At 71.6% G+C, this 56066-nt stretch carries 57 protein-coding genes and 1 pseudogene (1 of these 58 running past the window's edge); 18 read left to right on the forward strand and 40 right to left on the reverse strand.

The window, feature by feature from the left end:
- A pseudogene (locus BM127_RS22380) lies at positions 1 to 1166 on the reverse strand (hypothetical protein); the annotation flags it as partial.
- Positions 1167 to 1470: 304 nt separating this feature from the next.
- On the opposite strand from BM127_RS22380, the gene BM127_RS17445 reads away from it, so the two are divergent.
- The 3 genes from BM127_RS17445 to BM127_RS17455 are packed head-to-tail and all read left to right on the forward strand — an operon-like array spanning position 1471 to position 4982.
- The gene (locus BM127_RS17445; protein ID WP_091200618.1) at positions 1471 to 2826 is read left to right on the forward strand and encodes an MFS transporter; all 1356 of its coding nucleotides are present in this window, start codon (positions 1471 to 1473) and stop codon (positions 2824 to 2826) included.
- On the forward strand, positions 2810 to 3685 hold the full coding sequence (locus BM127_RS17450; protein WP_091200620.1) for a 1,4-dihydroxy-2-naphthoate polyprenyltransferase: 876 nt from the start codon (positions 2810 to 2812) through the stop codon (positions 3683 to 3685). The genes BM127_RS17445 and BM127_RS17450 overlap by 17 nt, the downstream gene beginning before the upstream one ends.
- A gap of 40 nt (positions 3686 to 3725) precedes the next feature.
- On the forward strand, positions 3726 to 4982 hold the full coding sequence (locus tag BM127_RS17455; RefSeq protein WP_091200622.1) for a GNAT family N-acetyltransferase: 1257 nt from the start codon (positions 3726 to 3728) through the stop codon (positions 4980 to 4982).
- Here the strand turns inward: BM127_RS17455 and BM127_RS23160 are convergent.
- From BM127_RS23160 to hemL, 9 genes are all read right to left on the reverse strand, one after another.
- Positions 4969 to 5205: a hypothetical protein gene (locus tag BM127_RS23160; protein WP_372476577.1), complete on the reverse strand. Its 237-nt coding sequence runs from the start codon at positions 5203 to 5205 to the stop codon at positions 4969 to 4971. The two genes, BM127_RS17455 and BM127_RS23160, sit on opposite strands and share 14 nt — an antisense overlap.
- A 231-nt stretch (positions 5206 to 5436) precedes the next feature.
- Positions 5437 to 6066, reverse strand: a complete 630-nt coding sequence (locus BM127_RS23165; protein WP_091200625.1) for a DNA glycosylase AlkZ-like family protein — start codon at positions 6064 to 6066, stop codon at positions 5437 to 5439.
- Positions 6067 to 6081: 15 nt separating this feature from the next.
- Positions 6082 to 6345 carry a DUF4229 domain-containing protein gene (locus BM127_RS17470; protein WP_091200627.1) on the reverse strand — a complete coding sequence of 88 codons (264 nt, stop codon included), beginning with the start codon at positions 6343 to 6345 and terminating at the stop codon, positions 6082 to 6084.
- 129 nt (positions 6346 to 6474) lie between these two features.
- Positions 6475 to 7503 carry a c-type cytochrome biogenesis protein CcsB gene (ccsB, locus tag BM127_RS17475; RefSeq protein WP_091200629.1) on the reverse strand — a complete coding sequence of 343 codons (1029 nt, stop codon included), beginning with the start codon at positions 7501 to 7503 and terminating at the stop codon, positions 6475 to 6477.
- Positions 7500 to 9110 (reverse strand): cytochrome c biogenesis protein ResB, encoded by a 1611-nt coding sequence (gene resB / locus BM127_RS17480; RefSeq protein ID WP_231263180.1) that lies wholly within the window; start codon positions 9108 to 9110, stop codon positions 7500 to 7502. The genes ccsB and resB overlap by 4 nt, the downstream gene beginning before the upstream one ends.
- The gene (locus tag BM127_RS17485) at positions 9107 to 9856 is read right to left on the reverse strand and encodes a cytochrome c biogenesis CcdA family protein (RefSeq protein WP_091200631.1); all 750 of its coding nucleotides are present in this window, start codon (positions 9854 to 9856) and stop codon (positions 9107 to 9109) included. Before BM127_RS17485 ends, resB begins: the two co-directional genes overlap by 4 nt.
- On the reverse strand, positions 9849 to 10400 hold the full coding sequence (locus BM127_RS17490) for a TlpA family protein disulfide reductase (RefSeq protein ID WP_231263179.1): 552 nt from the start codon (positions 10398 to 10400) through the stop codon (positions 9849 to 9851). The genes BM127_RS17485 and BM127_RS17490 overlap by 8 nt, the downstream gene beginning before the upstream one ends.
- 5 nt (positions 10401 to 10405) lie before the next feature.
- On the reverse strand, positions 10406 to 11083 hold the full coding sequence (locus BM127_RS17495; RefSeq protein ID WP_091200633.1) for a histidine phosphatase family protein: 678 nt from the start codon (positions 11081 to 11083) through the stop codon (positions 10406 to 10408).
- A gap of 1 nt (position 11084) precedes the next feature.
- On the reverse strand, positions 11085 to 12407 hold the full coding sequence (hemL, locus tag BM127_RS17500; RefSeq protein ID WP_091200772.1) for a glutamate-1-semialdehyde 2,1-aminomutase: 1323 nt from the start codon (positions 12405 to 12407) through the stop codon (positions 11085 to 11087).
- A gap of 196 nt (positions 12408 to 12603) precedes the next feature.
- Between hemL and BM127_RS21950 the strand changes: the two genes are divergently transcribed.
- Complete coding sequence (locus tag BM127_RS21950) at positions 12604 to 13821, forward strand: lytic transglycosylase domain-containing protein (protein WP_139227782.1); 1218 nt, start codon at positions 12604 to 12606, stop codon at positions 13819 to 13821.
- Between the two features lie 258 nt (positions 13822 to 14079).
- Positions 14080 to 14409 (forward strand): GIY-YIG nuclease family protein, encoded by a 330-nt coding sequence (locus tag BM127_RS17510; RefSeq protein ID WP_091200635.1) that lies wholly within the window; start codon positions 14080 to 14082, stop codon positions 14407 to 14409.
- A gap of 93 nt (positions 14410 to 14502) precedes the next feature.
- On the opposite strand, the gene hemB is transcribed toward BM127_RS17510, so the two are convergent.
- The 8 genes from hemB to BM127_RS17550 form a co-directional block, all read right to left on the reverse strand.
- Complete coding sequence (gene hemB, locus BM127_RS17515) at positions 14503 to 15498, reverse strand: porphobilinogen synthase (RefSeq protein ID WP_269800902.1); 996 nt, start codon at positions 15496 to 15498, stop codon at positions 14503 to 14505.
- A gap of 2 nt (positions 15499 to 15500) precedes the next feature.
- Positions 15501 to 17156 (reverse strand): bifunctional uroporphyrinogen-III C-methyltransferase/uroporphyrinogen-III synthase, encoded by a 1656-nt coding sequence (locus BM127_RS17520; protein WP_091200637.1) that lies wholly within the window; start codon positions 17154 to 17156, stop codon positions 15501 to 15503.
- Complete coding sequence (gene hemC, locus BM127_RS17525; protein ID WP_231263178.1) at positions 17153 to 18100, reverse strand: hydroxymethylbilane synthase; 948 nt, start codon at positions 18098 to 18100, stop codon at positions 17153 to 17155. The genes BM127_RS17520 and hemC overlap by 4 nt, the downstream gene beginning before the upstream one ends.
- A gap of 74 nt (positions 18101 to 18174) precedes the next feature.
- Complete coding sequence (locus BM127_RS17530; protein ID WP_091200641.1) at positions 18175 to 19461, reverse strand: glutamyl-tRNA reductase; 1287 nt, start codon at positions 19459 to 19461, stop codon at positions 18175 to 18177.
- A gap of 76 nt (positions 19462 to 19537) precedes the next feature.
- Positions 19538 to 20212: a redox-sensing transcriptional repressor Rex gene (locus BM127_RS17535; RefSeq protein WP_091200642.1), complete on the reverse strand. Its 675-nt coding sequence runs from the start codon at positions 20210 to 20212 to the stop codon at positions 19538 to 19540.
- A 219-nt stretch (positions 20213 to 20431) separates the two neighbouring features.
- On the reverse strand, positions 20432 to 21166 hold the full coding sequence (locus BM127_RS17540; RefSeq protein ID WP_091200644.1) for a class I SAM-dependent methyltransferase: 735 nt from the start codon (positions 21164 to 21166) through the stop codon (positions 20432 to 20434).
- A 10-nt stretch (positions 21167 to 21176) separates the two neighbouring features.
- On the reverse strand, positions 21177 to 21416 hold the full coding sequence (locus tag BM127_RS17545) for a glutaredoxin family protein (protein WP_091200646.1): 240 nt from the start codon (positions 21414 to 21416) through the stop codon (positions 21177 to 21179).
- The gene (locus BM127_RS17550) at positions 21413 to 22960 is read right to left on the reverse strand and encodes a class I adenylate-forming enzyme family protein (RefSeq protein WP_091200647.1); all 1548 of its coding nucleotides are present in this window, start codon (positions 22958 to 22960) and stop codon (positions 21413 to 21415) included. Before BM127_RS17550 ends, BM127_RS17545 begins: the two co-directional genes overlap by 4 nt.
- 31 nt (positions 22961 to 22991) lie before the next feature.
- Between BM127_RS17550 and BM127_RS17555 the strand changes: the two genes are divergently transcribed.
- The 4 genes from BM127_RS17555 (at position 22992) to BM127_RS17570 (ending at position 27634) form a co-directional block, all read left to right on the forward strand.
- Positions 22992 to 23885: an HAD family hydrolase gene (locus BM127_RS17555; RefSeq protein WP_091200649.1), complete on the forward strand. Its 894-nt coding sequence runs from the start codon at positions 22992 to 22994 to the stop codon at positions 23883 to 23885.
- A 78-nt stretch (positions 23886 to 23963) separates the two neighbouring features.
- Positions 23964 to 24785: a sigma-70 family RNA polymerase sigma factor gene (locus BM127_RS17560; RefSeq protein WP_091200652.1), complete on the forward strand. Its 822-nt coding sequence runs from the start codon at positions 23964 to 23966 to the stop codon at positions 24783 to 24785.
- Between the two features lie 79 nt (positions 24786 to 24864).
- On the forward strand, positions 24865 to 26118 hold the full coding sequence (locus tag BM127_RS17565) for a DUF5667 domain-containing protein (protein WP_091200653.1): 1254 nt from the start codon (positions 24865 to 24867) through the stop codon (positions 26116 to 26118).
- A 61-nt stretch (positions 26119 to 26179) separates the two neighbouring features.
- Positions 26180 to 27634 (forward strand): DUF2029 domain-containing protein, encoded by a 1455-nt coding sequence (locus tag BM127_RS17570; RefSeq protein ID WP_101228923.1) that lies wholly within the window; start codon positions 26180 to 26182, stop codon positions 27632 to 27634.
- Between the two features lie 6 nt (positions 27635 to 27640).
- Here BM127_RS17570 and BM127_RS17575 read toward each other — a convergent pair whose 3' ends face one another.
- From BM127_RS17575 to BM127_RS17595, 5 genes are all read right to left on the reverse strand, one after another.
- Positions 27641 to 28852 carry a lysophospholipid acyltransferase family protein gene (locus BM127_RS17575; protein ID WP_231263177.1) on the reverse strand — a complete coding sequence of 404 codons (1212 nt, stop codon included), beginning with the start codon at positions 28850 to 28852 and terminating at the stop codon, positions 27641 to 27643.
- Positions 28845 to 29822, reverse strand: a complete 978-nt coding sequence (locus BM127_RS17580; RefSeq protein WP_091200657.1) for an NAD-dependent epimerase/dehydratase family protein — start codon at positions 29820 to 29822, stop codon at positions 28845 to 28847. The genes BM127_RS17575 and BM127_RS17580 overlap by 8 nt, the downstream gene beginning before the upstream one ends.
- A gap of 11 nt (positions 29823 to 29833) precedes the next feature.
- A complete protein-coding gene (locus BM127_RS17585; RefSeq protein WP_008356322.1) occupies positions 29834 to 29935 on the reverse strand; it encodes a 30S ribosomal protein bS22 in 102 nt (33 codons plus the stop codon).
- A gap of 120 nt (positions 29936 to 30055) precedes the next feature.
- Complete coding sequence (locus tag BM127_RS17590; protein ID WP_091200659.1) at positions 30056 to 30262, reverse strand: helix-turn-helix domain-containing protein; 207 nt, start codon at positions 30260 to 30262, stop codon at positions 30056 to 30058.
- 179 nt (positions 30263 to 30441) lie between these two features.
- Positions 30442 to 31623 carry an acetoin utilization protein AcuC gene (locus tag BM127_RS17595; RefSeq protein ID WP_091200661.1) on the reverse strand — a complete coding sequence of 394 codons (1182 nt, stop codon included), beginning with the start codon at positions 31621 to 31623 and terminating at the stop codon, positions 30442 to 30444.
- 214 nt (positions 31624 to 31837) lie between these two features.
- Here BM127_RS17595 and BM127_RS17600 point away from each other — a divergent pair, with 214 nt between their 5' ends.
- Both BM127_RS17600 and BM127_RS17605 read left to right on the forward strand, forming a co-directional pair.
- Positions 31838 to 32329: a hypothetical protein gene (locus BM127_RS17600; protein WP_139227783.1), complete on the forward strand. Its 492-nt coding sequence runs from the start codon at positions 31838 to 31840 to the stop codon at positions 32327 to 32329.
- A gap of 10 nt (positions 32330 to 32339) precedes the next feature.
- Positions 32340 to 33008 (forward strand): TetR family transcriptional regulator, encoded by a 669-nt coding sequence (locus BM127_RS17605; RefSeq protein ID WP_198554393.1) that lies wholly within the window; start codon positions 32340 to 32342, stop codon positions 33006 to 33008.
- A 4-nt stretch (positions 33009 to 33012) separates the two neighbouring features.
- Here BM127_RS17605 and proC read toward each other — a convergent pair whose 3' ends face one another.
- On the reverse strand, positions 33013 to 33813 hold the full coding sequence (gene proC / locus BM127_RS17610; protein WP_091200666.1) for a pyrroline-5-carboxylate reductase: 801 nt from the start codon (positions 33811 to 33813) through the stop codon (positions 33013 to 33015).
- 65 nt (positions 33814 to 33878) lie between these two features.
- Entirely contained in the window at positions 33879 to 34814 is a 936-nt protein-coding gene (locus BM127_RS17615) for a proline dehydrogenase family protein (protein ID WP_217642336.1), read from the reverse strand.
- A gap of 81 nt (positions 34815 to 34895) precedes the next feature.
- Here BM127_RS17615 and BM127_RS17620 point away from each other — a divergent pair, with 81 nt between their 5' ends.
- A complete protein-coding gene (locus BM127_RS17620; RefSeq protein WP_091200668.1) occupies positions 34896 to 35261 on the forward strand; it encodes a hypothetical protein in 366 nt (121 codons plus the stop codon).
- Here the strand turns inward: BM127_RS17620 and BM127_RS17625 are convergent.
- From BM127_RS17625 to BM127_RS17645, 5 genes are all read right to left on the reverse strand, one after another.
- The gene (locus tag BM127_RS17625; RefSeq protein WP_091200670.1) at positions 35258 to 35995 is read right to left on the reverse strand and encodes an ABC transporter permease; all 738 of its coding nucleotides are present in this window, start codon (positions 35993 to 35995) and stop codon (positions 35258 to 35260) included. The genes BM127_RS17620 and BM127_RS17625 overlap by 4 nt on opposite strands.
- Before the next feature lie 64 nt (positions 35996 to 36059).
- Positions 36060 to 36779: an ABC transporter ATP-binding protein gene (locus tag BM127_RS17630; protein WP_091200672.1), complete on the reverse strand. Its 720-nt coding sequence runs from the start codon at positions 36777 to 36779 to the stop codon at positions 36060 to 36062.
- A 58-nt stretch (positions 36780 to 36837) separates the two neighbouring features.
- The gene (locus tag BM127_RS17635; protein WP_091200674.1) at positions 36838 to 37431 is read right to left on the reverse strand and encodes a TetR/AcrR family transcriptional regulator; all 594 of its coding nucleotides are present in this window, start codon (positions 37429 to 37431) and stop codon (positions 36838 to 36840) included.
- 7 nt (positions 37432 to 37438) lie between these two features.
- Positions 37439 to 38230, reverse strand: coding sequence for a sugar phosphate isomerase/epimerase family protein (locus BM127_RS17640; RefSeq protein WP_091200676.1), 792 nt, complete (start codon positions 38228 to 38230; stop codon positions 37439 to 37441).
- A gap of 2 nt (positions 38231 to 38232) precedes the next feature.
- Positions 38233 to 39177: a Ppx/GppA family phosphatase gene (locus tag BM127_RS17645; RefSeq protein WP_091200780.1), complete on the reverse strand. Its 945-nt coding sequence runs from the start codon at positions 39175 to 39177 to the stop codon at positions 38233 to 38235.
- A gap of 26 nt (positions 39178 to 39203) precedes the next feature.
- On the opposite strand from BM127_RS17645, the gene BM127_RS17650 reads away from it, so the two are divergent.
- The 3 genes from BM127_RS17650 to BM127_RS17660 all read left to right on the forward strand — a co-directional run bounded on the left by BM127_RS17650 (position 39204) and on the right by BM127_RS17660 (position 41530).
- Positions 39204 to 39980, forward strand: coding sequence for a DUF3109 family protein (locus BM127_RS17650; protein ID WP_091200678.1), 777 nt, complete (start codon positions 39204 to 39206; stop codon positions 39978 to 39980).
- Between the two features lie 116 nt (positions 39981 to 40096).
- Positions 40097 to 40735: a VOC family protein gene (locus tag BM127_RS17655; RefSeq protein WP_091200680.1), complete on the forward strand. Its 639-nt coding sequence runs from the start codon at positions 40097 to 40099 to the stop codon at positions 40733 to 40735.
- Between the two features lie 111 nt (positions 40736 to 40846).
- Complete coding sequence (locus BM127_RS17660) at positions 40847 to 41530, forward strand: class I SAM-dependent methyltransferase (protein ID WP_091200683.1); 684 nt, start codon at positions 40847 to 40849, stop codon at positions 41528 to 41530.
- A gap of 13 nt (positions 41531 to 41543) precedes the next feature.
- Here BM127_RS17660 and BM127_RS17665 read toward each other — a convergent pair whose 3' ends face one another.
- Complete coding sequence (locus tag BM127_RS17665; RefSeq protein WP_091200686.1) at positions 41544 to 42587, reverse strand: LacI family DNA-binding transcriptional regulator; 1044 nt, start codon at positions 42585 to 42587, stop codon at positions 41544 to 41546.
- Positions 42588 to 43114: 527 nt separating this feature from the next.
- Between BM127_RS17665 and radA the strand changes: the two genes are divergently transcribed.
- Entirely contained in the window at positions 43115 to 44512 is a 1398-nt protein-coding gene (gene radA / locus BM127_RS17670) for a DNA repair protein RadA (RefSeq protein WP_175507440.1), read from the forward strand.
- Between the two features lie 119 nt (positions 44513 to 44631).
- Positions 44632 to 45714: a DNA integrity scanning diadenylate cyclase DisA gene (disA, locus tag BM127_RS17675; RefSeq protein WP_198554392.1), complete on the forward strand. Its 1083-nt coding sequence runs from the start codon at positions 44632 to 44634 to the stop codon at positions 45712 to 45714.
- Between the two features lie 10 nt (positions 45715 to 45724).
- On the opposite strand, the gene BM127_RS17680 is transcribed toward disA, so the two are convergent.
- Positions 45725 to 46522 carry a hypothetical protein gene (locus BM127_RS17680; protein ID WP_091200690.1) on the reverse strand — a complete coding sequence of 266 codons (798 nt, stop codon included), beginning with the start codon at positions 46520 to 46522 and terminating at the stop codon, positions 45725 to 45727.
- A 67-nt stretch (positions 46523 to 46589) separates the two neighbouring features.
- Between BM127_RS17680 and BM127_RS17685 the strand changes: the two genes are divergently transcribed.
- The gene (locus tag BM127_RS17685; RefSeq protein WP_091200692.1) at positions 46590 to 47474 is read left to right on the forward strand and encodes an HhH-GPD family protein; all 885 of its coding nucleotides are present in this window, start codon (positions 46590 to 46592) and stop codon (positions 47472 to 47474) included.
- A gap of 335 nt (positions 47475 to 47809) precedes the next feature.
- Here BM127_RS17685 and BM127_RS17690 read toward each other — a convergent pair whose 3' ends face one another.
- From BM127_RS17690 to BM127_RS17725, 8 genes are all read right to left on the reverse strand, one after another.
- Entirely contained in the window at positions 47810 to 50389 is a 2580-nt protein-coding gene (locus tag BM127_RS17690) for an ATP-dependent Clp protease ATP-binding subunit (protein WP_091200694.1), read from the reverse strand.
- A 261-nt stretch (positions 50390 to 50650) separates the two neighbouring features.
- The gene (locus BM127_RS17695; protein ID WP_091200696.1) at positions 50651 to 50974 is read right to left on the reverse strand and encodes a histone-like nucleoid-structuring protein Lsr2; all 324 of its coding nucleotides are present in this window, start codon (positions 50972 to 50974) and stop codon (positions 50651 to 50653) included.
- A gap of 131 nt (positions 50975 to 51105) precedes the next feature.
- Positions 51106 to 51876: a type III pantothenate kinase gene (locus BM127_RS17700; RefSeq protein ID WP_091200698.1), complete on the reverse strand. Its 771-nt coding sequence runs from the start codon at positions 51874 to 51876 to the stop codon at positions 51106 to 51108.
- Positions 51873 to 52850 carry a carboxylating nicotinate-nucleotide diphosphorylase gene (nadC, locus tag BM127_RS17705; protein WP_091200784.1) on the reverse strand — a complete coding sequence of 326 codons (978 nt, stop codon included), beginning with the start codon at positions 52848 to 52850 and terminating at the stop codon, positions 51873 to 51875. Before nadC ends, BM127_RS17700 begins: the two co-directional genes overlap by 4 nt.
- On the reverse strand, positions 52847 to 54520 hold the full coding sequence (locus tag BM127_RS17710; RefSeq protein ID WP_091200700.1) for an L-aspartate oxidase: 1674 nt from the start codon (positions 54518 to 54520) through the stop codon (positions 52847 to 52849). The genes nadC and BM127_RS17710 overlap by 4 nt, the downstream gene beginning before the upstream one ends.
- A 9-nt stretch (positions 54521 to 54529) precedes the next feature.
- Positions 54530 to 54946 carry an aspartate 1-decarboxylase gene (panD, locus tag BM127_RS17715; protein ID WP_091200701.1) on the reverse strand — a complete coding sequence of 139 codons (417 nt, stop codon included), beginning with the start codon at positions 54944 to 54946 and terminating at the stop codon, positions 54530 to 54532.
- A 5-nt stretch (positions 54947 to 54951) separates the two neighbouring features.
- Entirely contained in the window at positions 54952 to 55881 is a 930-nt protein-coding gene (gene panC, locus BM127_RS17720; RefSeq protein WP_091200703.1) for a pantoate--beta-alanine ligase, read from the reverse strand.
- Positions 55878 to 56066, reverse strand: partial view of a Rossmann-like and DUF2520 domain-containing protein gene (locus BM127_RS17725; RefSeq protein ID WP_091200705.1) — the end only. It continues 720 nt past the right edge of the window; the window shows 189 of its 909 coding nt (coding positions 721-909); its start codon lies beyond the right edge, outside the window — the gene reads right to left on this strand; the stop codon is at positions 55878 to 55880. The genes panC and BM127_RS17725 overlap by 4 nt, the downstream gene beginning before the upstream one ends.

Genomic DNA, 56066 nt, shown 5'->3' on the forward strand with positions numbered 1-56066 from the left:
TGGAGCCGGCCCAGCAGGACCGGACCCAGCTTCGGTGACACCGCGACACCGCCTGAACCCCAGGACGTACCGGTGTCGAGGAGGTCGCGGTCGGTGATGTGGAAGACCAGCACCACCTCACCCGAGCCACCCGAGCCACCCGGACCCCCCTTGCCACCCGAGCTACTCGAGGCGCTCTTGTGGGTGTGGTCGGGGCGGCGGAACGGGTTCGCGGCGTCGTGGGCGATGTCCTCGGCGGCCACCACCGCGGGGTCGTGCCCGGCGTCGGGGGCGGTGGGGTCGACGGCGAGGAGGTCGAGCGCGGCCTGGGGGTCGGCCAGGATCCCCACCGCGTGCGCACGACGCACATCCAGGCTCCCTGCGTGGCCGAGGGCACCGATCTGGTCGGCCATCACACCGACAGTGGAGTCGAACGCGACCAGGTCGGCCTCGTCGAGGACCATCCACGCCTCCCCCGTGCCGGGCGCGCCGGTGCCGTAACGGCACTCGACCTTGCGGGTGGCCATCGCCCGGTCGTGGTCGGCGACCGCGCGGTCGGGGTCGGCGTAGAGCCGGGCCTCGTGGACGAGCACCCCGATACGGTGCGGGTTCAGCCGCTTCGGCTGCCACGCCAGGAGCCGGTCCGCGTGCCCGGCCCCGGCCACGTCGAGGTCACGCGAGACCCGCGCGGCCTCACGCCCCAGATGCGCCGGGACCCGCAGCTCCCTCACCAGGGCCCACGTCCGGGGAAGCCGGTGCGCCAGGTCGAGCACCTCACCCACCAGCGCGACCGCTGCCTCGTGCGAGAGCCGCAGCGCAGCCGCGAGCTCCATCACCGCGAACTCCGCCACCGCCGGCGTACCCGCACCCGCGATCGGGACCGCCCGCTCCCCGAACATCGCCGCCGCATACGACCCCGGCCACGGCAGCCAGTCGGACTGCCACCCCGCCACACCTGCCACGTCCGCAGCGTCCGCAGCGTCCGCAGCGTCCGCAGCGTCCGCAGCGTCCGCAGCGTCTGCAGGGTGGAGGTCATCACCGGACGGCACGTGGGCGTGGGCCCACTCCAGTGCCGACTCCAGGACCTCGACGTCGGCCCGCCGGCGAGACGTCATCGCCGCCACCGCACGCTCCAGCACCGGCCGGGCGGCGGCCCGGCTGCTCGCAGCTGCGGTGGTGGTGGTCATGGGAGAAGTCTCCCAGAGCCCACCGACACCCGGACCTGCAGAAACAGATCTGTGGAGAACCTTTTCGCATGTGTGAGCGACCGCGAGCAGGGCGCGAGGAGAGGCGCGAGGTGTTCTGGGTTTCGACACGGTCGCTGCGCGACCTGCTCAACCAGCGAACCCGCCGCACCACCCGCTCAACCAGCGAACCGGCCGCGCCACCCGTCCAACCAGCGCTTCCCCCGCGCAGCCTTCGCCGCAACGTGACCGGGCCCACCGTTAATCGGGCGACGATCACAGGGACCGCGGGAGAGGATGGTCGGCGATGCTCACCGCACTGAAGAACTACGCCACTCCCCCGTCCACCCTCGCCGGACGGCTGTCCGCACAGTCCCTCATCTTCGCCTCCGCGGACGGTGCCTTCCTGGCCGGTTCGGCGGTGTTCTTCATCCTCGTGGTCGGCCTGTCGCTGGGCGAGGTCGGTCTCGGCCTGACAATCGCCGCGATCGCGAGCTTCGTCGTGGCGGTCCCCGCGGGCAGGCTGGTCGACCGCTTCGGTCCCAAGCGGATGTGGTCCCTGAGCGCCCTGCTGCAGGGTGCGTTGTTCGCGGTGTGGCCGTGGATCGACAGCTTCCCCGAGTACGTCGCCCTCGCCGTGGCCATGGAGGTCGTGGGCACGCTGGCCGGCACCGCACACGGTGCGTACGTCATCGACGTCCTGCCCCCTGCGGAGCGGGTCGAGTCGCGGGCCTACATGTACTCCGCGCTCAACCTCGGCTTCAGCCTCGGCGGGCTCATCGGCGTCATGGCCATCGCCTTCGGCACCGACGCCCTGCGGTGGTCCCCGATGCTGAGCGCCGTGCTGTTCATGGCCAACAGCGTCGCGGTGCTCCGCCTGCCCGACGCCAGCCACGACGTACGCGGCTCGGAGCCACGCGTGAAGCCGGAGGGCATCCCCGCCATCCGCAACCGCAGCTGGATCGCGGTGACCGCCCTGACCGGCGTCATGTGGACCAACCAGGTGCTGCTGCACACGGTCATCCCGGTGTGGCTGGTCACCGAGACGGATGCACCCAAGGTGCTCGTCGCGCTGCTCTTCGGCACCAACACCCTCATGTGCATCGTCCTTCCGCGGCTCGCCTCCCGTGGCATCCGTGACGTCGGGACCGCCCTGCGCGCAGTGCGCCTCTCGACGGTCTTCTTCGTCCTGACCTGCGTGATCACCCTCGTCACCCACGAGACCGTCGGCTGGCTGACGATCGCGCTGTTCTTCCTCGGCCACGTCGTCCTCACCTGGTCCGAGCTCTTCCTCTCCGCGTCGGGCTGGACCCTCGAGGTCGAGCTGATGGACCCGCGGCGCCGGGGCGACTACCAGGGCGTCTCCGAGCTCGGCGGCACCCTGGGGAGGTTCTGGGCGCCGGCGGTCTACGGCTTCCTGGCGATGGAGTGGGGTGCCTTCGGCTGGCTCACCATCGCCGCCATCGTCACCGCGGCAGCCACCGGCCTGCACTTCGCCGCCCACGCGGGCCGCCGCTGGCTCGAGCAGAACGTGCCGGCCGACATCCTCGCGGACGCGCGGGCCGGCGAGCCCGACGTCGCGGACGCGGCGGCCGCGGGACTGCCCTCGATGCTCACCCCGGACGCGCCACTGCCAGAATCCACCGGTGACCTCACCCGCTGACTGGCTCGCCGGCGCCCGCCCGCGCACCCTGCCCGCCGCCGTGGCGCCCGTGCTCGCCGGCACAGGCGTGGCGGCGTACGTCGACCAGGCGGTGTGGTGGAAGGCGCTGCTCGCGCTGGTGGTGAGCCTGGCGCTGCAGGTGGGGGTCAACTACGCCAACGACTACTCCGACGGCATCCGCGGCACCGACGCCGACCGGGTCGGCCCGATGCGCCTCGTCGGCTCCGGCGCAGCGACCCCGCGCGCGGTGAAGACGGCCGCCTTCGCCGCCTTCGGCGTGGCAGCCCTCGCCGGCCTGGTCCTCGCGGCCACCACCGCCTGGTGGCTCCTCGCGGTCGGCGTGGTCTGTGTCGTGGCCGCCTGGTTCTACACCGGCGGCGGCAAGCCCTACGGCTACCTCGGGCTGGGCGAGGTCATGGTGTTCGTCTTCTTCGGCCTCGTCGCGGTCATCGGTACGACGTACGTCCAGACGCAGACGTGGGAGTGGCCGGCCCTCTACGCCGGCATCGGCATCGGCGCGCTGGCCTGCGCGATCCTCGTGGCCAACAACCTGCGGGACATCCCGACCGACACCCCCGCCGGCAAGCGCACCCTGGCCGTGCGGATGGGCGACGAGCGCACCCGCTACCTCTACGCCTTCCTCGTGCTCGTCGCGGTCGCTGCCGTCGTCGCCGTGGCCGCTGCGACCGCGTGGTGGGCGCTGCTCGGACTCGGGTTCCTCGCCAGGGCGATCGCCCCCACCCGGACGGTCCTGGGCGGGGCAACGGGCCCCGCGCTGGTCCCGGTCCTCGCCGCCACGGGCGCCTCTGAGCTGCTCTGGTCGGTCCTCGTCGCGGCTCCCCTGCTCGTCCTCGGATAACCCGTGGCCGGTGGCGACAGGTCTCACTAGCGTGGGGCAGATGGACTACGACTTCGCCCTCCTCGACCTCGCGGACGACTCCGACGAGGCCACCGCGCGTCGCCGCGGGTGGATCGGCGCGGTCCTGCGCGGCTTCCGCGACCCGCGCCCGGACGACGAGATGATCACGCGCTGGGTGGACCACTACCGCAGCGACGGTGTCAGGGTCACCGGCGCGTGGCTCCCCGAGGGCGAGTTCGGTGCCGGGCCGCTGCCGGTGGCGACGTACGCCAGCCTCGACAAGACCCTCAACGCCGGACACGAGCTGCTGCCGCTGCGGATGATCACCGACGTCACCACCAGCCCCACCCACCGGCGACGCGGCCTCCTCAAGCGCCTCATCGAGGACGACCTGGCCGATGCCGTCGCCCAGGGCGTGCCGGTCGCCGCGCTCACCGCGTCGGAGGCCACCATCTACGGCCGCTGGGGCTTCGGCCCGGCCACCTTCAACATGACGATCGAGCTCGACGCCTCCCCCGGCTTCGCGCTGCGCGACTTCACCGATCCCGGGCGTGTGGAGCTCGTCGAGCCCGCCGACGCCTGGGTCCACGTGAAGGGCGTCTTCGACACCTTCCACGCCCGGCAGCGCGGCTCCGTCGAGTGGCCGGCGCAGTACAAGGACATCCACACCGGCGCGTACGACTTCAACGACCGGAGCGCCAACTCCAAGGTCCGCGCGGCGGTCCACCTCGACGCCGACGGCACGGTCGACGGCTTCGTCGTCTTCTCGCCCGGCGAGAAGGGCGTGACCAAGGTCGAGGAGATGGTGGCCCTCACCGCCGCAGCCCAGCTCAGCCTCTGGTCCTTCCTGGCCACCGCAGACCTGGTGAAGTCGGTGACCTTCAACATCGCCCACCCCGACGACCCGCTGCAGTGGGCGCTGGTCGACCTCAACCGGGTCAAGGTCACCGCGCTCGGGGAGTTCCTGTGGGTCCGGGTCCTCGACGTCGAGCGGTCGCTGGCCGCACGCCCGTGGACCGCCGACGACTCGATCGTCCTGGCGGTCGACGACCCGCAGGGCCATGCGGCCGGACACTTCGCGATCGCGACCTCAGGGGGCCACGCGCAGGTGACCCGCACCGACCAGCCCGCCGACGTGGCCCTGACCGCCGAGACGCTGGGCTCGCTCTACCTCGGCGGTCCGCGGGTGAGCCTGATGCACGCAGCCGGCCGCGTGCACGGCACCGACGAGGCCGTACGCCGCTTCGCCGCGATGGCCGACCTCGTGGAGCCGCCCTACTGCCTCACGGGGTTCTGAGCGCGAGGTCCGACCCGAGGAGCTCCCCGAGCCGCTCGACCTCGACGACCAACGCGCGGGCCGCGTCGCCCGTCAGCGAGCAGCTCACCTCGACGACGTCTCCGGCGCGACGCCACGTGCCGGCGACCACGCCGTCGACGACCAGCGGGTGGGTGCCGCGCGTCATCGCGCTCCGGTGCGCCGCCGGGACGACCCAGGTGTCCTTGGTGCCCGGGCCCATCACCCAGTCGTCCTTGCCCGGCAGGAGCGCGACGTGCGTGCCGGGTCGTACGTCGACGAGCCCGGCGGCGTGGTCCGCGAGGATCCACCGTCGCTCGCCCTCGACGTCGACCTCGACGACCTGGGCCTCGACCTCGCGCCACCAGCGCTCGATCCGCGACCGCCCGGCGCTGAGTCCCTCGCCGAGCCAGTAGTGCAGGTGCTCGAGGGCGATCGGGCCGTAGCCGCCGACGTACTAGAGCACGGCCTGCCGTCCTGCCTCGTCGAGGTCCGGGATCCCACCCCAGTGGAGCGCCACGGCCGGGCTCTGGAGCATCAGTGGTCCGCCCGGGTCCGGTCCGAGGGCGAGGTCGCCCTGCCAGGCGAACGGCTTGAGGAAGGTGTGGTTGGGCCCGGCGAACTCCTTCGCGAGGTGGGCGAAGCGCGGGTAGCGGGTTAGCTCGTCGGCGACGGCCTGCGGTGGCACCGGTCCGGCCGCGACCACGCCGCGCACGATCTCGCGCAGGGCCGGCCACTCGTCGGGCTGCAGCCGGTAGTGATCGACCCAGCTCCTGAGCGCCCACTGGCGCCCGGCAGCCCGCAGCGCGAGGTACGTCCCGGCCGTGTCGGGGGCCATCAGCTGGACCGAGCCGCGGAACGAGAACGTACGCACCAGGCGGCCCTCGTCCAGTGCGCGCTGCACCTCCCCCGGCGCGCCGGGAGAGGCCAGCCGACGGCGTACGGCCAGGTCGGGGTCGGAGCCGAAGATCGAGACGGCACCCAGGGTGCGTACGACCTCGGTCGCGTCGGCGGCACCGGCGAGCAGGTGCTGCCGGCCCAGGCGCCACCACAGCGCCTGCCTCCGGGTCACCGCGAGCGTTGCCATCGCCCGACCCTCGGGTCAGTCCTGGTCCTCGCGGGCCTTGCGCTCCTCGAAGGCCGCAGAGGCCCTGGCCGCGCGGGTCTCCACGCGTCGGGCGAAGGCGTCGCGCTGCCGGTCGAGGATGAAGTAGGACCCGACGCCCGAGATCAGGAACGCCAGGATCACGGCCCAGAACAGGTTGTAGCGGCCGTCGAAGGCCAACGCCATGATGCCGACGACGACGCCGAACGAGGCGAGGAACAGCACGATCCGCAGGACGGTGTAGACCACGAACTCCTTCACGGCACCAGCCTAGGACGCAGTGACTACATTGGAGGAATGCTCAAGGTCGTGATGGTCGTCGCAGCGATCGCGTTCGTCGTGTGGCTGCTGGTCAAGGTGACCCTGCGCCGACTCGACGGTCCCGGTGGTTCACGCCCTCGCGTGATCGGGCCCGACGACGACCCCGACTTCCTCCGCGGCCTCGACCGTCCCCGGGACCCGGACGACAAGTGAGCTGACCTCGCCGGCTCCCTCGGCGTAGGAGTGCTGGCTCGTCGTGCTGAAGAAGTTGATGCCGATGAAGTTGAACCACAGCGTCGCGGCGCCGACCAGCGCCAGGATCGCGGCGTTGCGCCCGCGCCACCCCGCCGTCGCGCGGGCGTGCAGGTAGGCGGCGTAGACCACCCAGGTGATGAAGGCCCACACCTCCTTGGGGTCCCAGTTCCAGTAGGACGACCACGCCTGGTGCGCCCAGATCGGGCCCGAGATGAGCACCCCGAAGGTCCAGACGGGGAACCCGAAGGCATGCATCCGGTAGGAGATCCGGTCGAGCTTGGCGAGCTCCGGCAGGCGGGCGAGGTAGCCCGTCTCCTTGGTGGAGCGCGCCTTGAGCAGGTAGAGGATCGAGGTGATGGCGCCGAGGGTGAACGCGCCGGTCGCGATGACCGCGGACACGACGTGGATCACCAGCCAGTAGGACTCCAGCGCCTCGGTCAGCGGCGCGACGGGCTCGTAGAGCCACAGCACGTCGGCCAGCAGCACGACCAGCGTGAAGCCGACCACGATCGGGCCGAGCCACGACAGCCGCCAGCGGTTGGTGGTGGCGAGGAACAGCGCGACGACCACAAAGGTGCCGGCCAGCGTGAACTCGTACATGTTGCCCCACGGCACCCGGTTGGGGTCGGCGGCCATGCCGCGCCCGACGAGCGCGACGAAGTGCGCCAACGCGCCGATGCCGGTCAGCAGCAGGCCCAGGCGCCCGGCCATCTCGGTGCGGTGGGCGACCTGCACGTCGGGCACCTCGACGACGGGTGCGCCGTCCGTGCCGACCAGCTGCTTCACCGGCACGTCACGCAGCGCCGCCCACTGCACGGCGTACGCCAGGAGCGCGAGGAAGTAGACCACCCCGGCCGCAGCCACGCCCTGGTTGCTCAGGGTCTCCCACTGTGCGTCCGTCACGACTTGTCCTTTCTCAGTGCAGCCACGATGTCAGCGAGCTCGTCGCGGCCGGTCTCCGGGTCGCCACCGGACGAGCGGTCCAGTCGCGCCACCTCCACCAGTGTGCTGCCGTCGTCCTGACGGCGGGCGCGGACCCACAGCCGGCGGGGCCGGATGAACAGCGAGGCGAGCAGTCCCAGCAGGGCCGCGACGACGCCGCCGAGCGCGATGAACTTGCCCGGCGAGCGGCTGATCTGGATCTTGTTCCACCGCTCGAGGCCCTCGAAGGTCACGCTGCCCAGGCCGTCGGGCAGGGTCACGGTGTCGCCGGGTCGCAGGTCCATGCGGAACGGCTGCCCGTCGTCCTTGAGGAGCTGGGTGGCCTTCGTCTTGTCGAGCACGTAGACCGAGGCGCTGGTGCCGTCGTCGAGCCCGACGTCGCCGGTGTAGACCTGCAGCGAGACCAGCGGGTCGAGCGCGTCGCCCCACGCGGAGCCCGGCATGGTCAGGTTGCCGTCGGCGTCGGTGCCCATCGAGAAGGTCGGGTAGAAGCTGCCCTCCAGCCCGATCTGCTCGGGCTGGGCGTCGGCCGCCTTCACCACGCCGAAGGACTCGAAGGTCTGGGCGTTGGTGGGCAGGAAGACCGTCGGTCCGGACTGCGCGATGTTGCCCTCGCCGTCGCGGACGGTGATGACGGGCGCGTAGCCGTGCCCGATGAGGAAGACGTCGGTGCCGCCGATGGAGAGCGGGTGGTTGACCCTGAGGTCGTACTCCTCGGTCTCGGCACCGGGCTCGGTCTCGTAGTCGAGGTGCGCGACGAACTTGCGGGCCATCCCGGCGCGCGGGCCGTCGGGGATCCACTCGACGTCGAAGTCGGTGATGCTGAAGGAGAACGGCTCCATCACGGCCGGGTCGAAGAGGCTGCCCGGGGCGAAGTCGTCGTACTGCGTGAGGTTGTTGGAGAAGCCGTAGTCCTCACCGTTGAACATGATGACGCCGCCCTTGTAGCCGAAGAGGCTGCCGATGGCGACGCCGACCAGGACCACGATCACGGCGAGGTGGAAGACCAGGTTGCCGGCCTCGCGGAGGTGGCCGCGCTCGGCCGCGACCGCGTCGCTGCCCTCGGTCCACTCGACCCGGAACCGACGATCCCTGACGACCGACGCGGCCCGCGCCAGCACGACGTCCGGGTCCTCGTCGGTCGTGTACGACGTGCTCTCCGGCAGCCGCGAGAGGTGCCGCGGTGCCCGCGGGGGCTTGGCGCGCAGCGCCCGGGCGTAGACGAAGAGACGCGGGATGATGCAGCCGACGAGCGAGATCATCAGCAGGATGTAGATGGCGCCGAACCACGGCGAGCCGTAGACCGCGAACAGGTCCAGGCGGTCCCAGATCGGCGCGAGCCGCGGGTGGTTGTCGCGCCACTGCGAGACCGCGAGCGAGTCGATGTCCTCCTGGGGGAAGACCGAGCCCGGGATCGCGGCCAGGGCGAGCAGCAGCAGGAGCACGAGCGCCGTACGCATCGAGGTCAGCTGGCGCCACGTCCAGCGCGCGAGCTCGCGCGCGTTGAGGTCGTTGGGCAGCGAGGTGGCCTGCCGGGCGTCGGACGGCCGGGAGAGCGGATCGGTCACAGCGACGGCTCGAATCCCTGGACCACCTGCGACTGGAGCTCCTGCACGATGACGTCCCACCAGCCGGTCACCAGCATGACCCCGACCGCGATCATCATCACGCCGCCGATCCGCATGACCAGGAGCTGGTGGCGCCGGACCACCGCGAAGGCGCGGATCATCCGGCGGTAGGCCACGGCCGCTGCGACGAACGGCAGGCCGAGGCCGAGTGCGAAGACGCCGGCCAGCACCGCGCCCCGGGCGGCCGTCGCCTCGTTGACCGACAGCACGTTGATCGCGGCCAGTGTCGGTCCGACGCACGGCGTCCAGCCGACGCCGAAGAGGAAGCCCAGCAGTGGCGCCGCCGCCAGCCCGACGGCCGGGACCTGGTGGATGCGCCAGTCACGCTGGAGGAACCCGATCCCGCCGAGGAACGCGACGCCCAGCAGGATCGTGATGATGCCGAGCACGACGTTGAGCTGGCGGGTGTGGGTGAAGAGCCACGCGCCGGCAGCGCCGGTGAGGCTGCCGAGGAGCACGAAGACGACCGAGAAGCCAAGCACGAACAGCACGGCCCCGAGGACGAGGCGGCTGCGACGGGCGTCCTCCAGCTCGGCACCCGACAGGCCGGTGGCGTACGAGAGGTAGCCGGGCAGCAGCGGGATGACGCACGGGCTGAAGAAGGAGATCAGGCCGGCCATGAGCGCGACGGGGAGCGCGAGGATCAGCGAGCCGGAGAGGGCCTGGTCCTGGAACCACTCACTCATCGAGGACCTTCTCGACGAGCGAGAGCAGCGTCTGGGTGGTCGGCACCCGGCCGTTGACCGACGCGGCGATGCGCCCGTCGGCGTCGAGGACGACGGTGCTCGGGATGGAGCGCGGGTTCAGCGTGCCAGCGAACGGCAGCAGCGCCGCGCCGTCGGCGGAGTAGATCGTCGCGTAGGGCACGTCGAAGCGGCGGACGTAGGCGCGGGCGGCGTCGGCGGAGGAGTCGCGGATGTTGATGCCGACGAAGGTGACCTGGTCACCGAGCACGGCGGCGGCCTCGTTGAGGTCGGGCTGCTCGATGCGGCACGGCGGGCACTGCGACCACCACACGTTGACCACCACGGGCTTGCCGCGCAGGTCCGCCAGGTCGACCTCGTTGCCGTCGAGGTCGGTGCCGGTCAGCTCGATCGAGGTGTCCCGGGCCGTCGGGGCCACCTCGGACGGCACGCCCTCCCCCGTGATGTATTCCTTGTCGCCGGTCCCGGACAGGCTCGAGCAGCCCACGAGCGCGAGCAGGCAGGCGAGCACGACGAGCGGGCGCACGATCTTCAGGGCCGGTCCTCCCGCGGCGCCCCGCCGGCGGAGAACGGGGCGGAGCGGTCGCCCACCGGGATCAGGTCGCCGGCCGGCTCGGAGTAGCGGACCTGCACCATCCGGTCGTCGTCGAAGACCACGCTGGTCAGCGAGCACAGCGTGCACTGGCGGGTCTTGGGGTGGTGGAGGTAGCTGCGCTTCTCGAGGAAGAGCCGCGTCGTCCAGATCGGGAGCTGGTGGGAGACGATGACCGCCTCGTGGCCCGCTGCCGCGTCGCGGGCGTCGTGGACGGCGGCGACCATCCGGCCGGCGATCTCGTCGTAGGGCTCGCCCCAGGAGGGCTTCAGCGGGTTGTACATGTGGCGCAGCAGGCCGGGGCGACGGAGGAAGGTCTTGGAGCCGGCGCTGAAGTTGATGCCCTCGAACTTGTTGCTCGACTCGATCACCCGGGGGTCAATCACCGGCGTCAGTCCGCGGACCGTCGCCAGGGGGGCGCCGGTCTCCCGGGCGCGCTCGAGCGGCGACGTACGGATGTGCACGATGTCGCGCTCACCGATGGTCTCGGCGATCCGCTGGGCCATCTGGTGGCCCAGGTCGGACAGGTGGAACCCGTCGCGGCGGCCGTAGAGCACGCCCTGCGGGTTGTGGACCTCGCCGTGACGCAGCAGGTGGACGGTGGTCTGGAGTCCCATGTCAGTGACCCTTCCCGGCGGAGGTCGAGGCGGCGGCCAGCGCGGCCGCCGGGAGCGCGTCGAGGATGGTGGAGATCGCCCGGTCGTCGTGCGCCGCGGAGACGAACCACGCCTCGTAGGCCGACGGGGGCAGGTAGACGCCCTGGTCGAGCATCGAGTGGAAGAAGGCGGCGTAGGCAGCCGTGTCCTGCTGGCTGGCCTCGGCGAAGTCGCGCACCGAGCCCTCGCGGAAGAACACCGAGAACATCGTGCCCGCGGCCTGCACCGTGTGCGGCACGCCGGCGGCCTCGAGCGTCTCGGAGACGGCGTTGCGGATCGTCAGGGCTGTGGCGTCGAGGTGGGTGTAGACCTCGGGCGTCGCCAACCGGAGCGTGGCGAGGCCGGCGGTGGTGGCGACGGGATTCCCCGACAGCGTGCCGGCCTGGTAGACCGATCCCTCCGGCGCGAGGTGGGCCATGAGGTCGGCGCGCCCGCCGAAGGCCGCGGCCGGGAAGCCGCCGCCCATCACCTTGCCGAAGGTCATCAGGTCGGGCACCCAGCCCTCGATCGCACCGTCGAGGCCCCAGCCGCCCTGCGCGGTGGCGCGGAAGCCGGTCATCACCTCGTCGCTGATGAACAGCGCGCCGTGGGCGTGGCAGGTCTCGGCGAGGAAGGCGTTGAAGCCGGGGGCCGGTGGGACGACGCCCATGTTGCCGGGGAACGCCTCGGTGATCAGGCAGGCGATCCGTGACCCGTGGGCCTCGAACGCCGCCTGCACGGCCTCCCGGTCGTTGTAGGGCAGGACGAGGGTCTCCACCGCGGACGAGGCGGGTACGCCGCTGGTGCCGGGGACGGCGAGCGTCGCGACGCCGGAGCCGGCCTCGGCCAGCAACGTGTCGACGTGGCCGTGGTAGCACCCGGCGAACTTCACGACGAGGTCGCGACCGGTCGCGCCCCGTGCGAGCCGGATGGCGGACATGGTGGCCTCGGTGCCCGACGACACGAAGCGGACCCGCTCGACCGGGGTGCGCGCGACGATCTCCTCGGCCAGCTCGACCTCCGGCTCGGTGGGGGTGCCGTACGACGTGCCGCGGGCGACCGCGCCGGCCACCGCGGCCTGCACGTCGGGGTGCGCGTGGCCGAGCAGCATCGGGCCCCAGGAGCAGATCAGGTCGACGTAGTCGTTGCCGTCGGCGTCGGTGAGCCAGGCGCCGGACGCGGAGGTGATGAAGCGGGGCGTGCCGCCGACGGCGGTGAAGGCGCGGACGGGCGAGTTCACCCCTCCCGGGGTCACGGCACGGGCACGCTCGAACAGCGCCTCGCTGGCCGTCGTCACGGAGGGCATCGTCACGGGGGTCACCCGGTCATTGTCACGTAGTCGGGCAAGCAGGACCCAGTCGGTGCGCCTGCGCGGCCCGGGATGTGGGTTGGCCCACAAGTGACCGAGGCGTAACTTGGAGTGACAATTGCTCGTTGGCAGGTGTAGGTGGGCCCGGAGGGGGCATCATCGCCACCACGTACGACACAGGGGAGATGCACGCATGTCGAACTTCGGCCGGCTCCACAGGGCGACCGCGATCATTCCGCTCGCCGTGCTCTCCGCCGCCTGGACCGCGAGCCTCGCCGGCGTCGGAGTCGGCTCGGCCAGCGCAGATCCCGACGGTTCCGGCACCCTCCCCGACGGCACCGTCCTCCCCGCCTCCGCGATCGAGGCCCCGGCCAGCGTCGGCGACACCGCGCTCACCCGTGCCGCCGCGCTCACGCCCGGTGCGGCCAGCAGCATCCCGCAGGCGGCGCTCGCCGCCTACCAGCGCGCCGAGGCTGTCATCAACAAGGCCGACGCCGGCTGCGCGCTGCCGTGGGAGCTCATCGCCGCGATCGGCCGCGTCGAGTCCGACCACGGCCGCTTCGGCGGCAACACCCTCGACGACGACGGCGTCGCCCGCCCCGGCATCTACGGCATCGCGCTCAACGGCAAGAACAACACGCAGGACATCAGCGACACCGACGCCGGCCAGTACGACAACGACACGCGCCACGACCGCGCGGTCGGCCCGATGCAGTTCATCCCCTCGACCTGGACGGTCGTCGGCGTGGACGGCGACAGCGACGGCACCCGCAACCCGCAGGACATCGACGACGCCGCCCTCGCGACGGCCGTCTACCTGTGCTCGGGCGACGACGACCTGTCGTCCGAGAAGGGGCAGCGCGCCTCGGTCTACCGCTACAACCACTCCAACGACTACGTCGACCTGGTCCTGTCGATCATGCAGTCCTACATGGACGGCGACTTCAGCGCCGTGCCGACCTCGACGCTGACCTCCGGCGTGATCCTCCCCGACCCCACCGCCTCCGCCGACGGCTCCGGGGACAAGGGCGGCGACGGCGGCAAGGGAGACGACAAGGGAGACAAGGGTGGTGACGGTGGCAAGGACGACAACACGCCGACCGCGACCCCGACCCCGACGCCCACGACGGTGACGCCCACCCCGACCACCACGCAGACCCCGACCCCGACCCCGAGTCCGACCCCGACGTCGTCACCGACTCCCACCAAGGACCCGACGACCGCCGTCCCGACAGCCACCCCGACGCTGCCGGTGCCCACCACGCTGCCGCCGCTCCCGACCGCGACGATCACCGAGACGCTCACGCTGGTCCAGGCGACCGCGCAGTGCGTGGCCCAGGGAGTCATCGACAACCCGCTCACGGGCACCAACGAGCTCCTCGACTGCGCGAACAAGCTCCTCGCGCCCTAACCGCTCCTCGACCAGCCACCGCTGGTCGAGGAAGGCGCCCCGGCGCCTGTCACCAGACCCCCCAGCCCCCAAACCAGGTTTCGTGACGGTCGCTGCGCGACCTCCTCAACCAACGGATGGTCGCTGGTCGAGGAAGGCGCCCCGGCCAGCCATCGCTGGTCGAGGAAGGCGCCCCGGCGCCTGTCACGAGACCCGACTCATCCACGGATCCACCTCGGGGGCTGTCGTACGCCGGCCCGTGCGCCGCAGGATTCAACGATGCCCTTCGGCTACATCCTCCGCTGCGCCGACGACAGCTTCTACGTCGGCAGCACCTGGGACCTCGAACGACGACTCGGCGAGCACAACGAGGGCCTCGGTGCGGCGTACACGAAGCGGCGTCGGCCCGTCAGCCTCGCGTGGAGCGCCGAGGTCGGCCGGATCGACGAGGCCTACGCGGTGGAGAAGCAGGTCCAGGGCTGGTCGAGAGCGAAGCGTCAGGCGCTGATCGACGGCCGTACGGAGCTGTTGTCGGGGCTCTCGAGCCGCAGCTGGGCGGCGCTTCGGGACCGCCGGACGTCCGATGACACTGGTGACCAGGTTTCGTGACGGTCGCTGCGCGACCTCCTCAACCAACGACCCTCACCCCGCTGGTCCAGGAAGGCGCTGCGCGACCTCCTCAACCAACGGTGCGCGAGACTCCTAGCGGCGGAGCAGCCGTGCGGCTTCGGAGGCCCAGTAGGTCAGCGTCACGTCGGCGCCGGCACGGCGGATCGAGGTGAGGGTCTCCAGGATGGCGGCCTCGCGGTCGATCCAGCCGTGGGCGGCGGCGGCCTCGACCATGGCGTACTCGCCGGAGATGTTGTAGGCCGCCACGGGGACGTCGACGGCGTCGCGGACCCGGCGTACGACGTCGAGGTAGGCCATGGCCGGCTTCACCATCACGATGTCCGCGCCCTGCTCCACGTCGAGCAGCGCCTCGCGCACGCCCTCGACGGCGTTGGCGGGGTCCTGCTGGTAGGTCTTGCGGTCACCGACGAGCGAGGAGTCGACGGCCTCACGGAAGGGGCCGAAGAAGGCCGAGGCGTACTTCGCGGAGTAGGCGATGATCGAGACGTGGCTGTGGCCGGCGGCGTCGAGCGCCTGGCGTACGACGGCGACCTGGCCGTCCATCATCCCGCTGGGCCCGACCATGTCGACACCCGCGGCCGCCTGCGCGAGTGCCATCTCGGCGTACGCCGCCAGGGTCTGGTCGTTGTCGACCTCACCGTCGGGCGTGAGGAGGCCGCAGTGGCCGTGGTCGGTGAACTCGTCGAGGCAGAGGTCCGACATCACCGTGAGCTGGTCGCCCACCTCGGCGACCACGTCGGTGATCGCGAGGTTGAGGACGCCGCCCGGGTCGATCCCGCCGGACCCGGTCGCGTCCTTGTGCTCGGGGATGCCGAAGAGCATCACGCCGCCCAGCCCGAGCTCGGCCGCCTCGTTGACGGCCTGCTTGAGCGAGTCGCGCGAGTGCTGGACGACGCCCGGCATCGAGGAGATCGGCCGTGGCTCGTCGAGGTCCTCGCGCACGAAGACCGGGAGGACCAGCGAGCTGGGCACCACGTGGTGCTCGGCGACCATCCGGCGCAGGACCGGCGTGCGCCGCAGCCGGCGCGGTCGGATGAGCGGGGTCTCCAGCTCGCGGTCCTCCGTCACGACTACTTCGCCCGTGCCTTGCGCCGACCCGATGCGGTGCGCTCGCTCGGCCGGGTCACGGCCTCGCCGTTCTCCAGCATCGCGAGGCGGCGGGTGGCGCCGAAGTCGGCCAGCGCGTCCACGAGGACCTCAACGTCGGGCGTGGGCGAGAGGACGTCGACCCGCAGGCCGTGCTCCTCCGCGGTCTTGGCGGTGGCGGGCCCGATGACGGCGATGATCGTCGACGGGTGCGGCTTGCCGGCGATGCCGACGAGGTTGCGCACGGTCGAGGACGAGGTGAAGACGACCGCGTCGAACTTGCCGGTCTTGATCGCGTCGCGCACCGGCGCGGGCGGCGGGGTGGCACGCACCGTGCGGTAGGCGGTGACGTCGTCGCACTCCCAGCCGAGGTCGATCAGGCCGGCGACGAGGTTCTCGGTGGCGATGTCGGCGCGCGGCAGGAAGACCCGGTTGATCGGGTCGAGCAGCTCGTCGTAGGGCGGCCACTCCTCGAGCAGGCCGGCAGCGGACTGCTCCCCCGAGGGGACGAGGTCGGCGCGCAGGCCCCAGGCCGAGATCGCCTCGGCGGTCTTGTCGCCGACCGCCGCGATCTTCAGTCCCGAGAAGGCGCGGGCGTCGAGGCCGTACTCCTCGAACTTCTCGCGGACCGCCTTGACGGCGTTGACCGAGGTGAAGGCGATCCACTCGTAGCGGCCCTCGACGAGGCCGCGGACGGCCTTGTCCATCTGGAGCGGGTTGCGGGGCGGCTCGACCGAGATGGTCGGCACCTCCTCCGGCACCGCGCCGTAGTCGCGCAGGCGCCGCGACAGCGAGCCGGCCTGCTCCTTGGTGCGGGGCACCAGCGCGCGCCAGCCGAAGAGCGGCTTGGTCTCGAACCACGACAGCGTGTCGCGCAGGTCGACGACGTCACCGATGACGATGATCGCCGGCGGGGCGATGCGCGACGAGCGGACGTCGGCGGCCACGTCGGCCAGGGTGGACACGAGGGTCTGCTGCTCGGTCGTGGTGCCGACGCGGGTGACCGCGACGGGCGTCTCGGACGAGCGGCCGGCCTCGATGAGGGCCGCGGCGGTCTCGCCGATGCTGCCCACACCCGAGAGCAGGACGAGGGTGCGGTCGTCGGCGTAGGCGGTCCAGTCGACCTTCTCGCCGCAGGTGACGACGCACATCTCGCGGTGGCGCTTGGTGGTCAGCGGGATGCCGGCGTAGGCCGGGACCCCGCTCACCGAGGACACACCGGGGACGACCTCGAAGCCGACGCCGGCCTTGACGCAGGCCTGCGCCTCCTCGGGGCCGGAGGCGTAGAGGAACGGGTCGCCGGTCATCAGGCGGACCACCCGCTGCTTCTTGCCGTGGCGTACGACGACCTTGGCGCGGGCGGCGTGCGTCAGCGGTTGGCCGTCCTCGCCGAAGCCGCCGTCGACGATCTCCGGACCGTCCCAGGACCCGTCGGCGCTCTCGGCGAGGCCGAGGACGGAACGGACCAGGGCGACGTGCTCAGGAGCCTCGGTCACGACGACCTCGGCACTCTCCAGGAGCTCCACGGCCCGCACTGTCAGCAGGCCCGGGTCACCGGGTCCACTGCCGACGAACGACACCCAACCCGGGTTCGCACCCTTGTCCTGGCTGGTGGCCTGCGGGGTCTGTACTCGCGTCATGCGTGCTGATTCCTCACTGGTGGTGCTTCCATCAGGTCTGCCACTCCCTCGTCGAGCATCGAGCTCGCGAGGCGGGTTCCAAGAGACTCGGCCTGGGAGACCGGGCCGGTGGTGCTCATGCGTACGGAGAGTCCGCCGTCGACGGACAGGACCACGGCGCGCAGCCACAGCTCCTCGCCGTCCTCGCCCTCGACGACCTCGGCGAGCGCGCCCAGGGGGGCGGAGCAGCCGGCTTCGAGGGTGGACAGGACCGCGCGCTCGGCGGTGACCGCGGCGCGGGTGGCCGGGTCCTCGAGCTGCGCGAGCGCGGCGACCAGGTCGGTGTCGTCGGAACGGCACTCGATCGCGAGCGCGCCCTGGCCGGGGGCCGGCAGCATCTGGAGCGGGTCGAGCACCTCGGTGACCTCGTCGAGGCGACCGAGCCGGGCCAGTCCGGCGCGGGCGAGGACGACCGCGTCGACCTCGCCGTCGCGGACCTTGCGGATGCGGGTGTCGACGTTGCCGCGGATGCCCTGCAGGTCGAGGCCGAGGCCGAGTGCCTCGAGCTGGCTGACGCGCCGCGGGGAGCCGGTGCCGAGGCGGCTGCCGACCGGCAGCTCCCCCAGGGTCAGGTTGTCGCGGGCCACGACGACGTCGCGCGGGTCCTCACGCAGCGGGACCGCGGCCAGCGCGATGCCGTCGGCGGGCGTGGTGGGCAGGTCCTTGAGCGAGTGGACGGCGATGTCGACCGTTCCGGCCAGCAACGCGTCGCGCAGGGCGCTGACGAACACGCCGGTGCCGCCCATCGAAGCCAGGGGTGCAGTGCTGCGGTCGCCCTCGGTCGCGACCTCGACGAGCTCGACCTCGCGGCCGAGGTGCTCGCGGACCAGGTCGGCGACGAGACCGGACTGGGTGGTGGCCAGCGCGGAGGCGCGGGTGCCGAGGCGCAGGACGGGGGTGCTCACCGGGGCACTCGATCCGGGGTCCCCGCGGCGTTGTTCGGGGGAGCGCAGCGGAGGAGAAGAAGGTCGTGGGGTGGTCATTGCGGACCTTCTGCCCGGGTCATCGCGTCCACGGCCTCGGGGTCGAGGCGGAAGAGCTCGGCCAGCGCGGCGGTGTAGGAGACGGCCGGCTCGGCGTCGGCGAGCTCCTTGACGCGGACGGTCGGCTCGTGGAGCAGCTTGTCGGCGACGCGGCGCACGGTCTGGAGCACCTCGGCGCGGGTGGCCTCGTCCAGCGCAGGGAGGCGGGCAGCGAGGCGGGCCATCTCGGCGTCCACCACGGCGGTGGCCATCGAGCGCAGCGCGACCACGGTGGGCGTGACGCTCGCCTGTCGTCGTACGGCGAGGAAGGCGGTGATCTCCTGCCCGACGATGGTGCGTACGTCGTCGACGCCGGCGGTCGCCTCGAGGCCGCGCAGCTCGTCGGCGAGGCCGGCGAGGTTGACCAGCTCGACGCCCGGGAGGTCGGCCACGGACGGGTCGACGTCGTGGGGCAGCGCGAGGTCGATGACGGTCAGCGGGCGGTCGCTGCTGCCACGCGCGGTGACCAGGTCGCCCAGCCGCACGAGGGGCTCGGGCGCGCCCGTGCACGAGACGACGATGTCGGCCCCGACCAGCTCGTCCGCGAGCGCGGACAGCGGCACCGAGCCGGCGCCGTACTCGGCCGCGAGGCGGTCGGCGTTGGCGGAGGTGCGGTTGAGCACGGTGATGCTCGCGGCACCCCCGCGGCACAGGTGGGCCACGGCGAGCGATGCCATGGCACCGGCGCCGATCACGAGGGCGCGGGCACCGGCGACGGGGACCGTGCTGCGGTCGAGGGCAGCGCTGACGAGTGACGGCGCGGCGCGGTCGATGTCGGTCTCGGCGTGGGCGCGCTTGCCGACCCGCAGGGCCTGCTGGAAGAGCGTGTTGAGGGCCGGACCGACGGTGCCGTGCTCCTGGCCGACCCGCAGCGCGTCGCGGGTCTGGCCGAGGATCTGGCCCTCGCCGACGACCATCGAGTCGAGACCGGCGGCGACCTGGAAGAGGTGGGAGACCGCGCCCTCGTCGTAGTGGACGTAGAGGTGCGGCAGCAGGGCCTCGGTGGACTGCTCGGCGCGGGCGACGAGGAGGCCGGAGAGGTCCTCGACGCTGCCGTGGAAGCGGTCGACCTCGGCGTAGACCTCGAGGCGGTTGCAGGTGACGATCGCGGTGGCCTCGGTGACGTGCTCGCCGGCGACCACATCGGCGATCAGCTTGATCGTCGCGTCGGCGTCCAGGGCGAGCCGCTCGAGGAGCTCGACCGGGGCGGACTTGTGGGAGATCCCCACGACGAGGACGCTCATGGACGTACTCGCTTCGCTCGGTGCGCCCACGAGGCACATGACGCGCTGCACTGGATGGCTCGCTCGCTCCGCTCGCTCACGATGCGTCCTCCGATGCCGGAGCGATCGACTTGCGCTGCTCGTGGTAGGCGAGGATCTGCAGCTCGATGGACAGGTCCACCTTGCGCACGCCGACCCCGTCCGGCACCGACAGCACGGTCGGCGCGAAGTTGAGGATGCTGGTGATGCCGTTGGCGACCATCCGGTCGGCGACGGCCTGCGCAGCGATCGCGGGCGTGGCGATCACGCCGATCGAGACCGCGTGCTCGGCGACGATGGACTCGATGTCCTCGAAGGACCGGACGTCGAGGCCGGCGACGACCTCGTCCTTGCGTGTCGGGTCGGCGTCGAGCAGCGCCACGACCCGGAAGCCGCGGCTGCGGAAGCCCGAGTAGTTGGCCAGCGCGTGGCCGAGGTTGCCGATGCCCACGATGACCACGGGCCAGTCGTGGGTTACGCCGATCTCGCGGGCGATCTGGTAGCGGAGGTACTCCACGTCGTAGCCGACACCGCGGGTGCCGTAGCTGCCGAGGTAGGAGAGGTCCTTGCGCAGCTTGGCGCTGTTGACCCCTGCGGACACGGCGAGCTCCTCGCTCGAGCAGGTGGTCGTGCCCTCCTCGGCGAAGGACGTCAGGGCACGCAGGTACACGGGAAGCCGGGCGACAGTTGCCTCGGGAATGTCCCGGGCAGAGTCGGGGGTCCGTGCGGTCACAGCTGCTTCTTTCCAGTCCTCAGCGAACCTCGCGAGGACTCCGTCACTGTAGGAGTTTGTGAACGGGAGAACAAAACGAGACGAGCGGCGGCTAGCACATGTGAGATGACCCACCCCACGGGGGGGTCACCTCGACTTGCACACGGGCGGCTTGGAGGGGTACGACGCCCGGCTCCGGGGGTCGCGCGACAGGCGCCGGGGCGCCTGGGACCTCTCGGGCTAGGCAGGCGTCCAGCGCGTGCAGCTCGCCCGGTGCCGGATCGGCATCGAGTCGCGCCCTGCGGCGTCGCACACGCCCTGCAGCTCGGCGCGCGCCGACTCCAGCCACGCCTCGCGCTCGGCCGGATCCATGGCGATGGCCATCGAGGTGGTGGCGAGGTTGGCCGCACGGTGGTCCGGGGTCAGGTCCCACACCCAGTCGAACGCGGCGAACTCGAGCTCGTCGGGAGATGCGAGTGGCAGGCGCTGGCGTACGCCGTCGGCTCCGCCCTTCGTGGTCCGGTCGTACATGTCCGGTCCGGCGAGCGCGTGCTCCCACGGCTCGACGGGCTCGGCGACGACGTTCCACACCAGCCCGAGCCAGCCGCCCGGCCTCAGCACGCGTCGTACCTCCTCCATCGTGGCGACGGGGTCGAACCAGTGCCAGGCGTCGGCCACGAGGACGGCGTCCGCCGATCCGTCCGGGACGGGAAGGGCGGTCGAGTCGCTCGCACGACAACGGGCGTCGGGGTTGTTGCGGGCCAGGACCGCGCGCATCCGCGGGTCCGGCTCGACCGCGTCCACGTCGCAGCCGCGCTCCAGCAGCAGCGAGGTGAGCCGGCCCGTCCCGGCGCCGATCTCGACCACGCGCGCCGGAGGCGTAGGTGCCAGCCACGCGACCGCCTCGACGGGATAGGTCGGGCGCCAGCGGTCGTACTCCTCGGCCCTCTCGCCGAACGACAGCGCCCGACTCATCGACCGGCCGTCACCCGAGAGCCGCCCGCAGCCGTGCCTCGTCGACGCGCCAGAAGTCGTGCTGGGCGCCGTCGACGAAGGTCACCGGGATCTCGTCGCGGAAGCGGTCGCCGAGGTCGTCGTCGGTGTCGATGTCGACCTCGACCCACTGCTCCCCCAGGTCGTCGCACACCCGTACGACGACCTCGCGGGCCGCGTCGCAGAGGTGGCATCCCGGCCGCGAGTAGAGGGTGACGCGAGGACCGTTCACTCGAGCAGCCCGTCGATCCGCCGCCGCTCGATCCCGCGCAGGCGACCCTTCTGGACCTTGCCGGTGACGGTGAGCGGAAGCGCATCGACGATCTCGATGCGCGTGGGCTGCTTGAAGCGCGCCAGGCGGAGGACCGCGTGCGCCCGGACGGCGTCCTCGAGGTGGGTCATGGGACGCGAGGCGACGACGTAGGCCACCACCGCCTCGCCGGTCTGCGCGTCGGGGACACCGATCACCGCCGCGTCGGTGACGCCGTCCACCTCGCGGATCACGTCCTCGACCTCGGTCGGGTAGACGTTGAAGCCGCTGACGATGACCAGCTCCTTGACCCGGTCGACCAGGAACAGGTCGCCGCTCGCGTCGAGGAAGCCGACGTCGCCGGTGCCGTACCAGCCGTCTGCGTCGGGGCCGTCGGACCCGTCCGGCCAGTAGCCGCTGAAGAGGTTGTCGCCACGGACCTCGATCACGCCGGGGTCCTCGCCCTCGACGACGTGGTAGGTCTCGTCGACCAGCCGGAGCTCGATGCCGGGCAGCGCCGCACCCACCGACCCGGGCTGGTTCTCGCGGCTGCACAGCGTGCTCGTCACCACCGGAGCGGCCTCGGTCAGGCCGTAGCCCTGGTGCACCGGGATGCCGGTGATCGCGGTGAACCGCTCGATCACTCCGGGCTCGAGCGGCGCGGAGCCGGACAGCACGAGGCGCACCGGGCCGAGTCGCTCCTTGAGGTGCTCGTCGGGCAACCAGTGGGCGAAGACGGGCGGCGCGATCGGCACGACGCTGCACGCCTCGTCGTCGATGAGGTCGAGGACCCCCTGCGGGTCGAACTGCTCGACGAGCACGAGCCGCGCTCGGTGGCGCAGCACCCCGCCGAGGACGGCGTTGAGGCCGTAGACGTGGAAGAGGGGGAGCACGCCGAGCACCACGTCGTCGCCGTGCATCATCGGAGGCTCGACGGCCGCCACCTGCTCGATGTTGGCCAGCAGCGCGCGGTGGCTGAGCATCGCGGCTCGTGGCCGGCCGGAGGTGCCGCTGGTGTAGAGGAGGGCGGCCAGCCTCTCGGGGTCCGGCAGCGGCGGCACCGGTCGTACGACGTCCGCGCGCAGGTCGGCGAAGGCCACCTCACCGTCGTCGGGCTCTGCACCTGTCACCACCACGACCGGCCGCGGAGCATCCCCCAGCTCGACGAGCGCAGCGCGTACGACGGCTCGCGCGGTGTCGTCGACGACGACCATTCGGGTGCCGGAATCGGCGATCATCCGGGCGAGCTCCCCGGACGTCGAGCGCGGGTTGACCGGGACCGCGACGACCTGGGCCCGCAGCACCCCGAGGTAGGCGGTGACGAACTCGATCCGGTTGCCGACGACGACCATCACCCGCTGCCCGGCACGGATGCCGTGGGACCCCAGGCCGGTCGCGATCCGGGCGACCTCGTCCTCGAGACCTGACCAGGTGAGGGTCCGGCCGCCGGTCTCCACGAGGGCCTGCCGGTCGGGCACGTCCGCGGCCGCCTCGGCCACGAAGGCAGAGATGTCGTTGCGCGGCATGCGCCGATACTTCCACAGCTAGGCTGACCGGGTGACCCGGTCCGAGCGTCCCAAGCGGCTCAACCTGCAGCAACGATCCGCACTGGCCGGCGAGGCGGCGGCGGCATCCGCGGAGGTCGAGAACGCGCTGATGACCCCCAGCGACCTGACCGCGGCCGCCTTCTTCGACGTCGACAACACGGTCATGCAGGGCGCCAGCATCTTCCACCTCGCCCGCGGCCTGCACCGTCGCAAGTTCTTCACCACCCGCGAGATCGCGGGGGCGGCCTGGAAGCAGGCCTACTTCCGGATCGTGGGCGTCGAGGACCCCGAGCACGTGGCCGAGGCGCGGTCGTCGGCGCTCTCCTTCATCGCCGGTCACACCACCGCCGAGCTCGAGGAGCTCGGCGAGGCGATCTTCGACGAGGCGATGGCGCACCGGATCTGGCCCGGCACCCGGGCCCTGGCCCAGCTCCACCTCGACGAGGGCAAGCGGGTCTGGCTGGTCACCGCGGCCCCCATCGAGATCGCCAGCATCATCGCCCGCAGGCTCGGCCTCACCGGCGCGATGGGCACCGTCGCCGAGCACGTCGACGGCGTCTACACCGGGCAGCTCGTCGGTGACCTGCTGCACGGACCCGCCAAGGCGGAGGCGATCAAGGCGCTGGCCGCCCGCGAGGGTCTCGACCTCGCGCGCTGCTCGGCCTACTCCGACTCCAGCAACGACCTGCCGATGCTGTCCATGGTCGGCGACCCCTGCGCGATCAACCCCGACGCCCGCCTGCGCGCCCACGCCAAGGCGCAGGGCTGGCGGATCCATGACTACCGCACGGGTCGCAAGGCGGCCCGCGCGGGACTGGTCGCGGCGGCCGTCGCCGGCGCGGTGACCGGTGCCGTCGCGGCCGGCGTGAGCGTCCGCGGTCGCGACCGCTCGGCACAGATGTAACTCATAGTTACTCACGGGTTCACAAGACACTCCCTGCCACTTATCGTGGAGACTGCTGCAACCGGGGAGGGAATCCGCATGCGGTCATCAGACGGCCTCGAGCACTCGCTCGAGGAGGGGCTCGACGCGCTACGGCGCGCGGTGTGGGCTGCCCTCTCGCCGCAGGTGCTCCTGGCCGGGACCGCGTCCCCCGGCTCCGCATCGATCCCCGCGCGCGGGCCAGCCGGCCGTTCGGGACCGGGCACCCAGGGACCGGGTGCCCAGGGACCGGGCACCCCGGGACCCGGCGCCTCCGGTCCGGTCGGCGACGAGGACCAGGCCACCTCCTCCGAGGTCGACGAGGCCGAGCGCGACCGCCTGATCGCCCTGGTCGAGCTGGCCCGCGCCGGGGACAAGGACGCCTTCGGCCTGCTCTACGACCACTACCAGGCCTCGGTCTACCGCTTCCTCTACTACCGCACCCGCTCCCAGGTGCTGGCCGAGGACCTCACGTCCGAGACCTTCTTCCGGGCGCTGCGGAGCATGAACAACTTCCGCTGGCAGGGCAAGGACTTCGGCGCCTGGCTGATGACCATCGCCCGCAACCTCACCACCGATCACTTCAAGGCCGGTCGCACCCGCCTCGAGATGACCACCGAGGACATGACGCCGCACGACGACGCCACGGAGGGGCCCGAGAGCGCGGTGCTCGCCGGGCTGACCAACGAGGCGCTCCTCAAGGCCCTCACCGAGCTGCCGACAGAGCAGCGCGAGTGCCTCATCATGCGTTTCCTGCAGGGGCTGTCGATCGCCGAGACGGCGCTGGCGCTCCGCCGGTCCGACGGCGCCGTCAAGCAGCTCCAGCTGCGCGGCGTACGCAATCTGGCCAAGCTGCTGCCGGAGGGGTTGAGAGACACGTGAACTCACCCGTAACCCGCGGCTCGTCCCGCTCGTTCGTCTGTGTGGGAGGACCCACCAGCAGTGAGACAGGACGAGCACCATGACAGCCCCATTCTCGGCACGCCGACGTGCCGACGAGTTCGAGGCACTCCTCTCCCGAGATCCCGGCACGCCGCTCACGGAGCGTGATGCGGAGCGTTTCACCGCCCTCCTGGACGTCGTGTCCGACCTGCGCGCGATCCCGGAGGTGGCACCGCGCGCCGAGTTCGTGAGCTCGCTGCGCGAGCGCCTGATGGTCGAGGCCGACACGGCCCTCCTCCAGCAGCCCGCTGCGCCGTCGCGCCTCGCGATGCCGGTCACCACCCGCGCCCGCGACCGGCGGGTCGCCACGCTGCTCGGCGGGGCCGCCCTCGTCGGCGCCACCGCGACCATGGCCGTCGCTGCCCAGACCGCGCTCCCGGGCGAGTCGCTGTACGGCGTCAAGCGCGGCATCGAGTCCGCCCAGGTCCGGTTCGCCGACGACGACACTGCCCGCGGCCGCGCGCTGCTCGCCCAGGCCGACACCCGCCTCACCGAGCTCGAGGAGCTCACCGCGGGCGAGGGCGGCAACGCCATGCTCATCCCCGACACCCTCGACGCCTTCACCGAGCAGTCGGGCCAGGGAGTCCGCAGCCTGCTCTCGGCGTACGACCGCAACGGTTCCGACGCCGACGTGCAGCGTGCGCGCGACTTCACCACCGAGAGCATGGACCGCCTGAGCGCCCTCCAGGGTGTCGTGCCCGAGAGCGCGCGCGACGAGCTCCTCGCCGCCGGCCGGACCCTCACCGACCTCGACACGGAGATCGGGAGCGCCTGCCTGTCCTGCTCCGGGGGGATCACCACGACGCCCGACTTCCTGCTCGCCAGCGTCGCCGCGCCCGACCTGCTCACCGGGCTGGACAGCGACGAGCTGTCCCTCGAGGCGGCGCCGGTCTCCGGTCAGGACGTCACCGGGATCGAGATCCCGAAGGCGCTCCAGTCCCCCGAGACGCTGCTGCCGACAGCGAGCCCGACGTCGACCCCGAGCCTCGCTCCCGAGGTCCCCGACCCGACCACGCCGACCAAGGGCCCCGGCGACCAGGTCAAGGACGCCACCGACGGGGTCAAGGACGGCGTCAAGGACGGGGTCGACGACGTCACTGACACCACCGGTGATGTCGTCGAGGGTCTCGACGACGCCACGGGCGGTGCGATCGGCGGCCTGACGAGCGGCGTCGACGACGCCACCGGCGGCCTCATCGGCGAGGTGACCGGGACCCTCGACAACCTCACCGGCGGCACGCTCGACAGCGCGACCGGCGGGCTCCTGCCCTGATCGCCCGGCCGCCCGCCCGACCGGTTGCGGTCCTGGTCCGGTGCACACATAGCCTGTCGCCATGATGCGGAGGCTCGGACGACCTGCACCCTCGCCCGACGGTGCCACCGACACCGCAGGAGGGCCGTCGCGCCTCGTGTGGACAGCGCTCCTCGGGTCACTCCTCGTGCTGTTCTTCTGCTACACCTACAACGACAACGTGATCACCACGCTGCACGGGATGAACGTGTGGAGCGCCCTGCGTGAGGGGGAGCTGCCCCGCTTCTACTCCTACAACGCCGACGTCACGCCGAGCAGCACGGACTTCCACACCGCGCCCATCAGCTACGGCTTCGGCATCTACCTCGTCTTCGCCGTCTGGAACTTCCCGCTGTGGCTCCTGCAGGAGTACGCCGGGGTCGACGTCTTCGACTCCGTCCTGTGCCTGGCCTGGGCCAAGGCGATCACCCTGCCGTTCCTCGCGGGCTGCTTCTGGGCCGTCGGACGCCTGTGCCAGACGCTGGGCGTCGACCGCGGGCGTACCCGCTGGGCACAGTTCATGTTCCTGTCCTCGGGCCTGACCGTCGCCGCCGTGTTCATCATGGGTCAGTACGACGTCATCCACCTGTTCCTGACCCTGCTCGGCCTCGACCTCCTCCTGCGCGGCAGGTACCGGTACTTCCTCCTCTGCCTGGCGGGCGCCGTGGCGCTCAAGCTCTTCCCGCTGTTCGTGTTCCTGCCCGTGCTGCTCCTCCGCGAGAAGCGCTACCTCAGGATCCTGGCCGCCCTGGCGGCGGCCGTCTCCCTCACCCTGGTCCTCAAGGTGCCGTTCCTCTGGGACTCGGAGTTCTCCTCCGCGCCCGGTGACGGGTTGATCCGCGGCATGGTCCTCGCCAACCCGCTCCCGTTCGGCATCACCGGTGCGCCGGCGTTCCCGCTCCTGTTCGGCATGCTGTGCATCGCCTGCTTCGTGCTGCGACCGGAGCCCGAGCGCCTCGCGAGGGCCACCGTCTACGCCGCGTTCGCAGGCGTGGCGCTCTTCTTCCTGGCAACCCCTGCCTACCCCTACTGGTTCGTGATGCTCACGCCCTTCGTGGCGATCGTCTGGGCCGTCGAGGCCGGTCGCGGGAGGGACCTGGCGACGCTGGACCTCGCCCTGATCGCCGTGACCCTGCTCATCCACCAGATCTACTACTCCTGGTGCTTCGACCTCACCGTCGTCCGACCCATGGCGCTGGCCGCCCTGCTGACCCCGGTGGACGACCTGGCGGTCCCGATGTCACCGGCGGGCATCTACGCGAGCCTGGGCCTGACGCCCTACCTCAGTCTCCTCACCTCGGCGTTCGCGGCACTCCTGATCGCGGTGCTGGTGCTCGGCTACCCCCGCAGCCACCCGGAGACGCTGTCCCCTGCCGGAGTGGACGGGCCCGAGCGTCGGGTGCTCGTCGTGCGCGCCGCCGTGGGGCTCGGGATGTGCGCGATCCCGGCGGCGGTCTACCTCTACACGCTCGTCGCGCACGGCACGGTCGGCGCGTAGCGACGATCAGCTGAAGACGCCGTCGCGCTCTCGGAGCAGGTCGAACAGGGTGTGCTGGATGGTCTCGCGCACCTGGTCGGTCACGTTGAACACCAGCATCGGGTCCTCGGCCTCTGCGGCGTCGTAGGAGTCGGTGCGGATCGGCTCGCCGAACTCCAGGATCCACTTCGACGGCAGCGGCACCATCCCGAGCGGGCCCAGCCACGGGAAGAACGGCGTGATCGGGATGTAGGGGACGCCCAGGAGCCGCGCCAGCGACGGCACGTTGCCGACGAGCGGGTAGATCTCCTCGGCTCCGACCACCGAGAGCGGGATGATGGGTACGCCGGTGCGCAACGCGGCCGACACGAAGCCGCCCCGGCCGAAGCGCTGCAGCTTGTAGCGCTCGCTGAACGGCTTGCCGATGCCCTTGAAGCCCTCGGGCCACACGCCCACGAGGTCGCCGCCGGACAGCATCCGCTCGGCGTCCTCGGTGCACGCGAGCGTGGCGCCGCCCTTGCGCGCGAGCGAGCTGACGACCGGCATCTTGAAGACGAGGTCGGCACCGAGCGGACGCAGGAAGCGGTGGGCGTTGTCGTGCACGGCCAGCATGGTCATCAGGCCGTCGAGGGGCACGGTGCCGGAGTGGTTGGAGACCACCAGCGCTCCGCCCTCGGCGGGGATGTTCTCCAGCCCACGCACCTCGAGCCGGAACCACTTCTCCGCGACGGGCCGGAGGGCCGCCATGAAGAAGCGCTCGGTCAGCTCGCGGTCGAAGCCGTAGTCGTCGACCTCGTAGTCGCCCTCCAGCCGCCGGCGCACGAATGCCATCAGCTCGGCCAGGCGACGCTCCCAGTCGTCGCCGAAGACGTCCTTGGCAGCGCCCTGGGCTGCTGCGAGCCAGTCACCGACGGGGATGCCGGTCCTGGGCGGTGGTCCAGCCACCTTCTCCCCCGCGCCAACGGTGGCGGGGCCACCGCTCGCTGCCGGGTCCTGGAAGGGGGGTGCGTCAGCGACCTTCACCCGGGGCACTTCGGTGGCTGGGCCACCGCCGGACGGACGCTTCTTCGCGGACGCCTTCTTCGCTGCCGGCCTGACGGCCGGCTTGACGGCCGGCTTCTTGGCCGAGGGTGCGAGGTTGCGAGCGGCGGAGGAGGGCCGGGCGCTGCCGGAGCCGCGACCCGGGCGACCGCCGGTGCCGATCGGGATGACGACCGCGTCGCGTGCCTCCTCAGCCACGACCGGCTCCTTCGAGCGGAGCCGGCGCGAGGTCGCGGCAGAAGTCGGCGAACGCCGCAGCCGTCGAGTACGCCGGCTCGAAGCCGAGCTGGGTGCGCATCCGGGTGGTGTCCACACCACGACCGTAGGTGAGGAACACCAGCTGCTCCGGCGAGAAGTCCGAGATCCGGGCCTGGCGCATGGTGGCGCCGAGGCGGCCGACGGCGAAGCGCGGCATCGCGACGGACGGCGTGCCGAGCCGGCGTACGGCCTGGCTGAGCGTCAGCAACCCGTCGCCGGCGACGTTGAAGGTGCCGGGGGCTCCGGTGACGGCCGCGTGCCGCAGCACGCGCAGCAGGTCGTCCTCGTGGAGGAACTGCAGGCGCGGGTCGAAGCCCAGCACCCGCGGGATCACCGGGAGGCGGAAGTAGTTGGTCAGCGGACTGACGACGTGGGGACCCACGACGTTGGCCGCGCGGATCAGGGTGACGTCGACGTCGGGGCGGCGGCGCGCGAAGCCGCGGACGTAGCCCTCGATCTCGTAGACGTCCTTGGCATAGCCGGACGACGGCAGCCGCTTGGGGCCCATGTCCTCGGTGAACATCGCGGGGTCGCGCGGGCTCGAGCCGTACACCGTGGTCGTCGACTTCACGACGAGGCGCTCGACCGTCGTCGACTTCTGGCACGCAGCGAGGAGCTGCATGGAGCCGATGACGTTGAGCTCCTTCATCGTCCCCCGACCGCCGGCCGAGCCGGGGGTCGCGATCACGCTCATGTGGACGACCGTGTCGACGTCCTCCTTGGCGAGGACCTTGGCGATGACCGGGTTGCGGATGTCAGCGCGGACGAAGGAGACGTCCCCGATGTCGCCCCGCGGGGGTACGACATCCACCCCGATGACTCGCTCGATGGACGGGTCGCCGGCCGCGGCGCGCGCGAAGCGTCGCCCTATGTCCCGGGATGTCCCGGTGACCAGCACGACCCGCCCCATGGTCGAGGGTGTTACTTGCCGAGCTTGCGGCGCTGGACGCGCGTCTTCTTGAGCAACTTGCGGTGCTTCTTCTTGGCCATGCGCTTGCGCCGCTTCTTGATGACAGAACCCACGTGGATCAGACCTTTCCTTGCGGCCGACACCTGTCGGCCGGACCCGCCCACCCTACTTGGCAGTGGTGGGCAGAGCGGAATCGCGTCAGTCCGGTGGATCGACGAGGCCGGCCGGGCGGCTCAGCCTGCGTTGTAGAAGCTCTTGCGGAGGTACTCGTTGACGTCGTCCTCGGTCACCCGGAACGACCGGCCCACGCGGACGGCCGGCAGGTCGCCGCCGTGCACGAGGCGATAGACGGTCATCTTCGAGACGCGCATCTTCGACGCCACCTCGGCAATGGTCAGGAAGTGGGCCTCGGACATGTCGCCAGGGGTGTTCGCAGCCATGGTGCACCGTTCCTTCTGCGCGGGACGGCGCCGGCGTCCTCGCCGGCGTCACAGGCGTGCCGCTCTGGGTGAGAATAGGGCTCCCGTGACGGGTGGGGAAGAGGAACGCCAGAGAAACTTGTGTGACTGGCGGCGTGTCGGGTTGATTCTTTACCGATCGAGGCGGTCGGCGGAACGCCCTAGGGCAGTGGATCCAGCCCGTGGAGCGGGAAGATCTCCATCCGGGTCGCGTGGATCGCGCGGTCCAGCCAGGCGTCGGGGTCGTAGCCCGACGACCAGTCGCGGTAGGCCGGCGTACGCCCGTCCGTCATGCGGTGCGGCGCGGTCGCGCCCAGCACCTCCTCGACGTACGCCCGCCACGCCGGCGGTGTCGCCACCCCGGGCTCGAGGGGGCGTCCGCCGGCGATGGCGATCAGGTGGACCCAGGCACGCGGGACCACGTCGACGATCGAGTAGCCGCCGCCCCCGGTGACCACCCAGCGGCCGTCGGCGACCTCGTGGGCGAGCTCGTGGAGGGCGAGGTAGGCCGCGCGCTGTCCGTCGATGCTGAGCATCATGTGCGCCAGCGGGTCGTTCATGTGGGAGTCGCAGCCGTGCTGGGTGACGAGCACGTCGGGCCGGAACTCGCGCAGCACCGGAGGCACCACGGCATGGAAGGCGCGCAACCACCCCGCGTCGGAGGTCCCGGGAGGGAGCGCCACGTTGACCGCGGTCCCCTCGGCGCCCGGACCGCCGGTGTCGGCGGGGAAGCCGGTGCCGGGGAACAGCATCTGGCCGGTCTCGTGCAACGAGATCGTCAGCACCCGCGGGTCGTCGTAGAAGATCTTCTCGACCCCGTCGCCGTGGTGGACGTCGATGTCGACGTAGGCCACCCGCTCGGCGCCGTCGGCGAGCAGCTGCGTGATCCCGACGGCCACGTCGTTGTAGATGCAGAAGCCCGCCGCCCGGTCGGGCATCGCGTGGTGGAGGCCGCCGGCGATGTTGACCGAGTGCAGCGACTCCCCGCTCCACACCTGGCGTACGGCCTCGAGCGTGGCGCCGACGACGTGCGCGCTGGCGAGGTGCATGTCCTTGAAGACGGGGTCGTCGTCGGTCCCGAGCCCTCGGGACGGGTCCACCCAGCCCGGCGTCGTACCGGCCATCGTGACCGCCTCGATGAGCGCCTCGTCGTGGACCGTCGCGATCTGCGCGGAGGTCGCCATCGGCGCATCGACGCGCTTGAGGCCGTCCAGCACGCCGAGCTCGTCGGCGAGCCGCATGGTCAGGTCGACGCGGACCGGGGACATCGGGTGCGTGGGCCCGAAGTTGTAGTCGGTGAGTGTCGGGTCGAACACGATCGACGTGGGCCCGGCGCACTCCATGTGGCGGACGTTACCCCTGCCCAGGCCCCCGTCCGGCCCGCGGGACGTCTTGAACGTGTTCAATTTTTGTGGCACCCTTTCTTGAACACGTTCAACAAGGAGGACGCATGGTCACGAGGGCATCGCGTTGGCGGCCACAGGTCCTCTGGCTGCCCATGGGCGGGCTGCTCGGCGCCCTCGCCGGCGGCTCCCTGTGCGGCGGTCCTCTCGCCCGGTGGCTGGCGGGACTCCACCCGCCCCGACCGCAGCAGGTGTCGCGGTGACCGGCGGCTACCGGGTCGAGTGGCGCTGGTTCCTCATGGGTCCGCTCCTCGGATATGTCTCGGGCCTGGTCGCAGTCGCCCTGGTGGGCGTCCTGCCCTGGCCACCGCTCCTGCTGCTGACCGTGCCTCTCGGGCTGCTGGTCGGCGGACCGATCGGCGCCGCCGTGGGACTGGTCGCCGGCGTGCCACTGGCCCTCCTCGTCGGCCCCCACCTGAGCCTGCGCACCGCGGTGTTCCGCGCAGCCGCGCTGGGCGCCGTCATGCCCCCGGCCGTGCTGCTGCTCGGGGTCGCGCTCGTCCCGGCACTGCCGTGGACCGACGGCGGTCTCGCCTCGAGCATCACCTGGCTCGGGGCGTACCCCTATGGCGCGGCCGCCGTCCTGGGCGGACTCGTGGCGGCGCGGACCGCGCAGGTCGACATGCCCCGGACCGGGCTCTCCTAGGGTGGCGACCGTGCCCGACAAGCGAACGAGCAAGGCGACGCAGACCCGCGCCACGATCGTCGACGCCGCGATGACGCTGTTCCGTGCCGGCGGCTACGACGCGACCACCATGCGCGCGATCGCCGACGAGGCGGGCGTGTCCCTCGGCAACGCCTACTACTACTTCTCCGGCAAGGAGGAGCTCGTCCAGGCGTTCTACGACCAGATCCAGGTCGAGCACGCGGCGGCCGCGGAGTCGGCGTACGCCACTCCCGTCTTCGCCGAGCGCCTGCGTGCGGTGATGGAGTCGTTCATCGACGTCGCCGAGCCCTTCCACGACTTCGGCGGCCAGTTCTTCAGCAACGCCGCCGACCCGCGCTCGCCCCTCTCCCCCTTCTCGGAGGAGTCCGCGCCCGCCCGGGAGGCGAGCACGGCGCTGATGCGGCGCGCCGTCGAGGGCTCGGACCTCAGGGTCGCACCGGCCCTGCGCGAGGAGCTGCCCGACCTGCTGTGGCTGCTGCACATGGGAGTGGTGCTGTTCTGGGTGTACGACGACAGCGCGGGCCAGCGGCGTACGCGCACGCTGGTCGCCGGTCTCGTGCCGATCGTGGACCGGTCGATCCGACTCACCCGGCTGCCACTGGTGCGCGGGCTGGTCGACGACGGGCTAGGGCTCGTGCGTCAGCTGCGCGGAGCCTGACGGGTCAGGAACCCTCGGCCAGCTCGCGCGAGCGGTTGCGGGCCGCCTCCATGGCGGCGAGGAACGCAGCCCGGACCTTGTGGATCTCGAGCTCCCGCAGCGCAGACGCGGTCGTGCCTCCCGGCGAGGTGACCTGCTCGCGCAGGACGACCGGGTGTGTGCCGGTCTCGCGCAGCATCGCGGCCGACCCGACGAGGGTCTGGACGACCAGCTCGGTGGCCGTGGCGCGGGGCAGGCCGAGGTGCACGCCGGCTTCGATCATCGACTCGACGACGAAGAAGATGTAGGCCGGACCGGACCCGGAGATCGCGGTGACCGCGTCCATCTGCTTCTCGGGGATGCGGAGCACCTTGCCGGTCGAGGCCATCAGCGACTCGGCCTCGGTCAGGTGGGACTCGTCGCAGTGGGAGCCCGGCGCGATCGCCGCCATCCCCTCGTCCACAAGGGCAGGGGTGTTGGGCATGACGCGCACGACGGCGACGCCCTCCGGGACGCGCGACTCGATGAAGGCGGTGGTGATGCCCGCCGCGAGCGAGACGATCAGCTGGCCGGGGCGCAGCTCGCCGGCGATCTCGTCGAGCACGTCGCCCATGTCCTGCGGCTTGACCACCAGCGCGACGGTGTCGGCCTTGGCGGCCGCCTCACGGTTGGAGACGACGGCGACGCCGTACCTCTCCTCGAGCTCGCGGGCCCGCTCGGCGCGCTTCTCGCCGACCATCAGCTGGTCGACCCGGCGGCCGGCTCGCACGAGCCCGGACAGCAGGGTCTCCCCCATCACGCCGGCGCCGATGATCGCTGTGCTCATGACCGCAATCTATCCCCACCCAGAGACTGCGACGCGCCTGCTTCTTCGCCGCAGACGCTGCGGGCTCACTTCTTGGAGACGAGCGAGCGCGCGAAGAAGGCGAGGTTCTGGGGCTTCTCGGCCAGGCGGCGCATGAGGTAGCCGTACCACTCGGTGCCGTAGGGGATGTAGACGCGCATCGTCTCGCCGGCGGCCGCGAGGCGCTTCTGCTCGTCGGGGCGGATGCCGTAGAGCATCTGGAACTCGTAGGTCCCCGGGCGGCGGCCGAAGCGGCTCGCGAGCGAGGAGGCGATCTGGATCATCCGCGGGTCGTGCGTGGCGATCATCGGGTAGCCCTGACCGGCGAGCAGCACCTTGAGGCAGCGTACGTAGGACTTGTCGATCTCGACCTTCTCCTGGAAGGCCACCGCCTCGGGCTCCATGTAGGCGCCCTTGCACAGCCGCACGCGCGAGCCCTCGTAGGCCAGCGCCCGGCAGTCGGCCTCGGTGCGGTGGAGCATCGCCTGGAGCACTGCACCGGTCTCGGGGAAGTCCTTGCGGAGCTCGCGCAGGATCGAGAGCGTCGAGTCGGTGGTGGTGTGGTCCTCCATGTCGAGGGTCACCGTCGTGCCGGCGTTGCGGGCGGCGCGGCAGATGTCGCGAGCGTTCTCGAGCGCGACCTTGTGACCGTTGTCGGGGAGGAACTGCCCGATGGCGCTGAGCTTGACCGACACCTCGGCGTGCGCGGCGAGGCCGCGCGACGCCAGCTCCGACAGGACGTCCTTGTAGGCGGCGACCGTGGCCTCGGCCTGCGCGGCGTCGGTCGTGTCCTCGCCGAGGTAGTCCAGCGTCACCTGCAGCCCGTCGTCAGCGAGCTCGGAGGTCGCGCGGACGGCGTCGGCCGTGGCCTCGCCGGGGACGTAGCTGGTGACGATCCCGCTGGAGACGGGCATGGTCGAGACGAGCTTCTTGACCCCCTGGCTGCGGGCGAGGAGGAGGATCGGCTGACGGAGCAAGGACATGGTCGAAGGCTACGCCGATCACCACCGAACCTTCACAGGTCCTCCACCCATGTCGCGCCGTCGGACGCCTAGCGTCGGACCATGACCTCCACCACCGCGCCGACCGGGCGCTACGTCCTCGCCCTCGGCGTCTCGCTCGCCACCGTCCTCTTCCTGGTGCTGGGCATCGGCGCGCTCGGCATCATCGGCGACGGCGACCGCGACGCGATCTACCTCGCGGCGCCCGCGGTGGCCCTGATCGTGGCCGTGGCCACCCGTTTCAGCCCGCGCGGGATGGCCCTCGCGGCAGGCGCCGCGGCCGGCACCACGGTCGTCGCCGGAGTCGTGGCGGTCGTCATCGTCGCGCTCGACCGGGAGTCGGCCTCGCTCCTCGACGTGGCGATGCTGACCGGGATGTACGCCGGGCTCTTCGCCGTCGCCGGCTGGCTGTTCTGGCGCGTCGGCTAGGGCGTACGTCGGCGCAGGGTCGCGGCGCCCAGCACCAGCGCGGCGAGGGCGAAGCAGGCCACGATCGCGATCGATCGCCACACCTCGCCCTGGTCGGCGTCGCCGACGAGCTCCTGCATGGCGTCGACGGCGTACGACAGCGGCAGCACGTTGCTGATCGCCTCGAGCACCGCCGGCATCTGGTCTCGCGGCACGAAGAGGCCGCAGAGCAGGATCTGCGGGAGCACGAACGCCGGCATGAACTGCACGGCCTGGAACTCGGTCGTCGCGAACGCACTCACCAGCAGCCCGAGCGCGGTGCCGAGGACGGCGTCGACGACCGCCACGACGCCGAGCAGCCAGACCGGTCCGTTGACGTCGAGACCGAGCAGCCCGACGCTGACCGCCACCGCGAGCGCCGACTGGACCGCGGCGAGCAGCCCGAACGCGAGGGCGTAGCCGAGGAGGAAGTCGAGCTTGCCCATCGGCATCGTCAGCAGTCGCTCGAGGGTGCCGGACGAGCGCTCACGCAGGGTGGTCACGCTGGTCACCAGGAACATCACGATGAAGGGGAACATCGCCAGCAGTCCGGGGCCGAAGCGGTCGAAGAGGTCACCCGGCAGGTCCTCGAACATCCACCACAGCAGGCTGATCAGCACGCACGGGACGACGAGCAGCATCGCGAGCGTGCGGTGGTCGCGGCGGACCTGGGTGAGGACGCGGCCGGCGACGGCCCACGTGATCCGGGGGCTCATCGTGCGGTCCCTGCGGCGTGGCTCTGGGGAGCGGAGCGGCGGAGAAGGAGGTCGTGGGGTGCGTTCACGCCGCCTCCTCCGTGCCCTCGACCATGTGGAGGAACGCGTGCTCGATGTCGGCAGCGCCCGTGCTCTCGCGGATCTCGTCCGGCGAGCCGTCTGCGATGATCCGCCCCTCGCGCATCAGCAGCAGCCGGTGGCAGCGCTCGGCCTCGTCCATGACGTGGCTGGAGACCAGCACCGCTGCTCCACCGTCGGCGAGACGGTGGAACAGCTCCCACAGGTCGCGCCGCAGCACCGGGTCGAGCCCGACCGTGGGCTCGTCGAGCACCAGCAGGTCGGGGGTGCCGAGGAGTGCGACCGCGAGGCTGACCCGGCTGCGCTGGCCGCCGGAGAGCCGTCCGACGACCTGTTGGCGCTGGTCGGCGAGGCCGACTACCTCGATCGCCTCGTCCGCCGACGACCGGTCGACGCCGAGCACCCGGGCGAAGAACCCGAGGTTCTCCGCCACCGTCAGGTCGTCGTACACGCTGGCGGCCTGGGTGACGTAGCCGATCCGGGTGCGCAGCGCCGCGCTGCCGGCGGGCTCGCCGAGCACCTCGACCGACCCCGAGGCCACCTGCTGCGCACCGACGAGGGCGCGCAGCAGCGTGCTCTTGCCGCACCCGCTCGGCCCCAGCAGGCCGGTGACACCCGCGGTGACGCCGAGCGAGATGGCGGGCAGCACCTCCCGCCCACCTCGTACGACGGTCAGGTCACGTACCTCGATGACGTTTTTCATCATGTGTTGAATTGTGCGCGCGGCCGGGTGCCGGGTCAACCCCTGCGCAGGCGTACGTCGGTCAGGCCAGGTCGCCGGTCAGGTAGTGCTGGAGCACCGGTCCGACCCGCGCCACGACGTCCTCGGCCGGCATCTGCGCCATCGGCGGCAGGGCCACGACGTAGCGGGTGACGATCAGCCCGACGATCTGGCTGGCGACGAGCGGCACCCTGACCTCGGGACGATCCTTCACCAGCTGCGCGAGCACGGGCCCGACGACGACCGGGATGAACCCGTCCTTGAGCAGCCGCCCGCCGTCCTCGTTGAGGACCGAGCGGACCACCGCGAGCAACCGCACCTGGATCTCCGGGTCGTCCCACACCGACAGGAAGGTCCGCAGCAGCCGCTCGCCCGCGCCGTCCGGGCCCGCCGCGACCACCGGGGCCAGCACCGCGCGGGGGTCGACCGGGATCTCGAGCGCGGCGACGAAGAGGTCGTCCTTGGTGCCGAAGTAGTGGTGCACCAGCGCCGGGTCGACGCTCGCCGAGGCCGCGACGGCACGGATCGTCGTACCGCGGAAACCCTTCTCGGCGAACGACGCCCGCGCAGCGGTGAGCACCTCGGCGCGCGTGTCCGGCGCGCCCGGTCTGCGACCGCGGGCCGTACGAGGTGTCACCGGGACGTCACGGGGTCGTCACGGCCAGGTGCTCGCGGGCGAACTCCAGCGACTCGCGCAGGTCCGCCTCCCGCTCGGCGCGGTCCGCACACCGACGGGTGTTGATCTCCAGCACGACGTGACCGCCGAAGCCGGTGCCGGCCAGGTGGCGCAGGAAGGCCTCGGCACCCATGACGCCGCGACCGGGTACGAGGTGCTCGTCCTTCGCCGAGCCGGTGCCGTCGGTGAGGTGGATGTGGCGCAGCCGCTCCCCCATCCGGTCGGCCATCTCGATGACGTCGCTGCGCGCGATCGCGGCGTGGGACAGGTCGATCGTGGTGTTGGCGTAGTCCTCCTGGCTGGGGTCCCAGCCGGGGAGGTACATCTCCATCCCGCGGCGCGAGGAGGCCCGCCACGGATACATGTTCTCGACCGCGAAGGAGATCCCGGTGCGTGCCTCGAGCGACGCGATCCCCTCGACGAAGCCGGCGGCGTAGTCCTTCTGCCACCGGAACGGCGGGTGCACGACGACCACGTCGGCGCCCACCGCCTCGGCCATCTCGGCCGACTTCTCCAGCTTGCCCCAGGGGTCGGTGCCCCAGACGCGCTGGGTGAAGAGCAGGCAGGGCGCGTGGACCGCGCAGATCGGGACCTCGTGGTGCTCGCTGAGCTTCTTGACCGCATCGATCTGCTGGCTCAGCGCATCGATGCCGACCATCACCTCGACGGCGTCGTAGCCCAGCGACGCCGCCCAGCCGAAGCCGTGCGCCGTCGACTCGGGATAGACCGAGGCCGTGGACAGTCCGATGAGCGGGGCCATCGTCAGCGGGGCCTCCTGACCACGGAGATCTGGTCGAGGCGTTCGAGGATGACGCCCTCGCGCAGCGCCCACGGGCAGATCTCGAGGGCGCTGAGGTCGAAGATGTCCATGCACGCCTCGGCGACCAGCGCCCCGGGCACGATCTGGTGGGTGCGGCTCGGCGAGACGCCGGGCAGCGCCGCGAGCTCGTCGGAGGAGAGCGCCATGAGCTTGGGGATCCAGTCCGAGAGGGTGGCGAGCTCGAGCACCCGCGGGACCAGCGGTCCGTCGCCGCTCGGCGCCGCACCGCAGATGCGCGCGAGGGAGCGGAAGGTCTTCGAGGTGGCGGCCGCGCGGTCCGGCACGCCGGGGCGCAGCAGGTGCCCGGCGTCGCGGGCGATCTCGGCGCGGATCTTCTTGCGGAGCTCGCGGATCTCGGACTCGTCGGGCTGACCGCCTCGAAACCACAGGCGCGCCATCCGCGCCGCCCCGAGCGGGAGCGACCAGGCGACGTCGGGTGCCTCGTCGGTGCCGGCCGCGATCTCGAGGGAGCCGCCGCCGATGTCGAAGACCGCCAGCCGGCCGGCCGACCAGCCGAACCAGCGGCGTACGGCCAGGAACGTGAGCCGCGCCTCGTCCTCACCGGAGAGCACCTCCAGCTCCACGCCGGTGTGCTTCTCGACGTGGGCGAGGACCTCGTGGGAGTTGACCGCGTCGCGCACCGCCGAGGTGGCGAAGCCGAGCATCTCCTCGCACCCCTTGTCGTCGGCGATCTCGGTGGCCGAGGCGCAGAAGTCGGTGAGGGCATCGATGCCCTCCGGCGTGACCGCGCCGTCCTTGTCGAGGTGCTCGGCCAGGCGCAGCGCCTGCTTGTGCGAGCTGGCGGGCAGCGGCGCGGCACCACCGTGCGCGTCGACCACCAGGAGGTGGCCGGTGTTGGAACCGATGTCGAGGACGCCCAGCCGCATGCCCGCCACGCTACTAGGGTTCACCCGTGCCCGAAGTCGACCTGGTGTTCCCCCGCGCGTTCGTCGAGTTCGCCGACCCCGCCGACGAGGGGCAGGTGTTCCGCTGCGACCTGACCTGGCTGACGTCGGCCTACATGTGCATCTTCGGGCAGGGGTGCCAGGGGATCTACGCCGACGCCCCCGACGTCGGCTGCTGCACCCTCGGCGCGCACTTCGCCGACAAGGACGACGAGAAGCGCGTCGCCGGCTTCGTCGCCCAGCTCACGCCCGACGACTGGCAGCTCCATCCCGGCCGGTCGGTCAAGAAGTCGGACTGGATCGAGACCGACGACGACGGCGAGCGCAAGACGCTGGCAGTGGAGTACGACGGTCAGCAGGCGTGCGTGTTCCACAACCGCACCGACTTCGCTCCCGCCGACGGTGGCGGCGGTGCCGGCTGTGCCCTGCACGGGCTGGCGCTGAGGCAGGGCCGCAACCCGCTGGAGACCAAGCCCGACGTGTGCTGGCAGCTGCCGATCCGCCGCCAGTACCGCACCGTCGAGGTGCAGGACGGGACGTCCTACGTCGAGGTCTCGATCGGGGAGTACGACCGCCGCGGCTGGGGCCCCGGCGGCCATGACCTCGACTGGTACTGCTCGGGCAACACCGAGGCGCACGTCGCCCTCGAGCCGGTCTTCGTCACCCACGAGGCGGAGCTCGTGGAGCTGATGGGACGCGAGGCGTACGTCGAGCTGACCCGTCACTGCGAGGCGCACGTGCGCTCGCGATCGGCCCTCGCGCTCCACCCGGCCGACCCGCGCTGACGAGACGCGTCGACCCGGTGCACCGCCACACCCTGACCACCCAGTGAGATCGCTCGACGTCAAGAGAACCCGACCCCGGTGTCAGGGGTTGCAGGACACGGGCACAGAATCTCTGCATGCGCCTGGATCACGTCAGCTTCGCCGCCGGACCTGATGGACTTGCCAGCACCGCCCAGCGCATCGGGGGGCTGCTCGGCACGGACTTCATCGTCGGCGGCGTACATCCCCGCTTCGGCACCCGCAACATGACCCTGCCCCTCGCGGGTGGCGTCTACATGGAGATCGTCGAGGTGCTCGACCACCCGGCCAGCGACAAGGCCCCCTTCGGCCAGGCCGTGCGCGCCCGGTCCGCCCTCGGTGGCGGCTGGATGGGCTGGGTCGTCGCCGTCGACGACATGGCCTCCGTCGAGCAGCGCCTGGGTCGCGAGGCCGTGAAGGGCAACCGGCACCGGCCCGACGGCACCGAGCTGCTGTGGCAGCAGGTCGGCGTCAACGGCCTGATCTCCGACCCGCAGCTCCCCTACTTCATCAGCTGGTCCAGCCCGGCCGAGCTTCACCCCGGCTTCGGCGCCAGCGGCGACTTCTCCCTCGCGTGCCTCGAGATCGCCGGCGACTCGCAGCGGGTCAGCGAGTGGCTCGGCGAGACCGTCGAGTCGCCGCTCGAGGACGTGAAGGTCGAGTGGGTCGCCCCCAACGGCACCCCCGGCATCGTCGCGGTCCAGCTCCAGACCCCCAACGGCCTCGTGCGCATCTGAGACGAGCAGCGCCGAGCGAGGAACGAGCTCGTCGCGTGGGCTCAGCCAGATTGAGCAAGGCCCACGACCGAGGCACGAGGTCGTGACGGGCGCGTCGAAATCCCCCCTCCCATGAAGCCTCGCCCCTCCCCCAACATCTGGCACACCCCCGAGCTCTACGAGCTCGAGAACCGCGCCGCCGACCCGCACGGCCGGATCGTCGCCGCGATGCAGGAGATCGGCGACTGGACCGGTCGCACCCTCCTCGACGTCGGCTGCGGCACCGGCTTCCACCTCCCCCTGTGGGCGGGATCTGCGGCGCAGGTGGTCGGGGTCGAGCCGCACCCTCCGCTGGTGTCGCTGGCGAGGCGTCGTACGAAGAAGCTGAAGAACGTCACCGTGCTCAAGGGCATGGCCGAGTCGCTGCCGCTCGCGGACGCGTCGGTCGACGTGGTGCACGCGCGGTGGGCCTACTTCTTCGGGCCCGGCTCGGAGCCGGGCCTGCGCGAGCTCGACCGGGCCGTACGCCGCGGGGGCACGGCGTTCGTGATCGACAACGACGGGACCCGATCCACCTTCGGCGGCTGGTTCCGGCGCGGCTACCCCGAGGTCGACCCCGCCGCGGTGGAGCGGTTCTGGGCGACCCACGGCTGGAGCCGGCGGGAGATCGACATGGGCTGGTCCTTCGACTCGCGCGAGGCCCTCGAGGCCGTCGTACGCATCGAGCTGCCGCCCGCAGCCGCCGAGGAGGCGCTGGCCTCGCACACCGGGACCGAGGTCGACTACGCCGTCAACCTGTGGTGGCGCGAGTTCTAGCAGCCCGCGCGGGTCAGCTGGACTCGCGGATCGCGAGCGTCGGAGTGAGCAGGACGCCCCGCGACTCGACCGGCTGGTGCGACAGCAGCGCCCGCAGGGTGCGGACGATCTCGACCGCCACGTCCTCGAGCGGCTGGCGTACGGACGTCAGGCCCACGGGGTAGACCTGTGCCACCTGGGAGTCGTCGAAGCCGACCACCGCGATGTCGGTGCCCGGCGCGAGCTGGCGGATCCAGAGCGTGTGGAGGACACCCATGGCGAGAGTGTCGGACGCGCAGACGAAGGCGGTGGGCGCCGACTCGTCGAGGAGCACGGCAGCCGCCTCGGCACCGCTGTGCACGACGTCCTCGACGCGGGAGGCCAGGCCCGTGGTCGGCAGGTTGTTGGCGTGCATCGTCGAGAGCCAGCCGGAGCGGCGGTCCTCACCGATGGGCGAGTCCTTGCGCCAGCCGATCCAGGCGATGCGGGAGTGCCCCCGGTCGATGAGGTGCTGCGTGGCGAGGGCAGTGCCGGCCGCGCCGTCGACATCGACCCAGACGTGCCGGGCGACGTCGTCGTCCCAGGGGCGCCCGAAGGCCACGAAGGGCGCCCGCTGCTGGGTGAGCCAGGTCGCCTGAGGGTTGCCGAGATAGGTGTCGGTGACGACGAACGCGTCGACCGCGGTCGAGCGCAGGAGGTTGTCGTAGCCGCCGATCGGGTCCTCGTCGTCGCCCGGGAAGAGCAGCACCGCGTAGCCGGCCTCCTCGCTGGCCTCGACCAGCGAGTGCACGAACCGGTCCATCATCGCGTTGGCGGTGCCCTCCTGGGCCGGGGTGAACCGGAGCCCGATCAGCGAGGACGTGCGGGTGCGCAGGTTGCGGGCGGCGCGGTTGGGCGAGTAGCCGAGCTCGGCGATCGTCTGCCGGACCCGTACGAGGGTGTCCGGACGCAGCAGGTCGGGGTTGTTGACCGCGTTGGAGACCGTCTGCCGCGAGACACCGGCGCGCTCCGCGACGTCGGCGAGGGTCGGCGGCGTGACCGGCAGCTGGCTGCCCGGTCGGTGGTCGCTGCGCCCCATCTCGCCCCCTTGATCGATCCAACGAGCGTCAGCATAGGACGCAGCGGTCCCTCCGGCTTCACCGGAAAGGACGAAGGGCCCTCGCGAGTATGAGTCGCAAGGGCCCTTCTGGTGACCGGATCATGTGACGACCTCCGGTCGACGTCTCTTCTCCGTTGATCCCCGCGGGTGCGTCACCCAGCCGCGTCGGTCGGTGCGCCGAAGCGCCCCGCCCGGATGGATCCTCGTCTCCGAGTCATCCCGCCTCCCCTTGCGGGGTGGCGTAGGAGAAGTTCTACGGGGTCCGGACCCGGGCGCGCAAGGGCCTCGACCGGGGCGATCCGCCCTCCCCAGCTCGTCCCCGGATCAGGTCCCTTCCTCCCCAGCCCGGTGGCTGCTCGTCCACAGATTTCGGGCCTGCTCCACAGGTTCGGAGCGCCTCCTGTGGAGAGGTGGTCCGGACCAGTGGAGCGACCGGCGCGACGTCGTACGTCGGCGGGCGCGCGCCGCGGACCGCGGTGTCGGTGCCCTGACCTAGCGTGGCGTCCATGTCCACCACCAAGGCGAAGGTCCGTCCCTCCTACCGCTGCTCCGAGTGCGGGTGGGAGACGGGCAAGTGGGTCGGGCGCTGCGGTGAGTGCCAGGCGTGGGGGTCGGTCGCCGAGGCCGGTGCCTCGACGATGCGCGCCGCAGCCGGGCCCGTGTCCACCCCCGCGGTCCCGATCGGGCAGGTGTCGACCAACGAGTCGGTGGCGCGCCCGAGCGGCGTGCCCGAGCTGGACCGGGTGCTGGGTGGCGGGCTGGTGCCCGGAGCGGCGATCCTGCTGGCCGGAGAGCCGGGCGTCGGCAAGAGCACGCTGCTGCTCGAGGTCGCCGCCCAGACCGCGCGCGTGCGCCAGCGCACCCTCTACGTCACCGGCGAGGAGTCGGCCGCCCAGGTGCGGCTGCGCGCCGACCGCACCGGCGGGGTCCACGACGAGCTGTTCCTCGCCGCGGAGACCGACCTCGGCGCCGTGCTGACACACATCGAGGAGGTCCGCCCGACCCTGCTGGTCGTCGACTCCGTGCAGACCATCGCCGCCTCCGGCATCGACGGGGTGCCGGGCGGGGTCACGCAGGTCAAGGAGGTCGCAGCGGCCCTCATCCGTGTCGCCAAGACGCGCAACATCACCACGGTCCTCGTCGGCCACGTGACCAAGGACGGGTCCATCGCCGGGCCGCGCGTGCTCGAGCACCTCGTCGACGTCGTCCTCCACTTCGAGGGCGAGCGCAACTCCCGCTTCCGGATGCTGCGGGCGATGAAGAACCGCTACGGCCCGGTCGACGAGGTCGGCTGCTTCGACCTGTCGTCCGAGGGCATCTCCGCGGTCACCGACCCCACCGGGCTCTTCATCGAGCACCACACGCAGGACGTCTCCGGCACGTGCGTCGCGGTCACCATGGAGGGCCGTCGGCCGCTGCTGGCCGAGGTGCAGGCGCTCCTGACGCCCTCACCGCTCGAGCGCCCACGCCGTACGGTCTCCGGCGTCGAGTCGTCCCGTGTCGACATGGTGCTCGCCGTCCTCCAGCGCCACGCGCGCCTGCGCATCGCCGGCAGCGACACCTTCGTCGCGACCGTCGGCGGCGCCAAGCTCAACGACCCGGCCGCCGACCTCGCCATCGCGGTCGCCATCGCCTCCTCCCACCTCGGCGTGCCGGCGCCGCGCGGCGCGGTGGCCATCGGGGAGATCGGCCTGGCCGGTGAGCTCCGACGGGTGCGCGACCTTCCCCAGCGCATCGCCGAGGCCGCCCGACTGGGCTTCAAGGTCGCGGTCGTCCCCCGCGGGCGCACCCTCCCCAGCGAGCGCGGCATCCCCGCCCGGCGGATGGTCGAGGAGCTCCGGGTGGTCGAGGTGGACGACGTGTTCGGCGCGCTGCTCACGCTCGACCTGACGCCTCCGCTCTAGCCGTCCGCCGCGGCGCCGTCGGCGGCGCGGCGTCGACGGATCGGCGGATCCGGGTCGCTCGCCCCTACACTTCACCCGATGGCGCACGGGGGCGCCCAGACACAGCACGCGGAGGACCGGTGGCAGAGCGCATCGACGACCAGCTCAGGTTGCGCGCGACCTTGGCGTCCATCGCACCGGGCACGCCGCTGCGCGACGGCCTGGAGCGGATCCTCCGCGGTCGCACCGGCGCGTTGATCGTGCTGGGCCAGGACAAGATCGTCGACTCGATCTCGACCGGCGGCTTCACCCTCGACGTGCCGTTCACCGCCACCGGGCTGCGCGAGCTGGCCAAGATGGACGGCGCGATCATCCTCGACAAGGACATCACCCGGGTGCACCGCGCAGCGGTCCACCTGATGCCCGACCACACGATCCCGTCCGAGGAGACCGGCACCCGCCACCGCACCGCGGAGCGCGTCGCCAAGCAGACCGGCCACCCCGTGATCTCGGTGTCGCAGTCGATGCAGATCATCGCGGCCTACGTAGGCGACATCCGCCACGTGCTCGAGGACTCCGGCAAGATCCTGTCCCGCGCCAACCAGGCACTGGCCACGCTCGAGCGCTACAAGATGCGTCTCGACGAGGTCTCCGCGACCCTGTCGGCGCTGGAGATCGAGGACCTCGTCACGGTGCGCGACGTGGCCGTGGTCGCCCAACGGCTGGAGATGGTCATCCGGATCGCCGAGGAGATCGAGGACTACGTCCTCGAGCTCGGCACCGACGGTCGTCTGCTCTCGCTCCAGCTCGAGGAGCTCGTGACCGGGGTCGACGCCGAGCGCGAGCTCGTGGTCCGCGACTACCTGCCCGGCGGCAAGCGGCGCCAGGCCAGCCCCGCGTCGCACCTCGCCGAGCTCGAGGCGCTCTCCCCGACGGAGCTGGTCGATCCGGCCGCCGTCGCGCGCGCGATCGGCCTCGGCGGGGCCGAGCACCTCGACGCGGCCGTCGCCCCCCGCGGCTACCGGCTTCTGGCCAAGGTGCCGCGCCTCCCCGCGGCCGTCGTCGACCGGCTGGTCGACCACTTCGGCGGGCTCCAGCAGCTGCTCTCGGCGGGGATCGACGACCTGCAGGCCGTCGAGGGCGTCGGTGAGCTGCGCGCCCGGAGCGTGCGCGAGGGACTCTCCCGCCTCGCCGAGTCCAGCATCACCGAGCGCTACATCTAGCGCTGCCCGGTCAGCCCGCGGAGTTGCCGCCGCCGTCCTCGCCGGGCGTGTGGGCCTGGTCGCCGTTCTTCTTGTTCTTCTTGCCACCCTGCTCCGGCTCGGGCGTCTGGGTCACCACGGCCGGCACACCGGGAAGCAGCTCGAACTGGACATCGGTCGCTTCGCCGCCGAGCGCTGCAGCCTGCACGTAGTAGAAGCCCGGGTAGGCCCACGCCGTACGGTCCGAGCAGGTCTCGTCGGAGCGCTTCGCCGACCACGTCACGACGACCGGGGTGTCGACGGCCTGCCGGACCACCAGGTCCTGCACCGGGATCGCGACCGGGCACTCACGCGTGCTCCAGATGTAGTCGTCGCCGCTCGTGATGGTGACCGTCAGGGTCTCCGGAGACGCCTGCCAGGTGCACGCCTCGGTCACGACGGTGCGGAGGTTGATCGTGATCGGGATGTCGGCGCCGCCCGGGGCGGAGGTGATGACGGGCGTCGCAACGATGTCGGCGTCGGCGCACGGACCGGAGGGCTCGGCCAGGACGGGCTCCGGCGGGGCGGTGACCACGTCGCGCTTCTTCTTGCCCTTCTTGCCCTTCTTCACAGCGGCCGTCGGTCCCGCGGTCGGCGCCGGCGACGTCTCCTCGACAGCGGCCCCGGCCTGCGTGGCCGTGCCGGTCGCGGCATCCGTGCCGTCGGACGAGCCTCCGAGGACGCGCGCCAGCACGATGATGAGCAGGAGCGGAGCTCCGAGCACGATGAGGCGTCGGGTCCAGTAGACCCGGGCCGGGAGCGGTCCGCGAGGTCGCACGGTCGACGGCATGTCGTCAGGTTAGGTAGCCGGCGGCCCGTCTCGGCGGAGGCGCACCGGCTCACCTACGATCACCGCGATGGATGCCCCCTCCCCCGGCGCGCTGCACGAGGCCGTGCTCGCCTGGTACGACGACCACGCGCGCGAGCTGCCGTGGCGCGGTGTCGACGCGACGCCGTGGTCGGTGATGGTCAGCGAGCTCATGCTCCAGCAGACGCCGGTCGCGCGGGTGCTGCCGGTGCACGCCGTGTGGCTCGAGCGCTGGCCGACCCCGGCCGACCTCGCGGCCGAGTCGACCGGCGAGGCCGTCCGGATGTGGGGCCGCCTCGGCTACCCCCGTCGGGCCCTTCGCCTCCACGCTGCCGCAGTGGCGATCGTCGAACGCCATCGCGGCGAGGTCCCCGCGTCGTACGACGACCTGCTGGCGCTGCCCGGCGTCGGTGACTACACCGCCTCCGCCATCGCCAGCTTCGCCTTCGGCCAGCGGCACGTCGTCCTCGACACCAACGTACGACGGGTGCTGGCGCGGGCGGTGTCAGGTGTGGAGTTCCCGGCCACCGCCGTGACGCGGGCCGAGCGCGACACGGCAACGGCCCTGCTGCCCGACGACGACGCGACCGCCGCCACCTGGGCCGTCGCCACGATGGAGCTGGGCGCCCTGGTCTGCACGGCTCGCCAGCCGTCGTGTGACGCCTGCCCGGTCGCCGAGCTGTGTGCGTGGCGGAGCGCCGGCTTCCCGGCGCACGACGGACCGCCGCGCCGCGGCCAGGCGTGGGCCGGCACGGACCGGCAGTGCCGGGGGCGCCTCATGGCCCTGGCCCGCGAGGCCGAGGGGTCGGTGGGCCCAACAAGCATCGAGGCCGCGTGGGCCGTCGAGGACCAGCGCGAGCGGTGCCTGGCGAGCCTCATCGCCGACGGCCTGCTCGTCCGGGTCGACGGCGGCCGCTACGCCCTGCCGAGCTGACGCTTGCGCGCACACAGAACCCGCCGAGCTGACGCTTGTGCGCACGCAGAACCCGCCGAGCTGACGCTTGCGCGCACACAGAACCCGCCGAGCTGACGCTTGTGCGCACGCAGAACCCGCCGAGCTGACGCTTGTGCACGGACGGCTGCGTACAAGCGACAGGTCGGCGCCCTGGTGGTGCGTACAAGCGACAGGTCGGCGCCCTGGTGGTGCGCACAAGCGACAGGTCGGCGCCCTGGTGGTGCGCACAAGCGACAGGTCGGCGTCGTCTGACATGAGGATCGGCGCCCCCGCAGTGCGGGAGCGCCGATCCGTCGAGCAGGTGGTGCGTGCGATCAGGCGTCAGAGGCCTTCGGCACGTCCGTCGGACCCTCGGTGTCGTCGGGACCCACGATCGGGGCACCCTCGGCGTCGACCGTCTCGAGCGGCGGCATGTCGGGCACCGTCGAGTTCTTCTGGCCCTTGAAGGTGAAGGTCGCCGTGGGGCCTTCGCCCTCGACGCCCACCAGCACGATCTGACCGGGGCCGACCTCACCGAAGAGCATCTTCTCGGCGAGCACGTCCTCGATCTCGCGCTGCACCGTGCGACGCAGCGGACGCGCACCGAGCACCGGGTCGAAGCCCCGGTCCGCGAGCAGGTCCTTGGCCGGCTGGGTGAGCTCGAGCGACATGTCGCGGTCCTTGAGGCGCAGCTCGACGGCGGCGACCATGTTGTCGACCATCGCCACGATCTGCTCCTTCGACAGCGGCGGGAAGACGACGATCTCGTCGACACGGTTGAGGAACTCGGGACGGAAGTGCTGCTTGAGCTCCTCCGACACCTTGCTCTTCATCCGCTCGTAGGAGCCCGCCGCGTCCGCACCGACGGCGCCGAAGCCGAGGTTGACGCTCTTGGCGATGTCACGCGAACCGAGGTTGGTGGTCATGATGATGACGGTGTTCTTGAAGTCGACCACGCGACCCTGTGAATCGGTCAGGCGACCTTCCTCGAGAATCTGCAACAGGCTGTTGAAGATGTCGGGGTGGGCCTTTTCGACCTCGTCGAACAGCACCACGGAGAACGGCTTGCGGCGCACCTTTTCGGTGAGCTGGCCACCCTCCTCGTAACCGACATATCCGGGCGGCGATCCGAAGAGTCGCGACACGGTGTGCTTCTCGGAGAATTCACTCATGTCGAGCTGGATGAGTGCGTCCTCGTCACCGAAGAGGAATTCGGCGAGCGTCTTGGAGAGCCACGTCTTGCCGACACCCGAGGGGCCGGCGAAGATGAACGAACCGCCGGGACGCTTCGGGTCCTTCAGACCGGCGCGCGTACGACGGATGGCGCGGCTGAGGGCCTTGACGGCCTCTTCCTGACCGATGACGCGCTTGTGGAGCTCGTCCTCCATCTTGAGCAGACGGGTGGACTCCTCCTCCGACAGCTTGACGATCGGGATGCCCGTGGCGACGGCCAGGACCTCGGCGATCAGCTCCTCGTCGACCTCGGCGACCTCGTCGAGGTCCCCGGCACGCCATTGCTTCTCACGCTCGCTGCGCTTGGCGGAGAGCTGCTTCTCCTCGTCGCGCAGGCGCGCGGCCGCCTCGAAGTCCTGCCCGTCGATGGCAGCCTCCTTGCGCTGGCGTACGTCGGCGATCTTGTCGTCGTACTCGCGCAGGTCCGGCGGTGCGGTCATCCGGCGGATGCGCAGTCGCGAGCCCGCCTCGTCGATGAGGTCGATCGCCTTGTCCGGCAGGAAGCGGTCGGAGATGTAGCGGTCGGCCAGCGTCGCCGCCGAGACCAGGGCCTCGTCGGTGATGGTGACGCGGTGGTGCGCCTCGTAGCGGTCGCGCAGGCCCTTGAGCATCTCGATCGTGTGCGCGATCGAGGGCTCCTGCACCTGGATGGGCTGGAAGCGGCGCTCGAGCGCGGCGTCCTTCTCGAGGTACTTGCGGTACTCGTCGAGCGTTGTGGCACCGATGGTCTGGAGCTCGCCGCGGGCCAGCATCGGCTTGAGGATGCTGGCGGCGTCGATCGCGCCCTCGGCCGCGCCGGCACCGACGAGGGTGTGGATCTCGTCGATGAACAGCACGATGTCGCCGCGGGTGCGGATCTCCTTGAGGACCTTCTTGAGGCGCTCCTCGAAGTCACCGCGGTAGCGCGAGCCGGCGACCAGCGCGCCGAGGTCGAGCGTGTAGATCTGCTTGTCCTTGAGCGTCTCGGGCACGTTGCCCTTGACGATGTCCTGCGCCAGGCCGGCCACGATCGTGGTCTTGCCGACGCCGGGCTCGCCGATGAGGACGGGGTTGTTCTTCGTGCGGCGCGACAGGATCTGCATCACGCGCTCGATCTCCTGCTCGCGACCGATGACAGGGTCGAGCTTGCCCTCGCGCGCGGCCTGGGTGAGGTTCTGGCCGAACTGGTCGAGGACCAGCGAGCTCGACGGAGCCTCGCCACCGGAGCCCGAGGTCGCGGCGCCGGCCGCGGCCGACTCCTTGCCCTGGAAGCCGCTGAGCAGCTGGATGACCTGCTGTCGCACGCGGTTGAGGTCGGCGCCGAGCTTCTGCAGCACCTGGGCAGCGACGCCCTCGCCCTCGCGGATCAGGCCGAGCAGGATGTGCTCGGTGCCGATGTAGGAGTGGCCGAGCTGGAGAGCCTCGCGCAGCGAGAGCTCCAGCACCTTCTTGGCGCGCGGCGTGAACGGGATGTGACCGGACGGGGCCTGCTGGCCCTGGCCGATGATCTCCTCGACCTGGGCGCGCACGGCCTCCAGGGAGATGTCGAGGGACTCGAGGGCCTTGGCGGCGACGCCCTCGCCCTCGTGGATGAGGCCGAGCAGGATGTGCTCGGTCCCGATGTAGTTGTGGGAGAGCATGCGGGCCTCTTCCTGGGCCAGCACGACAACTCGCCGGGCTCGGTCGGTGAACCGCTCGAACATGTGCGCTCCTCTACGTCTGCGTGGTCCGCGGATCCCCCGCCGGAGCGGAAGTGCGGACACTGGGCTCAACGCCCGGGATCAGCCTACGTGTTCCCGCCCACGACACGAGTCCGTCCGCTGAGGGCGAACACCCCCGGGCAGCGCGGAGCGAGGAACGAGCGCCGCGCGTGGACCCGGGGCGGTTGAGCGAGGGCCGCGACCGAGGCACGAGGTCGCGACGCCCGCGTCGAAACCCACCCGCCGAGATCGGGCCCTCGCTGCTCAGTGCGCAGCGTCGTAGGCCTGCTGCACATCGGCGGAGATGCGGCCCCGCTCGGAGACCTCCATGCCCTGGCCCTTGGCCCACTCGCGTACGTCCTTGGTGTTGGACGACGAGCCGGCGGCGGACTTGCGACCGCGGCGCGAGCCACCGCTCACCTTGCGGGCGTGGCCGACGTAGCCGCCGAGCGCCTCACGGAGGGCGGCGGCGTTGGCGTCGTTGAGGTCGATCTCGTAGGACGTGCCGTCGAGACCGAAGGTGACGGTCTCGGTGGCCTCGGTGCCGTCGAGGTCATCGACGAGAACAATGTTGACCTTCTGTGCCATGTTCTATTCCTTTGCCTTCATGCGTTCAGGGGTAAACGCGCGGACTCGGGCATTGTGGCAGGAATTGAATGCCTTCCGCAAAAGAAGTCAAGATGAGCTTGACGAGTCAATTATTGGCAAATGGTGTCCCGTCAGGAATTGCGCTCGAAGACGAGTCGCAAACCTTGAAGCGTCAACCACGGCGAATGCACGGTAAAACAACCGCAGTCGTCGACAAGCAGTGGCGCCCAGTGTCCGGTGGAAATGACCGTGACGTCCTCGGGCGGCACGCCGAGCTCGGCGATCATGCGCGCGACCAGACCTTCGACCTGGGCGGCGACGCCGAACAGCATTCCGCTCTGCAGTGCCTCGACGGTGTTCTTGGCGATCACCGACCGCGGTCGGACGAGCTCGACCTTGCGCAGCTGTGCGCCGCGACGCCCGAGGGCCTCGAGGGAGATCTCGATGCCGGGCGAGATCGCCCCACCGACGTACTGGTTCTTGCCGTTGACGACGTCGAAGGTCGTGGCGGTGCCGAAGTCCACGACGATCGCCGGGCCGCCGTGGAGGGTCGCTGCTGCCAGCGAGTTGACGATGCGGTCGGTGCCGACCTCGCGCGGGTTGTCCATCAGCACCGGGATGCCGGTGCGCACGCCGGGCTCGACCACGATCGCGGTGACGTCGCCGAAGTGACGCTCGAGCATCTCGCGCCACTCGTGCAGGACGGCGGGCACCGTGGCACAGACCGCGATGCCGTCGACGTCGTCGACGCGGTCGGCGAGCAGGCCCAGGATCAGGACCGACCACTCGTCGGCCGTGCGGCGCTCATCGGTGTTGACCCGCCAGTGGGCGGTGACCTCGTCGCCGTCGAGCAGGCCGAGGAAGGTGTGGCTGTTGCCGATGTCGGCGGCCAGGAGGCTCATGCCGGCGCGTTCGTCGGAGGTCCGGGGTCCCCGCGGCGTCGTCCGGGAGAGCTGCGGGGAGAAGGAGGTGGTGGGGTGGTCAGATCCATGCCGATGTCGAAGACGACCACCGAGTGCGTCAGCGCGCCGACCGAGACGAAGTCGACGCCGGTCGCGCCGATGCGGGCGGCCCGCTCGAGGGTGATCCCGCCGGAGGCCTCGAGCGGCACGCGCCCGGCCGTACGACGTACGGCGTCGGTCATCAGCGCGTCGCTCATGTTGTCGAGCAGGATCCGCTCCGGGGGCTCCGGCAGCGCGAGGAGCTCCTCGAGCTGGTCGAGCGTCGTCACCTCGACCTCGACCGGCAGTCCCGGGAAGCGGCCGCGGATGGCCTCCAGAGCCGGCAGCACTCCCCCGGCGGCGATGACGTGGTTGTCCTTGACCATCGCCATGTCCTGGAGGCTGCTGCGGTGGTTGACGCCGCCGCCGCAGCGCACGGCGTACTTCTGGAGCGCCCGCAGGCCGGGCAGCGTCTTGCGGGTGTCGAGCACCCGGGTGGGCGAGCCCTCGAGCGCCGTGACCCAGCGAGACGTGGCGGTGGCGATGCCGGAGAGGTGGCAGGCGAGGTTGAGGGCGGTGCGCTCGGCGACGAGCAGCCGCTGGGTGAGACCGGAGACGCGCATCACCACGTCACCCTTCTCCACCCGGGTGCCGTCGGGGATCCGGTCGGTCACGGTGGCGTCGGCGCCGACCATGGAGAAGACCACCGCCGCCACACCGAGGCCGGCCACGACACCGGGCTCGCGCGCGGCGAAGACGGCCTCGCCGCGAGCGTCGGGCGCGATGGTCGAGGAGCTGGTCGGATCGTCCGTGCGGTGGTCCGGGAGGTCCTCGCCGAGCGCGCGTCCGACCAGCTCCCACAGTGCCTCGGGGTCGAGGCCGGCAGAGGTGAGCTCGTCACGCAGCTCCGCAGGCAGGTCGCTGGTGCTCGTCATGCCGTGACCTCCGTCGTCGTCGGGTCGGTCGAGGGCGCGTACGTCCACTCGACCCGGATCGTGCCGTCGGCGTCGAGCCACGAGTCGACGTGGCCGGCCCTGGTGTCGTCGCGGTCGGGGAAGTCCTCGCGCCAGTGGGAGCCGCGGGTCTCGGTGCGCAGCGCGGCAGCCTCGGCGAGCGCGGTGCTGATCGCGAGGAGGTTGGTGGTCTCCCAGGCCGCAGGACCGGCCTCGGCCTCGCCGGGCTCGAGCGCGTGGAGGTGGTCCAGCGCCTCTGCGAGCCCCGCGGCCTGCCGGAGGACGCCCACGCGGGTGGTCATCACGTCCTGCATGGCGGTGCGGTGGTCGCCGTCGACGAGTCCCTCGGTGCGTTCGTCGAGCGCGGGCTCGGCCCACGCCCGCAGCTCACCCGGCAGCACGTCGGCGATCCGTCGCGAGAAGACGAGACCCTCGAGGAGCGAGTTGGAGGCCAGGCGGTTGGCGCCGTGCACCCCGGAGCAGGCGACCTCACCGGTCGCGTAGAGGCCGGCGACGGACGTACGTCCCCACAGGTCGGTGGCCGCGCCGCCGGAGGCGTAGTGCTGGGCCGGGGCGACGGGGATGAGCTGGGTGACCGGGTCGACGCCGTGCTCACGGCAGACGCGGAGGATGGTGGGGAACCGCTTCTCCCAGAACGCCTGACCGAGGTGGCGGGCGTCGAGCCACATGTGCGGCTTGCCGGTGTCGAGCATCCGACGGGTGATCGCCTTGGCGACCACGTCGCGCGGAGCGAGGTCGGCGAGCTCGTGCTCACCCTGCATGAAGCGGGTGCCCTCGAAGTCGACGAGGAACGCGCCCTCGCCGCGAACCGCCTCGGAGATCAGCGGCTGCTGGCCCTGCGAGTCGGGGCCGAGCCACATCACGGTGGGGTGGAACTGCACGAACTCGAGGTCGCGCAGCCGGGCCCCCGCGCGCAGCGCGACCGCCATGCCGTCGCCCGTCGAGACGCTGGGGTTGGTGGACTGGCTGAACACCTGGCCCAGCCCGCCGGACGCGAGCACCACTGCCCGGCAGTGGACCGCGCCGACCCCGTCGTGCTGGCCCTCGCCGAGCACGTGCAGCGTCAACCCGGCCACGCCACCGTCGGCGGCCCGGAGGAGGTCGACGGCGAGCGCGTGCTGGATGACCTCGATCTCCGGCGCGCGCTCCACCGCGGCGATCAGGGCTCGTTGGATCTCGGCGCCGGTGGCGTCACCGCCGGCGTGCGCGATGCGGTCGCGGTGGTGGCCGCCCTCACGGGTCAGGGACAGCTCGCCGTCGGGGTGGTGGTCGAACTGGGTGCCGAGCGCGATGAGCTCGTGCACGGCCTCGGGGCCCTCGGTCACCAGGATGCGCACGGCCTCGACGTCGCACGCGCCGGCGCCGGCCACGAGGGTGTCGTGCTCGTGCTGCTCCGGGGTGTCCCCGGGCCCGAGCGCGGCGGCGATGCCCCCCTGCGCCCACTGGGTGGAGCCCGCGGCGAGGACGTCCTTGGTGACGACGAGGAGGTGGAGCGAGGGATCAGCCGCGTGGATCCGGAGCGCGGCGGTGAGACCGGCGATGCCGGACCCGACGACCACGACGTCAGCGCGGGTGGTCCAGCCGGGGGCGGGCGCTCGCAGGCGGCCCGGGACCGGCCGGTGATCAGTCATTCGAGCAATCTAGCGATCGATGAAGTCGCCGCGGGTCAGCGTCTCGGCGCCGAACGTGTCTCCCGCGTCGAAGCCGGTCGCCCTCACGTGGTTGTCGGCGTCGACGAAGACCACGTGGGGCTTGAGCTCCCTGGCCTCCGCGGTCTCCATCTGGGCGTAGCCGATGAGGATGACGGTGTCGCCGGGGTGGACGAGGCGGGCGGCGGCACCGTTGATGCCGATCACGCCCGATCCGCGCTCGCCGGCGATCGTGTAGGTCTCGAGGCGGGCGCCGTTGGTGACGTCGACGATGTGGACGAGCTCGCCGGCGAGCAGGTCGGCGGCGTCGAGCAGGTCCTCGTCGACGGTGACCGAGCCGACGTAGTGGAGGTCCGCCTGGGTCACGGTGGCCCGGTGGATCTTGGACTTCATCATCGTGCGCAGCATCAGTCTCAGCCGCTCCTCTCACTCGTGGTCGAGGCCGCGGACGCGGTCCCCGCCGGTGGCACCGATCGCTCGAAGGTGATCGGCGCGTTGTCGATGAGGCGCGTGGTGCCGACACGGGCGGCCACCAGGATCCGGCCCTCGCCGATCTCCGGGGCGTCACCGAGGTCGGGCGAGGTGAGCGCGAGGTAGTCGAGCTCGAGGCCGGGCTCGGCCCTGAGGACCGACATCGCGGCCCAACGCGCGGCAGGTACGCCGTACGGCGCCCGCGCCTGCGCGGCCCGCAGGGCGCGGCTCAGCGCGACCGCGGTCCGCCGCTGCCCGGCGTCGAGGTAGCGGTTGCGGCTGGACAGGGCCAGTCCGTCGGGCTCGCGCACGGTCTCCGCGCCCACGATCTCGATGCCCATGCAGAGGTCGCGGACCATCCGGCGGATCAGCGTGAGCTGCTGGTAGTCCTTCTGGCCGAAGACCGCGACGTCGGGACGGACCAGGCCGAAGAGCTTGGCGACGACCGTGAGCACGCCGTCGAAGTGCCCGGGCCGGGACTCGCCGTCGAGGATCGTGGCCATCGCCCCGGGCGCGACGGTGACGCCGTCGTGGACCGAGGCGTGGCTGAAGCCGCCGGGATACATCTCCTCGACGCTCGGCGCGAACACCACGTCGACGCCCTCGGCCGCGCACACCTCCAGGTCGGCGTCGACGGTGCGCGGGTAGCGGTCGAGGTCCTCGGTGGGGGCGAACTGCATCGGGTTGACGAAGATGCTGACCACGACGGGGCCGTCGGAGACGTCGCGGGCCGTACGCATGAGGCTGGCGTGGCCCTCGTGGAGCGCACCCATGGTCGGGACGAACGCGATCGGCCTGGCGTCCCGCCGGGCTCCTGCGAGCAGGTCGGCGAGCTCCTCGCGCGTGTGCGCGAGGACGGTGGCCGAGGTCATCGAGCGATGCCCTCGGCAGCCCGCGCCTCGGCGGCGGCGAGCACCCGCAGCATCTTGGTGGCGCGGATCGGCAGCAGCCGGCCGTCGGTGACGGCGCGGTCGAGGGTCGCACGCGCCATGGCGACGTAGGACGCCAGCGTCTGGGGCGCGTTGGCCACCAGGTCGGCGACGTGGGCGCGCACGGT

The organism is Nocardioides alpinus (genome assembly GCF_900112035.1).
In the GTDB taxonomy this organism is placed as follows: Bacteria; Actinomycetota; Actinomycetes; order Propionibacteriales; family Nocardioidaceae; genus Nocardioides; species Nocardioides alpinus.

Coding starts and splice junctions, on each gene's coding strand:
- BM127_RS17445 (WP_091200618.1), top strand. CDS start 1,471: ATGCTCACCGCACTGAAGAACTACGCCACTCCCCCGTCCACCCTCGCC.
- BM127_RS17455 (WP_091200622.1), top strand. CDS start 3,726: ATGGACTACGACTTCGCCCTCCTCGACCTCGCGGACGACTCCGACGAG.
- BM127_RS23165 (WP_091200625.1), bottom strand. CDS start 6,066: ATGGCAACGCTCGCGGTGACCCGGAGGCAGGCGCTGTGGTGGCGCCTG.
- BM127_RS17485 (WP_091200631.1), bottom strand. CDS start 9,856: ATGAGTGAGTGGTTCCAGGACCAGGCCCTCTCCGGCTCGCTGATCCTC.
- BM127_RS17495 (WP_091200633.1), bottom strand. CDS start 11,083: ATGGGACTCCAGACCACCGTCCACCTGCTGCGTCACGGCGAGGTCCAC.
- hemL (WP_091200772.1), bottom strand. CDS start 12,407: ATGCCCTCCGTGACGACGGCCAGCGAGGCGCTGTTCGAGCGTGCCCGT.
- BM127_RS21950 (WP_139227782.1), top strand. CDS start 12,604: ATGTCGAACTTCGGCCGGCTCCACAGGGCGACCGCGATCATTCCGCTC.
- BM127_RS17510 (WP_091200635.1), top strand. CDS start 14,080: ATGCCCTTCGGCTACATCCTCCGCTGCGCCGACGACAGCTTCTACGTC.
- BM127_RS17520 (WP_091200637.1), bottom strand. CDS start 17,156: ATGACGCGAGTACAGACCCCGCAGGCCACCAGCCAGGACAAGGGTGCG.
- BM127_RS17530 (WP_091200641.1), bottom strand. CDS start 19,461: ATGAGCGTCCTCGTCGTGGGGATCTCCCACAAGTCCGCCCCGGTCGAG.
- BM127_RS17540 (WP_091200644.1), bottom strand. CDS start 21,166: ATGAGTCGGGCGCTGTCGTTCGGCGAGAGGGCCGAGGAGTACGACCGC.
- BM127_RS17550 (WP_091200647.1), bottom strand. CDS start 22,960: ATGCCGCGCAACGACATCTCTGCCTTCGTGGCCGAGGCGGCCGCGGAC.
- BM127_RS17560 (WP_091200652.1), top strand. CDS start 23,964: ATGCGGTCATCAGACGGCCTCGAGCACTCGCTCGAGGAGGGGCTCGAC.
- BM127_RS17565 (WP_091200653.1), top strand. CDS start 24,865: ATGACAGCCCCATTCTCGGCACGCCGACGTGCCGACGAGTTCGAGGCA.
- BM127_RS17570 (WP_101228923.1), top strand. CDS start 26,180: ATGATGCGGAGGCTCGGACGACCTGCACCCTCGCCCGACGGTGCCACC.
- BM127_RS17580 (WP_091200657.1), bottom strand. CDS start 29,822: ATGGGGCGGGTCGTGCTGGTCACCGGGACATCCCGGGACATAGGGCGA.
- BM127_RS17590 (WP_091200659.1), bottom strand. CDS start 30,262: ATGGCTGCGAACACCCCTGGCGACATGTCCGAGGCCCACTTCCTGACC.
- BM127_RS17595 (WP_091200661.1), bottom strand. CDS start 31,623: ATGGAGTGCGCCGGGCCCACGTCGATCGTGTTCGACCCGACACTCACC.
- proC (WP_091200666.1), bottom strand. CDS start 33,813: ATGAGCACAGCGATCATCGGCGCCGGCGTGATGGGGGAGACCCTGCTG.
- BM127_RS17615 (WP_217642336.1), bottom strand. CDS start 34,814: ATGTCCTTGCTCCGTCAGCCGATCCTCCTCCTCGCCCGCAGCCAGGGG.
- BM127_RS17620 (WP_091200668.1), top strand. CDS start 34,896: ATGACCTCCACCACCGCGCCGACCGGGCGCTACGTCCTCGCCCTCGGC.
- BM127_RS17625 (WP_091200670.1), bottom strand. CDS start 35,995: ATGAGCCCCCGGATCACGTGGGCCGTCGCCGGCCGCGTCCTCACCCAG.
- BM127_RS17630 (WP_091200672.1), bottom strand. CDS start 36,779: ATGATGAAAAACGTCATCGAGGTACGTGACCTGACCGTCGTACGAGGT.
- BM127_RS17640 (WP_091200676.1), bottom strand. CDS start 38,230: ATGGCCCCGCTCATCGGACTGTCCACGGCCTCGGTCTATCCCGAGTCG.
- BM127_RS17645 (WP_091200780.1), bottom strand. CDS start 39,177: ATGCGGCTGGGCGTCCTCGACATCGGTTCCAACACCGGCCACCTCCTG.
- BM127_RS17655 (WP_091200680.1), top strand. CDS start 40,097: ATGCGCCTGGATCACGTCAGCTTCGCCGCCGGACCTGATGGACTTGCC.
- BM127_RS17660 (WP_091200683.1), top strand. CDS start 40,847: ATGAAGCCTCGCCCCTCCCCCAACATCTGGCACACCCCCGAGCTCTAC.
- BM127_RS17665 (WP_091200686.1), bottom strand. CDS start 42,587: ATGGGGCGCAGCGACCACCGACCGGGCAGCCAGCTGCCGGTCACGCCG.
- radA (WP_175507440.1), top strand. CDS start 43,115: ATGTCCACCACCAAGGCGAAGGTCCGTCCCTCCTACCGCTGCTCCGAG.
- BM127_RS17680 (WP_091200690.1), bottom strand. CDS start 46,522: ATGCCGTCGACCGTGCGACCTCGCGGACCGCTCCCGGCCCGGGTCTAC.
- BM127_RS17685 (WP_091200692.1), top strand. CDS start 46,590: ATGGATGCCCCCTCCCCCGGCGCGCTGCACGAGGCCGTGCTCGCCTGG.
- BM127_RS17690 (WP_091200694.1), bottom strand. CDS start 50,389: ATGTTCGAGCGGTTCACCGACCGAGCCCGGCGAGTTGTCGTGCTGGCC.
- BM127_RS17695 (WP_091200696.1), bottom strand. CDS start 50,974: ATGGCACAGAAGGTCAACATTGTTCTCGTCGATGACCTCGACGGCACC.
- BM127_RS17700 (WP_091200698.1), bottom strand. CDS start 51,876: ATGAGCCTCCTGGCCGCCGACATCGGCAACAGCCACACCTTCCTCGGC.
- nadC (WP_091200784.1), bottom strand. CDS start 52,850: ATGACGAGCACCAGCGACCTGCCTGCGGAGCTGCGTGACGAGCTCACC.
- BM127_RS17710 (WP_091200700.1), bottom strand. CDS start 54,520: ATGACTGATCACCGGCCGGTCCCGGGCCGCCTGCGAGCGCCCGCCCCC.
- panD (WP_091200701.1), bottom strand. CDS start 54,946: ATGCTGCGCACGATGATGAAGTCCAAGATCCACCGGGCCACCGTGACC.
- panC (WP_091200703.1), bottom strand. CDS start 55,881: ATGACCTCGGCCACCGTCCTCGCGCACACGCGCGAGGAGCTCGCCGAC.